This is a genomic window from Serratia sp. NPDC078593 (genome assembly GCF_050268245.1).
Classification (GTDB): domain Bacteria; phylum Pseudomonadota; class Gammaproteobacteria; order Enterobacterales; family Enterobacteriaceae; genus JBNNGK01.
Window position 1 is genome coordinate 115,343 of record NZ_JBNNGK010000004.1, and the last position, 56,880, is coordinate 172,222.

At 50.9% G+C, this 56,880-nt stretch carries 58 protein-coding genes, 1 tRNA gene and 1 pseudogene (2 of these 60 only partly in view); 26 read left to right on the forward strand and 34 right to left on the reverse strand.

What is annotated here, in order from left to right:
• Both sodA and fdhD read right to left on the reverse strand, forming a co-directional pair.
• Positions 1-391, reverse strand: partial view of a superoxide dismutase [Mn] gene (sodA, locus tag ACQKDS_RS06190; RefSeq protein ID WP_399667380.1) — the 5' portion only. It extends 230 nt beyond the left edge of the window; the window shows 391 of its 621 coding nt (coding positions 1-391); it begins with the start codon at positions 389-391; its stop codon lies off the left edge, out of view.
• 127 nt (positions 392-518) lie between these two features.
• Entirely contained in the window at positions 519-1,337 is an 819-nt protein-coding gene (gene fdhD, locus ACQKDS_RS06195) for a formate dehydrogenase accessory sulfurtransferase FdhD (RefSeq protein WP_399667962.1), read from the reverse strand.
• Between the two features lie 290 nt (positions 1,338-1,627).
• Here fdhD and fdnG point away from each other — a divergent pair, with 290 nt between their 5' ends.
• From fdnG to selB, 13 genes are all read left to right on the forward strand, one after another.
• Positions 1,628-4,675, forward strand: a complete 3,048-nt coding sequence (gene fdnG, locus ACQKDS_RS06200; protein ID WP_399667383.1) for a formate dehydrogenase-N subunit alpha — start codon at positions 1,628-1,630, stop codon at positions 4,673-4,675.
• A 12-nt stretch (positions 4,676-4,687) separates the two neighbouring features.
• Positions 4,688-5,587 carry a formate dehydrogenase subunit beta gene (fdxH, locus tag ACQKDS_RS06205; RefSeq protein WP_399667386.1) on the forward strand — a complete coding sequence of 300 codons (900 nt, stop codon included), beginning with the start codon at positions 4,688-4,690 and terminating at the stop codon, positions 5,585-5,587.
• Entirely contained in the window at positions 5,584-6,222 is a 639-nt protein-coding gene (fdoI, locus tag ACQKDS_RS06210; RefSeq protein ID WP_399667389.1) for a formate dehydrogenase cytochrome b556 subunit, read from the forward strand. The genes fdxH and fdoI overlap by 4 nt, the downstream gene beginning before the upstream one ends.
• Positions 6,219-7,148, forward strand: coding sequence for a formate dehydrogenase accessory protein FdhE (gene fdhE, locus ACQKDS_RS06215; protein WP_399667392.1), 930 nt, complete (start codon positions 6,219-6,221; stop codon positions 7,146-7,148). The genes fdoI and fdhE overlap by 4 nt, the downstream gene beginning before the upstream one ends.
• A gap of 201 nt (positions 7,149-7,349) precedes the next feature.
• Entirely contained in the window at positions 7,350-7,997 is a 648-nt protein-coding gene (locus ACQKDS_RS06220; RefSeq protein ID WP_399667395.1) for a DcrB-related protein, read from the forward strand.
• A gap of 507 nt (positions 7,998-8,504) precedes the next feature.
• Complete coding sequence (locus ACQKDS_RS06225) at positions 8,505-9,701, forward strand: tail fiber domain-containing protein (protein WP_399667398.1); 1,197 nt, start codon at positions 8,505-8,507, stop codon at positions 9,699-9,701.
• Between the two features lie 292 nt (positions 9,702-9,993).
• Positions 9,994-12,030 carry an S-type pyocin domain-containing protein gene (locus ACQKDS_RS06230; protein WP_399667401.1) on the forward strand — a complete coding sequence of 679 codons (2,037 nt, stop codon included), beginning with the start codon at positions 9,994-9,996 and terminating at the stop codon, positions 12,028-12,030.
• A gap of 16 nt (positions 12,031-12,046) precedes the next feature.
• Positions 12,047-12,322: a hypothetical protein gene (locus tag ACQKDS_RS06235; protein ID WP_399667404.1), complete on the forward strand. Its 276-nt coding sequence runs from the start codon at positions 12,047-12,049 to the stop codon at positions 12,320-12,322.
• Positions 12,323-12,609: 287 nt separating this feature from the next.
• Positions 12,610-12,855, forward strand: coding sequence for a pyocin (locus ACQKDS_RS06240; RefSeq protein ID WP_399667407.1), 246 nt, complete (start codon positions 12,610-12,612; stop codon positions 12,853-12,855).
• Between the two features lie 16 nt (positions 12,856-12,871).
• Positions 12,872-13,162 (forward strand): hypothetical protein, encoded by a 291-nt coding sequence (locus ACQKDS_RS06245; protein ID WP_399667409.1) that lies wholly within the window; start codon positions 12,872-12,874, stop codon positions 13,160-13,162.
• A gap of 267 nt (positions 13,163-13,429) precedes the next feature.
• Positions 13,430-14,035 (forward strand): glutathione S-transferase, encoded by a 606-nt coding sequence (locus ACQKDS_RS06250; protein WP_399667411.1) that lies wholly within the window; start codon positions 13,430-13,432, stop codon positions 14,033-14,035.
• A gap of 67 nt (positions 14,036-14,102) precedes the next feature.
• On the forward strand, positions 14,103-15,494 hold the full coding sequence (gene selA, locus ACQKDS_RS06255; RefSeq protein ID WP_399667413.1) for an L-seryl-tRNA(Sec) selenium transferase: 1,392 nt from the start codon (positions 14,103-14,105) through the stop codon (positions 15,492-15,494).
• Complete coding sequence (gene selB / locus ACQKDS_RS06260) at positions 15,491-17,326, forward strand: selenocysteine-specific translation elongation factor (RefSeq protein WP_399667416.1); 1,836 nt, start codon at positions 15,491-15,493, stop codon at positions 17,324-17,326. Before selA ends, selB begins: the two co-directional genes overlap by 4 nt.
• A 12-nt stretch (positions 17,327-17,338) precedes the next feature.
• On the opposite strand, the gene ACQKDS_RS06265 is transcribed toward selB, so the two are convergent.
• Positions 17,339-18,586: an MFS transporter gene (locus ACQKDS_RS06265; protein ID WP_399667418.1), complete on the reverse strand. Its 1,248-nt coding sequence runs from the start codon at positions 18,584-18,586 to the stop codon at positions 17,339-17,341.
• 227 nt (positions 18,587-18,813) lie between these two features.
• Here ACQKDS_RS06265 and ACQKDS_RS06270 point away from each other — a divergent pair, with 227 nt between their 5' ends.
• Complete coding sequence (locus ACQKDS_RS06270; RefSeq protein WP_399667421.1) at positions 18,814-19,806, forward strand: acyltransferase; 993 nt, start codon at positions 18,814-18,816, stop codon at positions 19,804-19,806.
• On the opposite strand, the gene ACQKDS_RS06275 is transcribed toward ACQKDS_RS06270, so the two are convergent.
• The 4 genes from ACQKDS_RS06275 to ACQKDS_RS06290 form a co-directional block, all read right to left on the reverse strand.
• Positions 19,803-20,711, reverse strand: coding sequence for a GlxA family transcriptional regulator (locus ACQKDS_RS06275; protein ID WP_399667424.1), 909 nt, complete (start codon positions 20,709-20,711; stop codon positions 19,803-19,805). The two genes, ACQKDS_RS06270 and ACQKDS_RS06275, sit on opposite strands and share 4 nt — an antisense overlap.
• A gap of 2 nt (positions 20,712-20,713) precedes the next feature.
• Entirely contained in the window at positions 20,714-21,265 is a 552-nt protein-coding gene (locus tag ACQKDS_RS06280) for an isochorismatase family protein (RefSeq protein WP_399667426.1), read from the reverse strand.
• Positions 21,266-21,364: 99 nt separating this feature from the next.
• Positions 21,365-22,759, reverse strand: coding sequence for an amidohydrolase family protein (locus ACQKDS_RS06285; RefSeq protein ID WP_399667428.1), 1,395 nt, complete (start codon positions 22,757-22,759; stop codon positions 21,365-21,367).
• A 147-nt stretch (positions 22,760-22,906) separates the two neighbouring features.
• Positions 22,907-23,761 carry a LysR family transcriptional regulator gene (locus tag ACQKDS_RS06290; RefSeq protein ID WP_399667431.1) on the reverse strand — a complete coding sequence of 285 codons (855 nt, stop codon included), beginning with the start codon at positions 23,759-23,761 and terminating at the stop codon, positions 22,907-22,909.
• A gap of 171 nt (positions 23,762-23,932) precedes the next feature.
• Between ACQKDS_RS06290 and ACQKDS_RS06295 the strand changes: the two genes are divergently transcribed.
• The 4 genes from ACQKDS_RS06295 to ACQKDS_RS06310 all read left to right on the forward strand — a co-directional run bounded on the left by ACQKDS_RS06295 (position 23,933) and on the right by ACQKDS_RS06310 (position 26,776).
• Complete coding sequence (locus ACQKDS_RS06295; RefSeq protein ID WP_399667434.1) at positions 23,933-25,108, forward strand: cyanate transporter; 1,176 nt, start codon at positions 23,933-23,935, stop codon at positions 25,106-25,108.
• A 356-nt stretch (positions 25,109-25,464) separates the two neighbouring features.
• A complete protein-coding gene (locus tag ACQKDS_RS06300; RefSeq protein ID WP_399667437.1) occupies positions 25,465-25,911 on the forward strand; it encodes an STM2901 family protein in 447 nt (148 codons plus the stop codon).
• Positions 25,912-25,918: 7 nt separating this feature from the next.
• Positions 25,919-26,275: a DUF1493 family protein gene (locus ACQKDS_RS06305; protein ID WP_399667440.1), complete on the forward strand. Its 357-nt coding sequence runs from the start codon at positions 25,919-25,921 to the stop codon at positions 26,273-26,275.
• A 15-nt stretch (positions 26,276-26,290) separates the two neighbouring features.
• Positions 26,291-26,776 (forward strand): Hcp family type VI secretion system effector, encoded by a 486-nt coding sequence (locus ACQKDS_RS06310; protein WP_399667443.1) that lies wholly within the window; start codon positions 26,291-26,293, stop codon positions 26,774-26,776.
• Positions 26,777-27,336: 560 nt separating this feature from the next.
• Here ACQKDS_RS06310 and ACQKDS_RS06315 read toward each other — a convergent pair.
• Positions 27,337-27,912 (reverse strand): DJ-1/PfpI family protein, encoded by a 576-nt coding sequence (locus ACQKDS_RS06315; RefSeq protein ID WP_399667446.1) that lies wholly within the window; start codon positions 27,910-27,912, stop codon positions 27,337-27,339.
• A gap of 173 nt (positions 27,913-28,085) precedes the next feature.
• Between ACQKDS_RS06315 and ACQKDS_RS06320 the strand changes: the two genes are divergently transcribed.
• Positions 28,086-28,180 (forward strand) — tRNA-Sec (locus tag ACQKDS_RS06320).
• 228 nt (positions 28,181-28,408) lie between these two features.
• Positions 28,409-28,507, forward strand: a pseudogene (locus ACQKDS_RS06325) (DNA-binding protein); the annotation flags it as partial.
• A gap of 57 nt (positions 28,508-28,564) precedes the next feature.
• Here ACQKDS_RS06325 and ACQKDS_RS06330 read toward each other — a convergent pair.
• From ACQKDS_RS06330 to ACQKDS_RS06430, 21 genes are all read right to left on the reverse strand, one after another.
• Positions 28,565-29,071 carry a hypothetical protein gene (locus tag ACQKDS_RS06330; RefSeq protein ID WP_399667448.1) on the reverse strand — a complete coding sequence of 169 codons (507 nt, stop codon included), beginning with the start codon at positions 29,069-29,071 and terminating at the stop codon, positions 28,565-28,567.
• A 13-nt stretch (positions 29,072-29,084) separates the two neighbouring features.
• Positions 29,085-29,975 carry a hypothetical protein gene (locus tag ACQKDS_RS06335; RefSeq protein WP_399667451.1) on the reverse strand — a complete coding sequence of 297 codons (891 nt, stop codon included), beginning with the start codon at positions 29,973-29,975 and terminating at the stop codon, positions 29,085-29,087.
• Positions 29,976-29,977: 2 nt separating this feature from the next.
• Positions 29,978-30,691: a hypothetical protein gene (locus ACQKDS_RS06340; protein WP_427673876.1), complete on the reverse strand. Its 714-nt coding sequence runs from the start codon at positions 30,689-30,691 to the stop codon at positions 29,978-29,980.
• Entirely contained in the window at positions 30,678-33,239 is a 2,562-nt protein-coding gene (locus ACQKDS_RS06345) for a TcfC E-set like domain-containing protein (protein WP_399667457.1), read from the reverse strand. The genes ACQKDS_RS06340 and ACQKDS_RS06345 overlap by 14 nt, the downstream gene beginning before the upstream one ends.
• A gap of 15 nt (positions 33,240-33,254) precedes the next feature.
• Complete coding sequence (locus ACQKDS_RS06350; protein ID WP_399667460.1) at positions 33,255-33,743, reverse strand: hypothetical protein; 489 nt, start codon at positions 33,741-33,743, stop codon at positions 33,255-33,257.
• 67 nt (positions 33,744-33,810) lie between these two features.
• Positions 33,811-34,353 (reverse strand): hypothetical protein, encoded by a 543-nt coding sequence (locus tag ACQKDS_RS06355; protein WP_399667463.1) that lies wholly within the window; start codon positions 34,351-34,353, stop codon positions 33,811-33,813.
• A gap of 264 nt (positions 34,354-34,617) precedes the next feature.
• Positions 34,618-35,856, reverse strand: coding sequence for a protein TadG, associated with Flp pilus assembly (locus ACQKDS_RS06360; RefSeq protein ID WP_399667465.1), 1,239 nt, complete (start codon positions 35,854-35,856; stop codon positions 34,618-34,620).
• On the reverse strand, positions 35,832-36,176 hold the full coding sequence (locus tag ACQKDS_RS06365; protein WP_399667468.1) for a hypothetical protein: 345 nt from the start codon (positions 36,174-36,176) through the stop codon (positions 35,832-35,834). Before ACQKDS_RS06365 ends, ACQKDS_RS06360 begins: the two co-directional genes overlap by 25 nt.
• A gap of 20 nt (positions 36,177-36,196) precedes the next feature.
• The gene (gene tadF, locus ACQKDS_RS06370; protein WP_399667471.1) at positions 36,197-36,736 is read right to left on the reverse strand and encodes a tight adherence pilus pseudopilin TadF; all 540 of its coding nucleotides are present in this window, start codon (positions 36,734-36,736) and stop codon (positions 36,197-36,199) included.
• A gap of 13 nt (positions 36,737-36,749) precedes the next feature.
• Positions 36,750-37,259: a TadE/TadG family type IV pilus assembly protein gene (locus tag ACQKDS_RS06375; RefSeq protein ID WP_399667474.1), complete on the reverse strand. Its 510-nt coding sequence runs from the start codon at positions 37,257-37,259 to the stop codon at positions 36,750-36,752.
• Complete coding sequence (locus ACQKDS_RS06380; RefSeq protein WP_399667476.1) at positions 37,259-37,996, reverse strand: tetratricopeptide repeat protein; 738 nt, start codon at positions 37,994-37,996, stop codon at positions 37,259-37,261. Before ACQKDS_RS06380 ends, ACQKDS_RS06375 begins: the two co-directional genes overlap by 1 nt.
• Positions 37,983-38,825 carry a type II secretion system F family protein gene (locus ACQKDS_RS06385; RefSeq protein WP_399667479.1) on the reverse strand — a complete coding sequence of 281 codons (843 nt, stop codon included), beginning with the start codon at positions 38,823-38,825 and terminating at the stop codon, positions 37,983-37,985. Before ACQKDS_RS06385 ends, ACQKDS_RS06380 begins: the two co-directional genes overlap by 14 nt.
• Positions 38,825-39,703, reverse strand: coding sequence for a type II secretion system F family protein (locus tag ACQKDS_RS06390; RefSeq protein ID WP_399667482.1), 879 nt, complete (start codon positions 39,701-39,703; stop codon positions 38,825-38,827). Before ACQKDS_RS06390 ends, ACQKDS_RS06385 begins: the two co-directional genes overlap by 1 nt.
• 3 nt (positions 39,704-39,706) lie before the next feature.
• Positions 39,707-40,987: a CpaF family protein gene (locus ACQKDS_RS06395; RefSeq protein WP_399667485.1), complete on the reverse strand. Its 1,281-nt coding sequence runs from the start codon at positions 40,985-40,987 to the stop codon at positions 39,707-39,709.
• Positions 40,988-42,103, reverse strand: coding sequence for a tight adherance operon protein (locus tag ACQKDS_RS06400; RefSeq protein WP_399667488.1), 1,116 nt, complete (start codon positions 42,101-42,103; stop codon positions 40,988-40,990).
• 11 nt (positions 42,104-42,114) lie between these two features.
• On the reverse strand, positions 42,115-42,591 hold the full coding sequence (locus ACQKDS_RS06405; protein ID WP_399667490.1) for a hypothetical protein: 477 nt from the start codon (positions 42,589-42,591) through the stop codon (positions 42,115-42,117).
• Positions 42,588-43,919: a type II and III secretion system protein family protein gene (locus tag ACQKDS_RS06410; RefSeq protein ID WP_399667493.1), complete on the reverse strand. Its 1,332-nt coding sequence runs from the start codon at positions 43,917-43,919 to the stop codon at positions 42,588-42,590. Before ACQKDS_RS06410 ends, ACQKDS_RS06405 begins: the two co-directional genes overlap by 4 nt.
• A 59-nt stretch (positions 43,920-43,978) precedes the next feature.
• The gene (locus tag ACQKDS_RS06415) at positions 43,979-44,815 is read right to left on the reverse strand and encodes a pilus assembly protein CpaB (protein WP_399667496.1); all 837 of its coding nucleotides are present in this window, start codon (positions 44,813-44,815) and stop codon (positions 43,979-43,981) included.
• A 24-nt stretch (positions 44,816-44,839) separates the two neighbouring features.
• Positions 44,840-45,274, reverse strand: coding sequence for a prepilin peptidase (locus ACQKDS_RS06420; protein WP_399667498.1), 435 nt, complete (start codon positions 45,272-45,274; stop codon positions 44,840-44,842).
• A gap of 75 nt (positions 45,275-45,349) precedes the next feature.
• Positions 45,350-45,577, reverse strand: coding sequence for a Flp family type IVb pilin (locus ACQKDS_RS06425; protein ID WP_399667501.1), 228 nt, complete (start codon positions 45,575-45,577; stop codon positions 45,350-45,352).
• A gap of 157 nt (positions 45,578-45,734) precedes the next feature.
• Positions 45,735-46,316, reverse strand: coding sequence for a transcriptional regulator (locus ACQKDS_RS06430; RefSeq protein WP_399667504.1), 582 nt, complete (start codon positions 46,314-46,316; stop codon positions 45,735-45,737).
• 885 nt (positions 46,317-47,201) lie between these two features.
• Here ACQKDS_RS06430 and ACQKDS_RS06435 point away from each other — a divergent pair.
• The gene (locus ACQKDS_RS06435) at positions 47,202-47,438 is read left to right on the forward strand and encodes a DUF4282 domain-containing protein (RefSeq protein ID WP_399667507.1); all 237 of its coding nucleotides are present in this window, start codon (positions 47,202-47,204) and stop codon (positions 47,436-47,438) included.
• A gap of 105 nt (positions 47,439-47,543) precedes the next feature.
• Here the strand turns inward: ACQKDS_RS06435 and ACQKDS_RS06440 are convergent, their stop codons facing one another.
• Complete coding sequence (locus ACQKDS_RS06440; protein ID WP_399667510.1) at positions 47,544-47,795, reverse strand: hypothetical protein; 252 nt, start codon at positions 47,793-47,795, stop codon at positions 47,544-47,546.
• A gap of 458 nt (positions 47,796-48,253) precedes the next feature.
• Complete coding sequence (locus tag ACQKDS_RS06445) at positions 48,254-48,781, reverse strand: hypothetical protein (RefSeq protein ID WP_399667513.1); 528 nt, start codon at positions 48,779-48,781, stop codon at positions 48,254-48,256.
• A gap of 706 nt (positions 48,782-49,487) precedes the next feature.
• Between ACQKDS_RS06445 and ACQKDS_RS06450 the strand changes: the two genes are divergently transcribed.
• Positions 49,488-49,715, forward strand: coding sequence for a 2OG-Fe dioxygenase family protein (locus tag ACQKDS_RS06450; RefSeq protein WP_399667514.1), 228 nt, complete (start codon positions 49,488-49,490; stop codon positions 49,713-49,715).
• Positions 49,716-49,886: 171 nt separating this feature from the next.
• Here the strand turns inward: ACQKDS_RS06450 and ACQKDS_RS06455 are convergent, their stop codons facing one another.
• From ACQKDS_RS06455 to ACQKDS_RS06465, 3 genes are all read right to left on the reverse strand, one after another.
• Positions 49,887-50,387 (reverse strand): fimbrial protein, encoded by a 501-nt coding sequence (locus tag ACQKDS_RS06455; protein ID WP_399667517.1) that lies wholly within the window; start codon positions 50,385-50,387, stop codon positions 49,887-49,889.
• Between the two features lie 13 nt (positions 50,388-50,400).
• Positions 50,401-51,264 (reverse strand): fimbrial protein, encoded by an 864-nt coding sequence (locus tag ACQKDS_RS06460; protein WP_399667965.1) that lies wholly within the window; start codon positions 51,262-51,264, stop codon positions 50,401-50,403.
• 198 nt (positions 51,265-51,462) lie between these two features.
• The gene (locus tag ACQKDS_RS06465; protein ID WP_399667520.1) at positions 51,463-51,762 is read right to left on the reverse strand and encodes a hypothetical protein; all 300 of its coding nucleotides are present in this window, start codon (positions 51,760-51,762) and stop codon (positions 51,463-51,465) included.
• Between the two features lie 659 nt (positions 51,763-52,421).
• On the opposite strand from ACQKDS_RS06465, the gene ACQKDS_RS06470 reads away from it, so the two are divergent.
• The 4 genes from ACQKDS_RS06470 to ACQKDS_RS06485 all read left to right on the forward strand — a co-directional run.
• Positions 52,422-52,943: a fimbrial protein gene (locus tag ACQKDS_RS06470; protein ID WP_399667523.1), complete on the forward strand. Its 522-nt coding sequence runs from the start codon at positions 52,422-52,424 to the stop codon at positions 52,941-52,943.
• A 147-nt stretch (positions 52,944-53,090) separates the two neighbouring features.
• The gene (locus tag ACQKDS_RS06475; RefSeq protein WP_399667526.1) at positions 53,091-53,636 is read left to right on the forward strand and encodes a fimbrial protein; all 546 of its coding nucleotides are present in this window, start codon (positions 53,091-53,093) and stop codon (positions 53,634-53,636) included.
• Between the two features lie 46 nt (positions 53,637-53,682).
• Complete coding sequence (locus tag ACQKDS_RS06480) at positions 53,683-56,220, forward strand: outer membrane usher protein (protein ID WP_399667529.1); 2,538 nt, start codon at positions 53,683-53,685, stop codon at positions 56,218-56,220.
• A gap of 52 nt (positions 56,221-56,272) precedes the next feature.
• Positions 56,273-56,880 carry the 5' portion of a fimbria/pilus periplasmic chaperone gene (locus tag ACQKDS_RS06485; protein WP_399667532.1) on the forward strand. It continues 151 nt past the right edge of the window, so only the first 608 of its 759 coding nucleotides appear in the window; the start codon lies at positions 56,273-56,275; its stop codon lies off the right edge, out of view.

Consider the following 56,880-nt stretch of genomic DNA (forward strand, 5'->3'; position numbering starts at 1 on the left):
AAGCCCAACCAGAACCGAAACGGGTTGCTGCGGCTTTCTCGAACTCTTCTTGGAATTTCTCAACGCTGCCGAAGTCGCGCTCGATGGCGGCTTTCAGATCGCCAGACAGCGTGGTGCCGGTTTTCAGGCCTTTCCAGAACAGGCTGTGGTTGGCATGGCCGCCAGCGTTGTTACGCATGAAGGTACGCTTGTCAGCCGGTACTTTGTCCAGATCTTGGATCAGTTCTTCAACGCTGAGCGATGCCAGCTCTGGGCAGGCTTCCAGCACGGTGTTGGCATTGTTGACGTAGGTCTGATGGTGTTTGGTGTGATGGATTTCCATCGTCTGCTTGTCAAAGTGCGGTTCCAGTGCGTCGTAAGCGTAAGGCAGTGATGGCAGTGAATAACTCATGATCATCGTCTCCAGTAGGATTGAGCGGCGCAACATTGTAAGCACCGCGTAAGCAGTCGGATCATTATAGTTAATTAAATGATATTGAAAATGATTATCAATGCCCTATAAACGGTGCGGTTTTGCGCTAGTCTTTGATACGCTGTGGGTGAGTGAACACCGTCGCACGGCCGGTTTTGCTAAATCCGACCAGCGTCAGGTTGCTGCGTTCGGCGATCTCGACCGCCAAAGAGGTGGCCGCAGAAACCACGAACAAGATTTCTGCACCACACATGGCGGTTTTTTGTACCATTTCGTAGCTGGCACGGCTGGAGGCCAGCACCGCACCTTGCGACCAACCTTGTTTGGCGCGCAGGCCAAGCAGCTTGTCGAGTGCGACGTGGCGGCCAATGTCTTCACAGCCACCAAGCATCTCGCCCTGCGGTGAGAGCCAGCAGGCGGCGTGGGTACAGCCGGTCAATTGGCCGATGGTTTGCACTTGGCGCAGTTGCTCGAGCGCCGGGTCGAGTTGGCTGAGGGAAAAGGTTTGGCTGAAAGGCAGCGGCGTTACCGGGCGATAGATGTCAGCCAATTGCTCAATACCGCATACCCCGCAGCCGGTGCGGCCAGCCATTGCGCGGCGGCGTGCCTTCAGCCCGACAAAACGACGACTGGACAGCTCAATATCCACTTCCAGCCCGTTGCAGGTCTGATTAATATCTATACTGTATATATCTTGCGGTGACTCGATGATGCCTTCCGAGAGGGAAAACCCCAAGGCAAAGGCTTCTAGATCTTTCGGCGAGCACATCATCACCACATGTGAGATGCCGTTATAGACCAAAGCAACCGGCACTTCTTCGGCCAGCCAGTCTTGCTGTGCCGTGGCGAGTTGGCCGCGTTGATACACCGCGGTGCGGCCTACGCCTGTGAGCGGCGCCGCATTTATTTGCTGCCTTGGATCTATGTTGTTCACTGAATTAGCACCTATCTGTAACAACCGTAGTTACCGTATGGTAATATGCGTCGGCTGTATCGTTATCACTATAACAACGGTTATTTTAGCGCTTCACGCTGCGGCGGGGAAAGCGTTTACCCGAAAGAATTCGAGCCACAGGAAGGCGGCAAGGCTGGGTTTATCCCAGGGCATGGCAAACTCAGTGCCGAGGGAACCCGCGCAGTTAACGCATCTGTAGTTTGAAGTATGACGGGTACATTCGAAACAATGTGACACTAGCGAATAGAAAGGAGACCCCCATGCAGGTCAGCAGAAGGCAGTTCTTTAAGATCTGCGCTGGCGGTATGGCAGGGACGACGGTGGCCGCGCTGGGATTTACCCCGGAGCTGGCGTTAGCGGAAACCCGGCAGTATAAACTGCTGCGCGCCCGTGAAACCCGTAATACCTGTACGTATTGTTCCGTCGGCTGTGGGCTGTTGATGTACAGCCTTGGCGATGGCGCCAAAAACGCCAAAGAAAGCATTTTCCATATCGAAGGGGATCCGGATCACCCGGTCAACCGCGGCGCGCTTTGCCCGAAAGGCGCGGGGCTGGTGGATTTCATCCACAGTGAAAGCCGGCTTAAATATCCTGAATATCGCGCCCCCGGCTCCGATAAATGGCAACGAATCAGTTGGGATGATGCCTTTACCCGCATTGCCAAACTGATGAAAGAAGATCGTGACGCCAACTTCGAGGCGAAAAACACCCAAGGTGTGACCGTCAACCGCTGGCTGACCACCGGTATGCTGTGCGCTTCGGCCTCCAGCAATGAAACCGGTTATTTAACCCAAAAATTTAGTCGCGCTCTCGGCATGCTTGCCGTAGACAACCAAGCGCGTGTCTGACACGGACCAACGGTAGCAAGTCTTGCTCCAACATTTGGTCGCGGTGCGATGACCAACCACTGGGTTGATATTAAGAACGCCAACGTTGTTGTTGTGATGGGCGGTAATGCGGCAGAAGCGCATCCGGTGGGATTCCGCTGGGCGATGGAAGCCAAAATTCACAATAACGCCAAACTGATCGTGGTCGATCCACGCTTTACCCGTACGGCCTCCGTTGCGGATTTCTATACGCCAATCCGTTCCGGCACCGACATTGCCTTCTTGTCGGGCGTGTTGCTGTACCTGATGACCAACGAAAAAATCAACCGCGAATACGTTGAGGCCTACACCAACGCCAGCTTGCTGGTACGTGAAGACTTCAGCTTCGACGACGGCTTGTTCAGTGGCTACGATGCGGAAAACCGCCAGTACGACAAAACCACTTGGCACTACCAACTCGACGAAAACGGCTACGCTAAGCGTGATGTGACGCTGCAAGATCCGCGCTGCGTGTGGAACATGCTGAAACAGCACGTCAGCCGCTATACGCCTGACGTAGTGGAAAATATCTGCGGTACGCCAAAGGCTGATTTCTTGCAGGTGTGTGAATACCTCGCGGAAACCAGCGCGCACGACAAAACCACCTCGTTCCTGTATGCCTTAGGGTGGACGCAGCACTCGGTCGGTGCGCAGAACATCCGCACCATGGCGATGATCCAGTTGCTGCTCGGCAACATGGGCATGGCGGGTGGTGGCATTAACGCGCTGCGTGGCCACTCCAATATTCAGGGGCTGACCGATCTCGGCCTGCTGTCGCAGAGTTTGCCCGGCTACATGACGTTACCTTCCGAAAAGCAGACCGATCTGGACAGCTACCTTCAGGCCAACACGCCGAAGGCATTGTTGCCGGGGCAGGTGAACTATTGGGGTAATTACCCGAAATTCTTCGTCAGCCTGATGAAAAGCTTCTACGGTGACAAAGCGCAGAAAGACAATGCCTGGGGCTTTGACTGGTTGCCGAAGTGGGATAAAGGTTACGACGTATTGCAGTATTTCGAGATGATGTCTCAAGGTAAGGTCAACGGCTATTTCTGCCAAGGCTTTAACCCGGTTGCCTCATTCCCGGATAAAAACAAAGTTGTGGCTTCACTGTCCAAACTGAAATTCTTGGTCACTATCGATCCGTTGAATACCGAAACGGCCAATTTCTGGCAGAACCACGGTGAATTCAACGATGTCGACTCGGCAACGATTCAGACCGAGGTGTTCCGCCTGCCGTCTACCTGCTTTGCTGAGGAAAATGGCTCGATCGTTAACTCCGGCCGCTGGCTACAATGGCACTGGAAAGGTGCCGATGCGCCGGGGGAAGCGATGCACGACGGCGAAATCCTGGCGGGCATCTTCACGCGCTTGCGTGAGATGTATGCGCGCGAAGGGGGAGCCGTGCCTGAGCCGGTGCTCAACATGACCTGGGATTACCTGACGCCGGACGATCCCGCTTCGGAAGAAGTGGCGAAGGAAAACAACGGTAAAGCGTTGGCCGATCTGCGCGATGCCGATGGCAACGTGGTAGTGAAGAAGGGCGAACAGCTGAGCTCGTTTGCGCAACTGCGTGACGACGGCACCACCGCCAGTGGCTGTTGGATCTTCGCCGGTAGCTGGACGCCAGACGGCAACCAGATGGCGCGCCGTGATAACGCCGATCCATCCGGTCTCGGCAATACGCTGGGCTGGGCATGGGCATGGCCGCTGAACCGCCGCATTCTGTATAACCGTGCGTCGGCCGATCCATCAGGTAAACCGTGGGATGCCAAGCGCCAACTGTTGGCGTGGGACGGTGCCAAGTGGGGCGGGGTAGACGTTGCCGATTACAGCGCAGCTGCACCAAACAGCGACGTTGGGCCGTTCATCATGCAGCCGGAAGGCATGGGCCGCCTGTTCGCCATCGATAAAATGGCGGAAGGGCCGTTCCCTGAGCACTACGAGCCGTTTGAAACGCCGATCGGCACTAACCCGCTGCACCCGAACGTGGTGTCTAACCCGGCCGCGCGCGTGTTTAAGGACGATCTGGCAACGATGGGTAAATCCGAACAGTTCCCGTATGTCGGTACCACCTATCGCCTGACCGAGCACTTCCACTACTGGACCAAGCATGCGCGGCTCAACGCCATCATGCAGCCGGAACAGTTTGTGGAAATCGGTGAGAAGCTGGCGGAGAAGAAAGGCATCAAACAGGGCGATACGGTGAAAGTTAGCTCTAACCGCGGCTTTATCAAGGCCAAGGCGGTGGTGACTAAACGTATTCGCACGTTGCAGGTTAACGGCCAGGACGTCGACACTATCGGTATCCCGATCCACTGGGGTTATGAAGGTGTGGCGAAAAAAGGCTTTCTTGCCAACACCCTGACGCCGTTTGTCGGCGACGCCAACACGCAAACGCCGGAGTTCAAGGCGTTTCTGGTCAACGTGGAAAAGGTGTAACGGAGACGAGTTATGGCAATGCAATCTCAAAACATTATTCGTAAATCCGCGACTAACAGTCTCACACCGGCACCGCGTGCGCGCGATCATCAGGAAGAGGTGGCAAAACTGATCGATGTCACCACCTGTATCGGCTGCAAGGCCTGTCAGGTGGCCTGTTCTGAATGGAACGACATTCGCGATGAAATCGGCCATAACGTCGGGGTGTACGATAACCCCGCCGATCTGACGGCTAAATCGTGGACGGTGATGCGTTTCTCTGAAGTGGAAGAGAACGGCAAACTGGAGTGGCTGATCCGTAAGGACGGCTGCATGCACTGTGCTGACCCAGGCTGCTTGAAAGCCTGCCCGTCGGAAGGGGCGATTATCCAGTATGCCAACGGCATCGTCGATTTCCAGTCAGAACACTGCATCGGTTGTGGTTATTGCATCGCGGGCTGCCCGTTCGACGTGCCACGCATGAACAAGGATGACAACCGGGTGTATAAATGCACCCTGTGTGTTGACCGCGTTGATGTGGGCCAAGAACCGGCCTGCGTGAAGACCTGCCCAACCGGCGCGATTCACTTTGGCACCAAGGACGCGATGAAACAGATCGCGGCAGAACGCGTTGGTGAGCTACAAACGCGGGGTTACCAAAATGCGGGGCTGTACGATCCGGCGGGCGTGGGCGGCACCCATGTGATGTATGTACTGCATCACGCCGACAAACCGCAGCTCTACCACGGCTTGCCGGATAACCCGACCATCAGCCCGGCGATCACCTTCTGGAAAGGCGTGTGGAAACCGTTGGCGGCCATCGGCTTTGCGGCCACCTTTGCAGCCAGTATCTTCCACTATGTCGGCGTTGGGCCAAACCGCGTTGAAGAGGAAGAAAACGACGAGCTGCATGATGAGGAGACGCGCAAATGAAGAAGGAAAAGCCAATTCAGCGTTACAGCGCGCCGGAGCGGATTAACCACTGGATTGTGGCGTTCTGCTTTATTTTGGCGGCCATTAGCGGGCTGGGGTTCTTCTTCCCGTCCTTCAACTGGCTGATGAACATCTTTGGTACGCCTCAGTTGGCGCGCATTCTGCACCCGTTTGCCGGGGTGATTATGTTCGCGGCGTTTCTGCTGATGTTTATGCGCTACTGGAAGCATAACCTGATCAACCGGGAAGATATTACCTGGGCAAAAAACATCCACAAAATCGCCATGAATGAGGAAGTGGGTGACACCGGGCGTTATAATTTCGGTCAGAAATGCGTATTCTGGGCGGCGATTATCAGTCTGGTGCTGTTGCTGGCCAGTGGTATCGTTATCTGGCGGCCGTACTTTGCCCCTGCGTTCCCAATCCCGCTGATCCGCATTGCGCTGTTAGTGCATTCGCTGGCGGCGGTAGGGCTGATCATTGTGATTATGGTGCATGTTTACGCCGCGCTGTGGGTAAAAGGCACCCTGACCGCCATGATTGAGGGTTGGGTACCGGCTGCCTGGGCCAAGAAACATCATCCACGCTGGTACCGCGAGGTCCGCAAGAAACAACAGGAAGACAAACCCAGATGAGTATCCGCATCGTTCCTAAAGAACAGTTAGGGGCACAGCGTGAGAAGTCTACAGCGGCGGAAGCAATTCCGCCGTTGCTTTTCGCGAACCTGAAAAGCCTGTACAGCCGCCGCGCCGAGCGCTTGCGCCAACTGGCGGCCGATCATCCCTTGGGTGATTACCTGAACTTCGCCGCGACCCTTGCCGAGGCACAACAGCACGCCTTGCATGACCATCCGTTGACGATGGATTTGTCCGAGCTGTTGGTGCACAGCGCCGCCAGTGGCAAGCCGCCGCTCGATGTGAGCGTTTTCCCCCGCAGCGAGCACTGGCAAACGCTGTTGACGGCGTTGATCGCCGAGCTGCGGCCACAGGCACCAGAACATGTGGTCGCGGTATTGGATAACCTGGAAAAAGCCTCAGCGCATGAACGGGAACTGATGGCCGACGCGTTGCTCAACCGTGAGTTTGCGCACATCGGCAGCGAGAAAGCCCCGTTCATTTGGGCGGCGTTATCGCTGTATTGGGCACAGATGGCCAGCCTGATCCCAGGTAAAGCCCGTGCCGAATACGGTGAACATCGTCAGTTTTGCCCCGTTTGTGGCAGCATTCCGGTGTCTAGCATGGTGCACATTGGCACGGTAAACGGCCTGCGCTATTTACACTGCAACCTGTGCGAAAGTGAATGGCATGTAGTGCGCATCAAGTGCAGCAACTGTGAGCAAAGCCGGGATCTCAACTATTGGTCGTTGGACAGCGAACAGGCGGCGGTAAAAGCCGAAAGCTGTGGTGACTGCGGCACCTACCTGAAGATTTTATATCAGGAGAAAGACCCGCAGGTGGAAGCCGTCGCCGATGATTTAGCCACGCTGATCCTCGATGCCAAAATGGAAGACGAGGGCTTTGCCCGTAGCAGTATTAACCCGTTCCTGTTCCCCGGCGAATAAGGGTTCATCCCCGCTGATAGGCTGATACCACCGGGCAAGATGGTGGTATCAGCGACGGAGAAACTGAGCGTATTGGTCAGTTTCCGCGCCTCGGCAAGCGGCGTTATCTTTTCCCCGCCCATATCGGCCTGCTTATCTGGCATTCAACCGCGTGACTTGCTACGTTTACCCAATGACGCGCAAAGCGAAAGGAAAGCGAGAATGCTTAAAACGATAGCGAAATTCGCCACAATGGCTTGGTTGGTGAGCGGATTGGTCGCCTGTGATAACGTTGACAAGAAACAGCCCACCGAACCGCAACCCGCCCCCGAACCGACCGTCACCCAAACGGTGCCGCCAGCGCCAAAACCGGAGGAAAAACCTGCGCCGTTGCCGGGGCTACACGTTTCATTGCAACAGGGCAACATCACCTTTGAATTACCGCCGGGCTTTAGCGATCAAACCCCGAACAGTGGTTTCATCAATGACAGCAAATCGCACACGCAACTGTTCCTCGACAGTAAAGTGCGCCAGCGTACGGTCACTTCGGAAGTGGTGCCGCCAGAGGGCATGAAGCTGGATAACAGCGATAAAATGCGCAAAGAACTGATGCAGAGCATGATGCTGGAGCTGGGCGAGCGTTATCAAAACATCAAAAAAACCAAAGAAGAGAATTTTACCGTTGGTAAACAGACCTTTCGCCGTCTGGATAGCGAACAGCAGGTCAACGGGCAAAACGTGGTTGCTACCCTGATATTGACGGTATTCAATAAGCGGGTTATCACCTTGCAAATGCTTTCCCCCGCCAAAACGCCAGACGTACATCAGGCATTGGTACAGCGGATCATCGACACGCTCGCCGTCAAATAATTCCAGCTTACCGGGCTTCGTCGCAGACCAGATAAACCCACAGGTCATGCCCAATGGCTTGTGGGGAAGCAAGTGGAAAAATCTCTGGCAGCTTATATAAGCAGCTCGGGAGACAACGCAATAGTAGCCGCCGTTAATTGATTGCCTTAAATAATAATTTATCTATAAATAAATTGGATATAAATCTTCATTAACTAACGTCAGGTTTCTTCTATTTACTGATCAAAGAAGCGTTAACTCCGTTTCAGTTGCATGCGTTCACAATAAGAGAGAACAGAATCTCTCCCCCTTCTTTTGTATTAGTCACCACACAACAAAGGGCAATAGGTGTCATTTGACATCCATTTCTAATAAGCTCACCATACTGTTTATGCATACAGTGTTTGTGTGCATTTTACCGGCTTTAGATACACCTCAATACGCAGCCTACGCTGTTTCCTACTGCTAGGGGGAGTGAAAAATGCCACTTGATTGTAAAAAAGGATATTAAAAATAGGGAGTTTTATCATGACTGAGCAAAAGAAGAATGCACAGGTACTTAATGGCATCAATGAAGACATTTCCGAACTGAAATCGTTGTCCACGCTGCGCAAGCGTGTCGTCAGTGATAGTGAAATTGTATCCAAATCAGCAAGCGCCTTCCGCCTGGCTAACGGTAGCACCGGCGTGATACTACGTAACGATAGCAAGGATTTTTACACGTTGATCACACCGACCGGTCAGGCTTTGGATGGTTCGTGGAATACCTTACGCCCTCTCACTATTAATCTTGCTTCGGGTAGGGTCTCACTGCGCAATGGTGTTGATATATCGGGTGGTGCCTTGGTATCACATGATGCAGGGATTAGCGCTATGACAACAGGCCCCGCATCGCTCATTGATGGGCAGACATACGGCGCCCCAGAGATACAAACCCATTTCACTAGTGGTAATGTGACCACCACAATGAAAATGTCTACCCGCTTTGCGGCCGGGAAAGAAGAAATGGGATTAATTTCTTATCGGGATTCAGAAGGTGTTTGTAATGAAATGAAATTACGAAAAGGAGGCGGTTTAGATATCGGCGGATCTTTTATTTCAAGTAGCTCACACTGGGGAGTCATGAAATGTAGCGATGCCGTTTCGGAAAATGCCACTTCCGCCTGGAACTATGGCATGGTGCTTTATGGGCGAGCTCATGAACACAATGTCGGTTTTTCACACTATGAGCAATTCAATAGTCACACGGCCGCTGTTATATCAGTCAATGAAGATAATGTTAAAGTTAATATAGGATTTCACTTTAGAAGCAACGGAATTGGGTATGCTAATAACGGTTGGCAAACTTTTTCTGATCGCCGAATTAAAGACGACATCAGAGAAATCGATAGGCCGCTTGAAAAACTACTGACCCTCAAGCCTTACACTTACTACAAAAATGGCGATAGCTTTCGCAGTGCATCGATTATGGCTCAGGACCTTCTAGCGGTTCTTCCTGAAGGTGTAACGAATACTGGAACATTTATTAGACGAGATGGTGTGGAGGTAGACAACTGCCTGGCAGTCTCAAATGAGGCAGTGATTGGCTTACTTGTTGGTGCTGTAAGTGAACTTCACAAAAAGTTGCATGAGCAAGAACAGCGTCTTTCTGCTGTGGAAGATATTGTAAAGTCGTTGCATGAGAATATCCCTACTTCAAAAATAAAAACAAAGAATGAAAATTAAAATAATTATGATTCTGTCTGATTAAAATAAAAACTGCTGAATGAGTTTTTATTTGATTATGTGAAATCGCACCCTGGAATATACTCGTAGCATCAATATCAACTGACGGTTCTAAGTGCTCAAAGAAGAATGTGGAACTTCACTGAGTTGTAATCCTATTTGATAAGGCTTGGCCGATCGTCGGCCAACAGGCAGAGTTGATACTTTGAGCGCCAATCAGCCAATTGAGCGTATTTTACTATGGATAGATAAATACATTCGATAATGTATAAATAATCAAGGAGATGTTGTCATGGCGACACCCGCTTACTATAGAGATGGCGTACCCTATTCAGCCGATGGGCAGGTTATTATAACTATAACTAATGGCTCCCCTGGTATTACAGGGAGTATTGGCATTAGCCCTAATAATCCGTTCCCTATTTTTGTCCCGTGGGGGGCAACGCATGGTGGTGGGGGGATAGCGTATGATCCGAACAAGATTGTCTTTTACGGATTATCTGCTTTACGAGATAGTCAGGAAAAAATAAATAAAATCTTGGATCAGGCTAAAAGTGCTTATCCACCGAATGCAGAGAAGATCAGGGAGGAGGCCAGTGATTTACTTGCCTATTTAATAGTTTCTTGGCTTATTAATGTTCCTGAAATAAATTCAGTGGCCAATGCCTTTCAGGATGCGATTAATTCATTGCAAATGAATATTGACTTAAAAAATCAGGTGGAAGAAAGGGTCTCAGGACAAGTACAGGAGACGAAGAATAGCTTTCTGGATTTTATGAATAACAATAAGCTCTCGAATTTTATCGACAAGTCTGCTGGTATGATTGATGTGGCCATATCAACAACGGGGCCATGGTTCATCAATTTATGGAATGAGACCGTTCCGCCTAAAATTAACGCGGAAATTGAGGGGAAAAATGAACTCGTCACCTACCTTGATCGGGTGAATACCATTACGGAAGATGTGATTGCTAAGAGAAATGTACTGGCTGAGCTAAAAAACAGGGTTGAAGCTGAAATTCGTAAAGCTGAGGAGGCACGAAAGGCAGAAGAGGCGCGTAAAACTGAGGAAGCGCGGAAGGCAGAAGAGGCCCGCAAAGCCCTGTTTGGCAAAGCAGGTATTCTGGATGCACCTATGTACACGTCGGAGAGAGTGGAAGCGGCTAATGCGGCGTTGGCGGCAACAGGAGCAATCGTACTTAATCGTGCAGGCGGTATGGTACAGTTATCTACGGTGGCTAAGAGTGTCATGATGGCGGCCAGCGAGTTGGCCGGCTGGGTGTCGAGCGCCGTATGGCGAGGTACTATTTCTGTGGCGGAGGCTGCAACAGCCAGTAGCGTAGGGGCCACAGTCGGTGCTTTCGTTGTCGGATTCTGGCCAGGGAAAGCCGGGGAAGGCAGCGACAACGTTCCCGGTCGTGACATAGCGTTATTTGCCGTTCAGGCGAGCCTGGTTGCTGCGGGTAAAACGGCTGTCTGGCCAGAAATGAGCGTGGTCGATTTGCCTGTTCGCGGCTTTATTACCACGGGCAACAACGGTCAGCAAGAGGTCATGCTGGTTAAAACAGGGGTTGGAGGTGTCTCAGCCAGTGTACCTGTGTATCGGCCGGTGCGTGATGAAAAAACGGGTCTGGACAGGATAACGTTGCCGGCGGTGGCAGGCGTGCCATCGCGAACTATCTTGGTTAACCCAGCACCTGTCGAATCCACAGTGCCGTCCCATACAGGCAACGATACTCCGGTACCGGTGACGCCAGCGCACACCGGTACGGAGATTAGGCAGGCGGACAGCATCGTGACCATCCCCTTCCCGGTGAATGACCTCCCAGCGCTACAGGATTTTATTTATTGGCAGCCGGATGCCACAGGGACGGGTGTTGAAGCAATTTATGTGATGCTCAGTGGTATCTATGGTGAAACGAATGCCAAAGGTAAGTACAGTGGTCGAGACTTCCATATGGATAAAGCCGGGGGACCAATCCAAAATCTGGACTGGAAAGGTGCCAGCATTGATCGCGCCGGCGTTGATAAGATTAAATTACACACGGGGCGATTTGGGGAATCGCCCGAAAATAGAGTGATGATCGATCGTCTGGAAAAAATCCTGAAAGGGGAGTTGTCCCCGACTGATACAGATCGACGATTTTATACACATGAAATCAGAGAGTTGGAGCGTTATCGAGTTTTGGGTGTTCCCGATTGGATATCTCCTGATGATGACGGTGTTACGTGGAATAACACTCATACCGCGGCGTTAGAAGACTATAAATTAAGTAGTGATCGCTCTCTACTATACACCTCGGAAGCATTAAAATCTGGCGATGAATAAATTCAGAGAGGGAGTTATGATTGATTTCAAAACAATGTTTGATAATGAGGAAATATCGGAAATAGTTTTATTTCTTTCTGGCCGAAAAGATGGTGGGATATCCCACCCTCAATTAGATGGTTACTGCACTACGTATGGGAATTCTCGTATATCAAATATTGAACTAATTTCGTTAGTGAAGAATATGCGAGAAAAAAACTATATATCATCTAATGGGAAAGGGGGATATAAAAAAGGTCCAAACTGGGAGGAACCTAAATTTGTGGCCGAGAAAAAGTACGGCATCGAATAGCCGTCGGTGTTTTCTGAACGGTATGTTTTGAACAACGTCCAATAAACCTCCGTTGGTAGGAGGTTTTCTTTGGCGGCTAACTTATGGCTAGATCGTTTTTTGGGATTCTTGGAACAGTCAACATCGTTAAGCCGCCATGTTCAGTCACCAAAAGACCGACGCCTGTCGAATCTACAGGTAACAATGCTACACCGGTACGGAGATCGGGCAGGCGGACTGATCGCGCTGGCGTTGATAAGATTAAATTACACACGGGGCGATTTGGGGAATCGCCCGAAAATAGAGTGATGATCGATCGTCTGGAAAAAATCCTGAAAGGGGAGTTGTCCCCGACTGATACAGATCGACGATTTTATACACATGAAATCAGAGAGTTGGAGCGTTATCGAGTTTTGGGTGTTCCCGATGGTACGGTTCCAGAGAATAACTATGAAGTCTGGAACAACACACATACAGCATCATTAGAAGATTACCAACTTAGTTCTGATGAAAACCTGTTGTATACGCCAGATGCACTAAACATGACTAAATGAATTTAGAGGTACTGAAATGGTAGATTATAATGCAATGGTAAAGAATGAAAGTATGGCTGACGTTATTTTATATTTGGTTGGGCGCGAAGAGAACGGTATAGGATATCCATCTATAGATCGATTTTTTGGCAGGTATAACGCTGATAAAAAATATGAGGCATATAACATAAAGTTAATTGCTGAAACAAAGCTACTTGAGGAAAGTGGGAAAATATATTCTTCTAGAACCTATGGGGCGGGGTGTAAAAAAGGTCCAAACTGGGAGGAACCTAAATTTGTGGCCGAGAAAAAGTACGGCATCGAATAGTCTTCGGTACTTTCTGAACGGTATGTTTTGAACAACGTCCAATAAACCTCCGTTGGTTGGAGGTTTTCTTCGGTGACTAACTTCAGGGCAGAACGATGATAGTGGCTGTAATACGGTGATGCAGCCAACAGCGTGGTTTGTGAAAGACGCGAAAATCCCTCTCTGGGTGTCCGCCATACGTAAGTGGAAAAATCTCTGGGAGCTTATATAACTAAGTAACCGGGACGAACGCTGTCACGTCAAAGACGCAGGGGAAAGGAGGAGGGAATGAAACTGATCGGCAGTTACACCAGCCCATTTGTGCGTAAGATTTCCGTGATGTTGCTGGAAAAGGGCTGTGTGTTTGAATTCGTCAACGATCCGCCGTATGAGGCGGATAGCCGGGTGCTGACATTTAACCCGTTGGGTAAAGTGCCGGTGCTGATCGCCGATGACGGCGAGGTATTTTATGATTCGCGGGTGATTGCTGAGTATCTTGAGCTATTGCCAGCAACGCCCGCATTTTTGCCCGCCGATCGCGTCGTGGCGCTACGTATTCGTCAGGTAGAAGCCTTGGCGGATGGCGTAACGGAAGCGGCTGCGACGTTGTTTCGTGAGAGCAAACGCCCCTCGGCCCAACAGGATGGCGACGGGATGTTGCGCCAACGCCAGAAGCTTCAGCATGGATTGGATGCCCTAGAAGCGCTGGCGCGGGAAAAAACGCGGCTGAACGGTGCATCATTGAACGTGGCGGACATCGCCACCGGCTGTACGCTGGGTTATCTGAACTTCCGTCGTATCCTACCCAATTGGTGCGTTGGCCGCCCAGCATTGGTTAAGCTGGCTGAACGGCTGTTTGTCCGCGAGAGCTTTGCCCGCACCCAGCCACCTTGACATTATTGGCGGATGGGCGCATTTTTCGCCCATCTTGCTGATATGAAAAAAATAACATTGAGCGACCATGAGCACAGCAACCCACTCACTTTACAGCCAACTTCCCGCCATCGATCGCCTGTTGCGCGAACCCGCTATTGCACCTTTCGTCGCCACCCACGGCCCAACGCTGATTGGCGAACTGTTACGTCAACTGCAAGCGCAAGCGCGCGAAGCGATTAAGCAGCAGGCGAGTCTGCCCGACTGGTGCGATGACTGGCCGCAGGCCTTGCAGCAGCGGCTGGCGCAGCAACAGCAACCGGCGTTAAAAACGGTATTCAATCTTAGTGGCACCGTGCTGCACACCAATCTGGGGCGGGCGCAATTGGCACAGCCGGCGATCGACGCCATTAGCCAGGTGATGGGCGCGGCGGTGACGTTGGAATACGATTTAGACGGTGCCGGGCGTGGCCACCGTGATCGTGCGGTAGCCGATTTATTGTGCCAACTGACCGGCGCGGAAGACGCCTGCATTGTGAATAACAATGCGGCCGCCGTCTTGCTGATGCTGGCGGCGGTGACGCCCGGTAAGCAAGTGGTGGTATCACGCGGGGAACTGGTCGAAATTGGCGGCGCGTTTCGCATTCCAGACGTCATGCGTCAGGCGGGTTGCCAACTGGTCGAGGTGGGCACTACCAACCGTACCCATCTAAAAGATTATCGCAACGCCATCAATGAACACACCGGTTTATTGATGAAAGTGCACACCAGTAACTACAGCATTCAGGGCTTTACCGCGGCGGTGGATGAGGCTGAACTGGCGGAATTAGGCCAGGAGTTCGGGGTGGTGACTGCGACCGATTTGGGCAGCGGATCGCTTATCGATATGACTCAATATGGCCTGCCGGCGGAACCGATGCCGCAACGTCTGCTGGCGGCAGGCGTCGATCTGGTGACTTTTTCTGGCGACAAGCTGCTTGGTGGCCCGCAGGCTGGCATCATCGTCGGTAAAAAAGCCCTGATTGCGCAATTGCAGCAGCACCCGCTCAAACGCGCATTGCGCGTTGGCAAAATGACATTGGCGGCGCTGGAAGCCACACTGCGGTTATATTTACAGCCTGAACGATTGGCGCAGCAGTTGCCAACGCTGCGTTTATTGACGCGCCCCCAGCAGGAGATGCAGCAAGCGGCTGAACGCCTGCTGACGCGGTTAACGCCACATTTCAGCGGGCAATTCAGCCTGCGTGCTGAACCGTGCTGGTCGCAAATTGGCAGTGGCTCGCTGCCGGTCGATCGCTTGCCGAGCTACGCCTTAACTTTCACGCCGCAGGATGGTCGAGGTGCCACACTGGAGCGATTAGCCGAGCGTTGGCGTGGGCTGCCGCAGCCGGTGATTGGCCGCATTAAGGACGGCAAGCTGTGGTTGGATTTACGCTGTTTGACGCAGGAAGCGGCGCTGGCAGAGGCACTAAGCGTATGATTATTGCGACAGCGGGGCATGTCGATCACGGCAAAACCACCTTATTGCAGGCGATCACCGGCGTGAACGCCGATCGTCTGCCGGAAGAAAAACGCCGAGGTATGACCATCGATCTGGGTTATGCCTACTGGCCGCAGCCTGATGGCCGGGTATTGGGCTTTATCGACGTGCCGGGCCACGAAAAATTTCTCAGTAACATGCTGGCGGGGATTGGCGGCATCGACCATGCGTTGCTGGTGGTCGCCTGCGACGACGGCGTGATGCCACAAACCCGTGAGCATCTGGCGATTTTGCGTTTGAGTGGGCAGCCTGATGTGACCGTGGCGCTGACCAAGGCGGACCGTGTCGATCAGGTGCGGGTGGCGGAAGTGATGCGGCAGGTGAGCGCAGAGCTGGCGCAACAAGGTTGGGCGCAGGCACCGCTGTTTGTTACGGCGGCAGCGCAGGCGATTGGCATCGATGCGTTACGCCAGCATTTGTTGGCTTTAGCCTCCTGCGAGCGTCGGTTAACGCAGCGTTTCCGGCTGGCGGTGGATCGCGCCTTTAGCGTGAAAGGTGCGGGGCTGGTGGTGACCGGCACCGCGCTAGGCGGCACGGTGGCGGTGGGGGATACGCTGTGGCTGACCGGTGCCGATACGCCGCTGCGGGTGCGCGGTTTGCACGCGCAGAATCAGGTGGTGGAGCAGGCGCAGGCCGGGCAGCGTATCGCGTTAAATCTCAGCGGCGATGTGGGTAAAGCCGAGGTGACGCGCGGTGATTGGCTGCTGGCGCAGCAGCCTCCCGCGGCCTGCGAACGGGTGCTGGTGGCGCTGGAATTAGATAAGCCGATACAACACTGGCAATCGGTGCATGTGCATCACGCGGCTAGCCACCTGACCGGCCGCGTTGCGTTGCTGAACGCCAATCTGGCCGAGCTGATATTCGATCGCCCGCTATTTTTGGCGGAAGACGATCGCATTGTTCTGCGTGATATTGGTGCCCGTGAAACGCTGGGTGCCGCGCGGGTGCTCACGCTGGCGGTGCCAAAGCGAGGCAAACGACAGCCTGCGTTTTTGGCTTGGTTAACGCAGGTTGCGCAAGCGTCTGATGATGCGCAACGGCTGGCACTGCAGTTGACGCAGGGAACGCTGGATCTGGCGGCGTTTGCTTGGGCACGGCAACTGACAGACAGCGGGCTGGCGCAACGGCTGGACGAGCAACCCCTATTCGTTGCGGCGGGCAAGGCGCTGGCCGATGAGCACGTGCAGCAGGCACAGCAGCGTTTGTTGCAGGTGTTGGCGGATTATCATCAACAACATGACGACCAATTAGGGCTGGGGCGCGCGCGGCTGCGGCGCATGGCATTGCCGACGCTGGATGAAGCGCTGGTGTTTAAAATGATCGAACGGCTGTTGGCTGACGGTTTGCTACAAAACACCCGTGGCTGGTTGCACCTGCCGGATCACGGCTTGGCGTTTAGCGCGGCGGAACAGGCTTTGTGGCAGCGTATCGCGCCTTTGTTTGGCGATGAGCCGTGGTGGGTGCGCGATCTGGCGGCTGAGCTGAGCGTGGAAGAGAACGACGTGCGTGCCACGTTGCGCAAAGCCGCGCAGTTGGGGCACGTCACGGCCGTGGTGATCGATCGTTATTATCACAGCCAACGAATTGGGCAATTTGCCGGGCTGATCCGCGAACTGCACGCTAGCCAAGGCAGCGCCAATGCGGCTGATTTTCGCGATCGGCTCGGCGTCGGCCGCAAGTTAGCTATACAGGTGCTTGAATTCTTTGACCGCAGCGGTTTTACCCGCCGCAAAGGCAACCAACACCTGTTACGCGATGCCGGGCTGTTCTGACCACAGTTTTTATTACAGGCTGGCGGTCGGCGTTGGCGTCACGCCGCCGCTGTGGCGTTTGGTGATAAAGAGCGCCACCAGCGTGAGCCAGCACAGACCGCTCAGCAGATTAAACAGGTTGAACGAAGCGCTGCCGCCCCAACTGTAAGCGACTTTCGCCAGCTCAATGCCGAGGGTAAACACCAACATACTCAGCATGCCCATGGTGGCGGAAACGGTGCCTTTACTGACGTTGCTTGAGAACAGCGTCAGACGATAAAGCCCCGCGTTAGCCAGGCCGATACCGTAAGCGTATAAACTCAGTCCGGCGGTCATCCACAAATAAGCATGGGCAGAGAACTGTGTCGCCAGCGCGGCAACCAGTAGACCGATCATCATCGGGCCTGCGCCCAGTTTGATCAGATGCTCAACGCGATGCTTGCCGGTCAGCCGTGCCAGCGTCAGGTTGCCAAAAATCAGCGCGCCAAATACCGGGATCTGTAACATCCCGTACTCCAGCGTCGAGAGTGCTTCACCGCTGATTAAAATCACCGGCGATTGGGCAATCCATGCCAGCAGCGGCAGGCTGGCAAAACCGATCGCCAATGCGCCACACATAAAGCGACGGTTCGTCAGCACTTGGCGATAGTCGCGCCACAGATTCGCGATGGACAGTGCTTCACCTTGTAAGGTGGCCGTTTCGGGCATGGCTTTCCAGAGGCCGACGAAAGCCAGCGCAGCCAATGCGGCAAACAGCACGAACATACTCTGCCACGGCGCGACATGGATCAGCGCGGCACCGGCCAATGGCCCGAGCAGCGGCGCGATCAACGCCACATTGGCCATTAACGCGGTGATTTTTATGCAGACCGCCTCTTCGAACGATTCTTGAATGGTGGCGTAACCGACCGCGCCGATAAAGCACAGCCCAATCCCCTGTAAGAAGCGCATAAAGATAAACTGCTCGATGGTATTCACCAGCAAAATGGCCAGACAGGCGACGACAAAAAATGCCACGCCAGCCAGCATCACCGGTCGGCGGCCGCGCCGATCCGACAGTGGCCCGAGCAACCATTGCAGAAACATACCACCGGCCAGATAGGCGGTCATCGAGGTAGGCACCCACTCGACTCCGGCGTTGAAATCCGCAATAACCGCCAGCATACCGGGCTGAATCATATCGTTGCCGATATAAGCTGCGAACTCGAATAGCACCAGACACAGGGGGAACAACAGTGCCTTGCGACCCAAACGGGCGGCAGGGGGTAACGTAGTTTTCATAGTAATGTACTGACAAAAAAGGAGAAATAGGGAACTGCCAGGGCGGGAGGCGCAATCTGAGCGAGTTGTGGCGGCTATTTTGCCGTCAATGGTTAACCTGCGCAAGAGTCCGTGCTTATTTAAGCACAATCTGATATTCCGCCCAGGGGTTGTGATGATGTGGCACAGGCTATACCCTGACTTTTTGCCGTGTACTACGCCCCTAATCAGCCCGATAACGAGGTGGAATGAGTAATAAAATAGGGTGGATCGATAACTTGCGTGCGGTGGCATGCATGATGGTGGTGATGATCCACGCCACCACCTACTACCTGACCACCCCCGCGCTATTGGATGAACCAATTTGGCATAGCGCGAACGTGCTGAATGCGTTGTCACGGGTGGCGGTGCCGCTGTTTTTTATGATTTCCGGTTTTCTGTTTTTTGGTGAACGGAGCGCCAACAGAAAGCACTTTATCCGCATTGGCTGCTGCATTCTGTTTTACAGTGCGATCGCACTGATCTACATCGCCTGTTTTACTGGGATCGGTTTTTGGCCCTCATTACGCAATATCCTGCTGAAACCGGTGTTTTATCACCTGTGGTTTTTCTATGCCATTGTGACTATCTACCTGCTTTCGCCGCTGATTAACGTTAAACCGGTATCAGGGCGCTATCTGGCGGTGGCGCTGGTGATCTTGGCGCTGATCGCAAATCCCGGTACGCCGTCGCTTACTGTTGAGACGGTTCACCTGCTGCCGGTTAATTTGTATATCGTCGGCGATACCTTCTATTACATACTGTACGCCTTGGCTGGCCGGGCGATTGGCATGATGAATACCCAACGCCGCGGGCTCACGCTGTTGGCGGGAGGGGCCTTTGTCGTCAGCGTGGTGTTGATCGTGTTGGGCACGCGAAACCAAACGCAAGTCAACGGTAACTTCGCCGATACCTATTACATCTACAGCGGCCCGCTGGTGTTTATCGCCGCGGTTGCGCTGCTGGTGTGGTTCAAAAACGGTTTGTCGCAGCCGATCGGTTGGTTGGGTTGTTTTTCCCGGCATTCGCTGGCGATTTACGGGTTTCACGCCATCATCGTCAACCTGATGCGCAATCAAGGGTGGGTTATCAGCGCATATCCGCTGCTGGATGTTTTCTGGGTGTTTGGTATGGCGCTGGGGTTAAGCCTGCTCCTTTCTCTTGGCTTGCAGAAAATCGATAAACGGCGTCTGGTGTCTTAGTTTTCAGCCCAGCGCTGTTGTGCGCGTCGGAGCTGTCGTGCCGAAGAGAATCCCGCAGTCAGTGCCGCTTTTTCTACCCCATAGCCCTGTTGCAAGTGTTGTTGGGCGACGGCCAGACGTAATTGTTCGTGATATTCACGCACGCTAATCCCAATGTGATGGCGGAACAGGCGTGCTAAATGACGACTGCTCACGTGGGCTTTTTTGGCGACGGATGGCACAGACCACGCCACCTCAGGCTCGGCGGCCATCACATCCTGTGCGCGATGCACCGCTGGATGAAGATGATTACGATAGCGCAGCCACGGCGACAATTGCGGGTCGTCACCCGAACGGCGAAAATAGATCACCATTTCGCGTGCGACCTCCAGCGCGGCGTGCGCCCCACAATCGCGATTGATCAAGTGCAAAGCCAGATCGATGCCCGCAGTGACCCCGGCGCTGGTATAGGCGTTGCGATCCTCGACAAAGATACGATTTTCCTTCACCCACGCGGCTGGTGCCAACTGGCGCAACCGATCGATAAGGCTATGATGTGTGGTGCAATGATAGCCATCCAGTAAACCCGCTTGGGCGGCTAACAGGGCGCCGGAACAGATACACACCAACGTCAGGCGCTGCGCCTGTAACGCAGGTTGTAACCCTGCCAGCCACTGCATGGCGGCTTCATCAGCGCCGTGTTCTGCACCGGCTATCCCCGGTACGACCACAACAGCACCGTTTTCTAACTGAGTAGGCAGTGGCTGCAATTGGCTCAGTGTTATGCCGATTGAGCAGGTTACCTGTGGCTGTGGGCTGATGTAATGCAACACAAATTGCCCGCTGAGCCGTAGCGTTTCTGCCGGGCCGCTGACATCCAACGACAAGACGTTCGGCAACATCAGAAAGTAGACGGTTTTGGTCATGACTAATCCTGAGTGAGTTGCGCCAGTGCGGCATCTACGCTGGCGATGCGGGCGAAACGATCGACCAGCACCGTCTCAGTATGCCGCTTGAGTTGCTCGGTGGTAAAGAGTTCACCGTCTGGATGACGCATAGGAAAGGTCAGTGTCGCTTCGGTAATAAAGGTGACCTGATAGCCTAAATCGGCCGCCACTCGCGTCGTGGTTTCGCAGCATTGTTCGGTACGGATACCGGCGATCAGCAAATGCTGAATATTCTTTTCGCGTAGCCAGTCCGTCAACCCGGATTCAGTCAGTGCATTGTGAACCTGTTTATGGACGGTGACATCGGCCTGATGGCTGAGGAAAGGCAGACGCTTGACCCAACCGGACGCCAATGAAAACGGCCCTTGCGGTGCAACGTGAAAAACATCCACCAGCGGTATCCCCTGCTGTTGGCAACCCGTAATCAATCGTTGTAGGTTGGCCTCAAACATGGGCAAATCGTCTTCTTGCCAGAACGAACAGTGTTGGAATGATTGTTGAACATCGATAATTAACAGTGCGCTATGTGACATTTTTGGCCTCCGGTGATAAAGATACGACCCCATACTGCGTGGTTTATCGCTATCGAAGAAGGCCAAAAACGGCCATGATGCAGACATCAGCGGACTAGCTTAACCGTTGCTGACACTGCCGTACACTAAGCGCCCCTGATGGAAGGTGGCGCTGCGTGGTGGCAGGCGAGCCACCGCTTCGGCAGAGCAACTGGCGTTAACCAGAACGAAGCTGGCCTTGTCACCCACCTGCGGCCAGACACGTTGCCCCGCATCATTCAATGGCAAAACATTACCGGTGGCGATCGCCAGCGCGCGTGACAGGTGGAACTCGTCTGATCCACGATATAACTGAGCATAAAGATTGGCCTTTTCCAGCATGTCGCCGCTGCCGAATGGCGACCAGTGGTCGACCACGCTATCGGTTCCGGTCATCACAAATACCCCTTTTTCCGACAGTTGCGGCAGTGGCATCATCAGGCCACCGATCGGCACCGTGGAGGCAACAGAAATGTGCTGAGCGGCCAGACGGGCGGCGGTGTCTGCCAACTGGCTGGGGTTCAGCGTGGTGAGCGCAAAGGCATGGCTGAGAGTCACTTTACCGCGCAGTGCCGGGTTATTCTCCACGGTTTCAATCATATAATTGATCGCCGCCATCCCCGATGGACTGGTTTCATGCAGATGAATATCGACGCCTTTGCCGCTGTCGAGGGCAATCTGGAACATGGCATCGAGTGATTTTTCCATCGCGCCGTCAACGTGAGTCGGATCCAGACCGCCCACGTAGTGTACGCCCATCTGCATCGCTTCACGCATCAGGCCATCCACCTTCGAGTGCAGCAAGCCGTGCTGCGGGAAGGCGACGATCTCGCAGCTAAAATCATCACGGTGGTTCTCTAGCGCACGTTGCAGGTGCTCGAGACTTTTCAAGCCGCTCACCGGATCGATATTACAATGGCTACGTGCCACGGTACTGCCTTTCGACTGCAACAGGGCGATCAGCCCTTCTGCCCGCTGCTGTGAGGTGGGTAATAACGTTGGGATCAATGTCTGTTCCAACGCAATCATGTCCATGATGGTTTTACCCTGACGTGGGCGCGGTGCCTGCCACGGGCCGCCGTAAAAGGTCTTATCGAGATGGATATGCATATCGCGCAGGGGCGGCAGAAGTAGATGGCCATGGGCTGGGTAGCGTGGCAAGCGGCTGTCCAGCACGGCGTTGGCAGGATGGATCGCGGCGATTTTCCCCTCGTTGATTTCCAACGTGTAGCGTGCGGTGCGGGTGCCAATGATCGCGTCGTCTTGGTACTCGAAGCCGTCTTCCAAGCGAACGTCGCTCAGTAAGTAATGTCGCTCGGTCAACGTCATGGGTTTGGCGTGTGCGTCGCCGGCGGCAGTGGTGATGGGGGCGGCTTGGGCAACGCCACCGGTGAGGCCGATCACCGCGCAGGCGGTAGTGAGTTTGCCGGTTTGACTGAGAAAGGCTCTGCGGCTCTGTTGTTGGTTATTTTCCACGTTACGTTCCTTATCCAGAGGTGAACTGCTGCCAATACAGCCACTAATCTAAAAAAGGAATCTCAGGGTTGGCAGTGACATTTCTCACTGGTGATTATTCGATTTGGTAATAATAGGGCGAATAGGCACTGGATGGATTGGCCGGAATCAGACCAACTGGCAAAACGCCGTGAGCCGCTGGGCCAGCGCACCGGTAGCGGCGGGGGCACTGTCGCGGTAATACAATGCCAGCTCGAAATCGTTAACCGGCGCTAAGCCCTCGGCCGCGCCGAGCACGCGGTGGCTCGGCAAGCGGCAACTCGCAGGTAACAGCGTGACGCCCAATCCGGCGGCAGAGGCGGCCGTCAGTGCCGCTAGGCTGGCGCTGCTATAACCAATCCGCCAGCGTTTGCCTAGCGTATCCAGCGCCTGACACAACATGTCGCGGTACAAGCCGTTAAGCGGAAATACCGCCAAGGGAACCGGGGATTGCTCAATGGCCGGAAAGGTTTGGCTATCCAACCACAACAACGGTTCTGGCCGTGCTGCACGTGGCGGTTGTTTGCGACGCTGTTTGACCAAGATCAGATCCAACTCCTCACGGGCGTAGGCATAATGCAGGTCGGCGCTTAGCCCGCTGGTGACGTCCAGCCGTAAGTGGGGATGTTCCCGGCTGAACTCAGCCAGCAGTTCGGTGGTGGGCACCGCAAAATCTTCTGGCATACCCAGCCGCAACACACCGTCGCGCCAGATGCCGGTCAGTGCGTCGTGTGCTTCTTCGTTCAACGCAATAATGCGCCGGGCATAGCTCAGTAACTTCACCCCCTCTTCGGTGAGTAATACCTGGTGCGATGAACGCTCAAACAGCGGCTTACCGAGCATCTCTTCCAGCCGGCGCACCTGTTGACTGACGGTTGACTGGGATAAACACACCCGCTCAGCGGCGCGGGTAAAGCTGCTGCTGTCGCAGACCGCGACAAAGCTGAGCAATAACTGCGGATTAAACATCGGATAGCGATTCATTTTCCCACTGCTGAGCATTTTATTATTTAATTTTTCAATACTAACGGGGTTGTCTACAGTAGTGCAACGTGCCGGGTGGCATCAAAACCGCCACTGTGACGGCGAACAGGTTATGACTCATATTCAGGAAGAAACCGTGATCAATTATTTTGTTTATCCGCTGGCCGTGCGATGAGCGTACGCCGTTGGTTCAACCCGCTATTGTGGGCACTGGTGCTGATTGGTTTGAATATGCGGCCGCTGCTGACCTCGATTGGCCCATTGTTACCCACCTTGCGTCAGGCAACCGGGCTCAGTTTTGCGGGTGCCGCATTACTGACCACCTTACCGGTGTTAATGATGGGGTTGATGGCTTTGGCGGGTGGGGCGATCAACCGGCTGTGCAGCGAACGCATGAGCGTGTTGTTGAGCCTGTTAGCAATAGGTTTCGGGGCGTTGTGGCGTGAGCTGGCACCGGGTAGCGTGCAATTGTTGTTGAGCGCGGTGCTGGGCGGATTAGGTATCGGCGTGATACAGGCGGTGATGCCCGGCATTATCAAGCAGCATTTCCTCAAGCAGATGGCGCTGGTGGCGGGGTTATGGTCGGCTGCGCTGATGGGCGGCGGCGGGCTGGGTGCAGCCATTACGCCATGGTTAATGACGGGCGCTGACGATTGGCACCGTGCCTTGGCGTGGTGGGCGGCACCGGCGTTGGTGGCACTGATCATCTGGTGGCGAGTGAGCCGCGGGCTTAGCCGTTTGTCCCCCGCCGCCGCGGGGCAGGCGGTTAATTTATTCCGCAATCCGCGCGCCTGGCTGTTGGGGCTCTATTTTGGCTTGATTAACGGCGGTTATACCAGCCTGATTGCCTGGCTGCCGCCTTACTATATGCAATTAGGTTGGCAGGCGCAGGCCAGCGGTGCCTTACTGGCGTTGATGACGGCCGGTCAGGTGGCCGGGGCATTATTGCTGCCCGCATTGGCGCGCTCACACGACAGGCGGCCACTGTTATTACTCGCGCTGGTAATGCAGTTGGCCGGGTTTATTGGTTTGATTTATCAGCCTAACAGCGTGCCGTGGTTGTGGGCGCTACTGTCTGGCGTAGGGCTGGGGGGCGCTTTTCCTCTGTGCTTGGTATTGGCGCTGGACCATCTTACGCACCCGGCCGCAGCGGGGAGGTTAGTCGCGTTTATGCAGGGCATCGGTTTTTTACTGGCGGGAGTAACGCCGTATATTTCCGGTTTGCTGCGTGATTACAGCGGTGGGTTTGAACTGGATTGGCAAATCCATGCGCTGCTGGTGGTGGGGTTGCTCGTGATGACCTGGCGCTTCCATCCGCACAGCTACCGACGCGCCTTTAGTGAATAATTGCGGCTCCTTATAGTGTGATTGCCTGACTGAGCTTATCCAATAATAGTGGACACGGCACTAAGTGGGTAAGCTCAGCTCAAGACCTTACTGTAAGACACACCGAGCTGATCTCATTCATTAAATAATGGTGATTTTTGCACTAAATTTTATAGATGCCGTATTATGGAAATTATATTTATTCATACGCTGAGTGTATTGTCGTTAAACGTAACGAATTAATTATTGTTTAAGTCATGAGAATTGCTTGTTAATAATTTATACACATAGGTCAGACGATTTCGCTGAAAAACTGTTTCAACTCAACTACTGTTAGAGTTAACATGATTTAATCCGTACTAAAGTAGGGTTAACTGATGGATACAGTAGAACAACTCAACGGAACGTATTTTTATGATGGTTCATCCAACTTGAGTGCAGGGGAGTTATTCTTCTGGGTCATGGTTGACGAAACATTAGATCATTTCGGCATTACAGATATAGCAGCAGTCACTGGAATTTATCTTGGATCTAACAGTGTTAGCGTTGCTGGGAAGTTTGCGGGAGCAACCCCGGGAAGCTCTGTAGCATCTATCTATTCTAGAAGACTATTTCGAGGGCGAATGATGCCCGTAAGATTACCGACATGGATCGGTTTTCCTCCTAATGCAAAAAGAGTAATGACGCAAAGACTCGGTACTTTTGTGGGTCGAAGCATTCCTTTAGTCGGATGGGTTATATTGGCTGCTGATGTATCGATTATTTCCTTTAAAGCGGTCAATAAATATAACATCATCGCGAATCCTTCTGACCGTCTCTGGTAGGTGCTATATGAGCAATTCAGATAGCTTAGAACAGCAGGTATTGAACTGGTATAACAAAAACTGGAATGGGCGTGTTTTCCCATTTTTCAGGAAGCCAGCGTTGACACTGGAAATGAGTCTATCTACGGGTAAATACCCCTGGGCTGATGAAGATGCAATGGAAATCATTGACCAGTATTTTTTGACGTTCAAAGTAGATAGAGCAAATTTTACATTCAGAAAATATTGGCCCAATGAAGAAACTTTCATGCCACTTAACTGTTTACGCTCGAAAGAGGATAAATGGGAGTGGAAAGAACCAGAACCATTAACCCTGAAAATGCTTGTAGAATCAGCTAAGGCTGGCTATTGGCTTTATGATTAAAAGGAATTTATCACGATGGCAATCCCTTCTCACTTATGGCTTAAAGATGATGGTGGAGCACTGATCAAAGGTTCATCTGATGTGATGGATCGTGAAGGCAGTATTGAAGTTATTGGTTTCGGTCATGGCTTACATATTCCTACTGATAATAATACAGGAAAGATTACCGGAACACGTATTCATGCCCCGATGATGATTGAAAAAGAATTCGATAGCTCAACACCATATCTATATAAAGCCGTGGCAACGGGGCAATCCCTTAAAAGTGCCGAAATTAAATGGTACAAAATTAATGATGCTGGTCAGGAAATAGAGTACTTCAATATGCTACTTGAAGATGTGAAAGTTGTTGCTGTAACGCCCATTATGTACAATACAAAATCAGTAGAGAAGTGTAATCACATGGAGCGTGTAGAACTAAGATACGAAAGGATTACATGGAAGTATGTAGACGGCAATATTCAATATACTGATGCATGGAACGAACGAACCACCGCTTGATGTTTAAAGTGGTATATTTTACTTATTTATAAAGTATCACCAAAAATATAGATTATATTCATGTTACCGGACTGGATTTTACTAAAAATTCAGTCCCTAACCTAGGAGTAGAAAATTCAATGGATTACAATGCATCTTACTGAAATAGTACATGGTGGGGCTACCCACGAAATTTAACCTAATTTATTATTAGAAGTTATTATTGTTACTAAAAAAGACGCTTTTTCATGGGTTGAAAATTTTTTTCGTCTCTATATTGATTCTAATGCTGTATTGATTTTGAAGCATGTCGTATATATTAGGGCTTTATTGAAATCGATATCATGGTTATTCAAGCCCCCAATACGTAAACCGTTGAGTCAAGGCGTACTGACTTTCTCTTTCTTCACTATTGAGAATGTCGATGTTCTGTATGAACAGCAATTGCCTCATGACGATGGGAGCAGATAAAGAGTGTTGTAACGCAAAAAGCGCGGTAACAAATTGGTTAGCCAAATGCTGATGCCCAACCGAAGCCGTACCGCGCCTAACTCAATAAAACTTACTTGATCGTTGCCGTATTATTGCGGCACTTGCCAACCCGCGTAATACATAAGGCCAGCGTGTTCTTGGATGGTCTGGCTATCGCCAGTTAGCCGATAAGCCAGCGTGAAGGCAAAATCAAACGCTGCACCCGGCCCTTGAGCACTGATCAGATTGCCATCTTCTACCACACGCGCATTCACATACTCGCCATCGTTCACCTGTTGGTGCAAATCACCGGAACAGACGTAGCGGCGGCCTTGCAGCAATTGGTGACTCCCCAGCACATGCGCGGCAGCGGAGCTCAGTGGGCAGATGAGTTTTGCGGCACGGTCGTGTTGGCGTATAAACGCCACGACCTGCGTATTCTCCGCCATTTCTATCGTGGCCTGTGGGCCGCCAGGAATGACGATGGCGTCGTACAGCGTATCCATACGGCGTTCTAGTAACACATCGGCGAACATACGAATCTGACGATCGCTGCGGGTTTCTAACCGATCCTGACAGGCCAGTATTTCCACCGCAATATCCAGACGACGTAATACGTCGATCACGATAACCACCTCTGCTTCTTCAAATCCTTGGTTCAGCAGGATGGCAACTTTCTTAGTCATAGCATCTCCAGCAATGGACGGGGTAATCCCCAGACCGCGACAGCCTAGCAGATATTAACCATCGCGTGTTAGCGAGCCGCGGCGTGTAAGAACAGGATCGCGTAAATGCCACTTCCTGCTTAGCGCACCGGGTAATTCGCGCTATAATCTGCCCCCTGCTTCCGATTGCTAATGGAAGATCCTCGTCCCCGGTGGGGCGGCCGGACTTCAAATCCGGTTGGGGCCGCCAGCGGTCCTGGGCAGGTTCGACTCCTGTGATCTTCCGCCAATCAGTATCTCCCACACTCTCCTGAATTCAATCCTGTAGTAAATTCAAACGACGGTATCTGGTGGAGAAGCTGAACGACATCATCGCCAAGCATTATCCCGGCATGTTGCTTGCAAAATAAACGTCAGACGCGTAATCAGCGCAACATGGGCCTCTGGCATACAGAGCGCATTACACACGATAAGTGAGATTAAAGCGGAGAGGGCATGACAGATAAACACGTAATAGGAGGAAAGCGGGCTTGAACAAAACGCAACCTGTAAGTCTTACTTACCAGTTCAATTGGAAGGGCTCCGTCAGCTAAGTCGCAATATGCTTCACCACACCTGCGCCACACGGTGAAATACATCCAGCCAACGGTGAGTTGGCTGGACGAAAATGGAGTTATACCGACGGTGTCACAATCACTTCGTACGTTCCGCTGTATCTGCCGAGCGGGTAAGTTTCACTGCGCTGGCTGGAGGAAAACCGGACTTTCACCCCTTTTTGCGGGTCTTCAATATCCTGCAAGGTCGGATAAACCTTTTGGTTATTGAGCGGGTAAGAGGTGGATACCTCGCCGCCGTCGATCCGGATCCAAGCGGTGTTGATTATCATGGTGTCATTATTTTCCGACACCAGCCCGCCGCTGGCTGGCGATTGCAGCGATAGGGATACGGCGCTGGCATTGCCGACAAACTGAAACACCGGCGTAATGCCGTACATATAGCCTTTTTTATCCTCCAGCTTGATGCTGATCACGCCATTGGTGACATCTTTGCCCTCCACAAAAACGCGGACGCTGGTGCTGACTTCTGCCAACACGTCGATGGAGGTTTTTACCGTCTCAGCCGACAGGATTGGGCTGATTAACAGTGCCGCCAGTGCCGCCGGCAAATATCGATATTTCATGATGATGCTCCTGTTAACTTCCCGGCGTGATAACGGCCGTAACCGTGTCCAGCAACCTTGCCCCCGCTGCTAATCCGCGGGTGGTTTTACCTTGCAACGCGAACTGAACATCCAGAACGTCTGATGTGGCTTCGCCTGCCGGAATCTGTCCGTGGTAGGCGCTGCCCGGCACCAGATCTTTACCGCCTACGCGAATATGGTAAGGCAGGTAAATCTCGTTTGACGATACGCGCAGGCGATATTGATTATCCTGTTGCTGGGCGGACTCGAACGTCAGCGAATAAGGCAGCACCGATTCGCCGGCTTGCCGTGTTTTACTGATGCGAAGCTGTGTCGTGGCATTGACATCGTTTAACTCGCCAACCATCCCCAACCGTATATCCTGTTTGTCGAAAGCCGCCGTTAGCGTGGGGGCCTGCGTTTGGAGCACGCTTAAATCAAGGTAAAGGGGATAAACATCGTTGTCGCCGTCGGCTAAATTGAAGCTCACGCTGCCAATCTGTTGGCGCGTTTGGCTGCCGAGGTTGCTCCATCCGTCGGCACTGCGCGTCGTCGCATTATTTTCCACTTTTATGGCTATTCGCCGCGATTGTTCCGGTGCCTCCAGTAACACCGTTTCGCCACATGGCAGCCGATGGCCCTCTTGTATCAAGGTAAATGTCAGCCGTAATGATGCCAGCGAAAGTGCGCCATCCACGCAACGCCCCAGCCCGGTGGACAGGGTTTGTATCGTTAAGGATTTGCCCGCTTGTTGCGTAAAGGTCAGTACGTCATTCCCACCGGCGCTGGCGGTGCCTTCCGTCAATGTTCTCAGGGAACCGTCAGGCTGTGGTTGCAAAACCAGCGCGCCGTCGGCCAAGGCCAGCGAAGGCAATAGCAGCAACATTAAGTATTTGGTTTGCATTATTATTCCTTGTGCTGGCACTGTTCGTACACCTGCAACTTATTGTCCAACTCGAACGCCAGCGTACGATTAACGGTCAGCGTACGGTTATGCCCCGGGTAGACGTTAAACTGGCCGACAGATTTGCGCCCATCAATCACCAGATTATGCAGTTCGCTGCGCACATTACCGGTGGCGCTCAGTGTCCACTGCTGGCGATCGCAACTCAGCGCAATACCTTGGTGATGTTTGCTGGCGGGCAGATAGCGCAACAGGACGTCATAACCGACCGCAAAGCGTACTTTGCCTTTATCCAGCTCTTGCTCTGGATAACTGGGGCGAACGCGTAGCCGATAAACCTGTTCTTTTTCAACCGGTTTTAGCGGCATAATCCGTACTTTTCGCTCTTCGCCATAGGGAATGACCAAACGGGTCGGGGAAAAGACCAGTTTAGGATCGGCCGAGCCCAGTACCTTTACCCGCTGTTCTTGGCCATCGCCTGGGTTGGGCACATAAAAAAGCTCCAGCGTGACAAACTCATACCTTTGCTTGTCAGTATCGTTTTCGGTCACGCTATCTTTAGCCTGATACATGGATTTCACGGTGATGTAATTATCGCGCGGCGTCTCCTCACGAATTTCTTTCACCACCGGGAAGACTTCGATCGCCAGCGCGCTGTTTAGCGCCGCCAGCCCAACCAAACTTAACGATAATGCTGCCCACTTACTGAACTTCACAATTAACCTCACGAATTTGCATAATGCCATGGGTCATCCTGACGTTTTGTTCCAACAGCGGACAAACGTAATTCAGGCCCTCTTTTTTGACTGTTAACGATGTCAGGCGCTCGTCGGTTTTCAGGGTGAAATCCCCGACAAACAGCCCTTCTTCATCCGATAGTGCATTGCCGCCCACCACTCTGGCGTTGGCCAATGGTCGCCCATCGGCGTAAAGTCGTCCGGTTGCCGTCTGATTGCGCGTGGCGGAAACCTTGACGCTATAGACCTGCCCCGGCATCACCCAGGTAGACGGCGCCTCAACGCTAAGGTTGTAGAACGCGTCGGTTTTACCGGTAAAGACCTGCTCAATACGCGGGTCTATTTTTTGATAAGGATTCACGGCAAGAACGGTTTTTTGCCCGCCCTTCACCACTACCGGTTGCGTATTGCGGTTGCGCGCCTCAAAAAAATCGCCCTCTGGCAATGCCGTTGCATCGACGATCAGTGCGGCAGAGGTGTCACCCTGGCCCAGCGCTATCTCGCCGTCGCCAATAGCAAAACCGCCACGCTGCGAGAGGTAATATTGTTGATAGCCGTCTTGACCAAATGAACGTGAAAAACCTGCGGCGCTGTAACCCAAGCGGTTGTTCACCATGAGCCCCGCGTTAGCGTTGTTTTCGTCGTTAGGGCCATGATTGACGCCTGCATTCAGGGTGTACTTACCCCCCCGATCAAAACTTGGGTTCTCAAGGTTCAGCGCATAATCGGCGCTGTAGATAGCGTTATCGCTGCTGTTACCGTTAAGGCGGGAGCGTAAATACAGGGATTGATAGTGGTTATAGCTGTGTTCGCGCATGCCGAGTGTTAGCTGGGCGAAAACGCGATCTTCACTGCTGCTACTGCGTGACTGATGGTTAACAAAGGCGTTGATGCCACGGTGATAGCCAAGATCGACCCGCAGATTCATATCATCCACCAGTGAAAAGTCACGGCTCAGGTTAACGTCCCAGGTCTCGAATTGGCTTTTATTCTGACGCCCGTAATCCTGATAAAGCGTATTCATGCCATAACTCAAGCCCAGACCGATGCCCCAAGGGAGAAAGGTATTGGCGCTAAACTGTAGGTAGCTATAGTCATAGGCCGGTACGACGCCGAAGCGGCGAAAATCCTGCGGTTCACCGCGAAAACGATTATCCCGATAGCTCAGATTCAGACCCATTTGGTCAAAGTTTTTCGTGATGCCCGCCTGATAACCGACGCTGCCATTGTCACCGTAAATACCATCAAGGTAGAGCCGCTCGGCAATCCAAGTGTTAACGGGAATATCTAGGCTGGCATGGGTATAATACAGATCGCCATCCATCAGCAGCCCGCCCCCGAGGGAGATCGCAGACTGTGTGGTATACCCCAAAATGGCACTGACGAAATGGTTATTGCTGGTGTCTTGCTCCCACGCGTCACACTGGCGGCAGTTGCCTTGATAAGAGCGCGACGAAATCCGCCCCTGACGCGGGTCGTAGCGGCCTCCTTGCACCAGATACTCCAAATCACCCGAACGGAATAGTCCGTTGCGTTTAAAAAAGGGCTGCACTTTCTCTTCCCGCACGCCATTGGCCAGCCGCGAAACCAGCAAGACGTCATAACCGCCGCTCGGCCAACTGCGCGTATCCAGATATTGTAAACCTGCCGGGAACTGCTGCAGATCGATCAGTCGGCCATTACGGTAGATCTCGACCGTGCCTGACTGCGGTAAATACAGGCTGATTGGCGATGCAGCGCCAGAGCCGGGGTCAAGATAATTATCTGTCATATAGCCCAGACCGATGCCGTCAAAGCTGACTGAATTAAAAAAACTGAACGCCATGGAGGGGGTACTGGCAGTAAGATTATCATTAAGGCGCTGACGCCCGGCTTTAAACCGGGTGTTTTGGCTTTCCAAATAGAGTGCCAGCTCATCCAAATTGAAATCGATAGCTTTGGCGTAACTCCAGGTGCCCTTTAAATAACTGTTACCGGTCAGGTTAAGCGTATCATTAGCCGAAATACTCAGGCTGTCATCCCAAGAATCTGAAAGATAGTTAATATTATGATTATGAACAAAACCGGCTTGATTACGGTGTGGAATATAGGTTTTGTCATAGCTTGCGCCATCCGTTTTAAAATAAGCGGCAGGAAAAATTAAGCGCAAGACATTGTTAGACTCGTCAAGGTTGGCGACAATATCATTGTGGGTAAAACCCTGGTGGTTGACCCGTTTTAACGGTGCTGACAATTTCTTCAGTAACTCAGCTGTTGTCAGCGCCAATGGCGGCATATCGACGGCGGTAATTTGCCCGACGATAATATTCGGCGAAACCAGCAGCACTTCGTTTCTGTCATACTCGATGGCGAGTGATGCAATAGAGCGGTCGCCATAAATAATCTCAACGATGCTATTTTGTCTGGCATCAAAAATATCTTCAAAGCCAGCAGGCACCGGCACCGAGTTCGATGCATTCGATGGCGTTGTTCCCGTCGCCACCATGACGCCATACATAACCATGCTGATTTTTATTTTTTTATTCATGACTCCCTGCTTATATTAAATCACGGGTCTTACAATCAACGTAAACGTATTGAAATAATTACCTTGGCTATAGCCATCGATTGAATATTCAGAAGCAAACCGAATTTTGAGGCCATTAGCTTGGTTACCTTGTGCGGCGCTTTTCAGCACCGGCATGCGCAATGGCTGGTTGGCCGGTTTATTGGCACCGTTAAACGCAAATGTGCCGTGCAACGTCATATTCTGTCCAAGACCGCTGGCCGGACGTAATTCAAATTTATCGTCGATAAACAGAATATCGGCCTGATCCACGTTGCCGACGACATAAAAAAATCCCGACTCCCGCTCAAACTTGCGTGACAGGTTATTTACCGCCAAGGGAAATTCAATTTGCTCACCCGTGACGGGAATATAATGGTAATAAAGCGCGACTCTGGCGACAGACTCTGCTGAGATCTCAAGCGAAAGCTGAGAGTTCGGCAGGGCAAATGTAAACTGACTCCATAATAAAAGTGCCGCGCTCATCCCAGATAAATAATAATGAGAGCTCATAGAATAAGAGGGGTAACCTTTCGGTTACCCCGTTCCAGTATTAAGGTTTCGCGACTACGTTAGCGTATACCACACCGGTATACATCCCTTGTCCCAGTTCGTCGTATTTCTTATCAGAAACAAATTTAAAGGCCACGGGCAATTCACCGTGGGTGCCGTTTGCGACCAGAGAGAAGTCTTTCGATTCACCCGAGGTAGCGAACTCCTGAGAGCCGTTGCCCGTTACGGCACTGATTTTGTAGGTCAGATCGCTCAGTTTGCCGCCGCCGGTGCTGTACAGTGTGAAAGCGCCGCCGGTAGCCGACTGGCTGTCATCAAGCGTTAACGCGATATCCAGCTTATTCACATCGTTGTTCCACAGCTTAAGCGCCGCCGTTTGCGCTTCCATTTTTCCCGATGCGGCTGGCACCAGTTCAACATCCATATCGGTTATCGGGCGGCCGCTTGGGTCAGTAATTTTGGCGCTGTCAGGGACGTTAGCACTGACGTTGAATTTGGTATCGTAATTCGCTGGGCTTGCCGCCAGTGAAGAAGCCGATACCAGTAGGCCTGCCAAGGCAGTAATAATCACTTTAGTTTTCATGTAACATTCAATCCTTAAATATTAAATTATCGAAGACCAAGACAAACGCGGACGCTTGCCTTATATCAACTTGACTTAAATGAACCGCCGGATCTCTGCTTCAGCGCGCAGAGAAATACGACCCGGCAAGTTACGGTGAGGATAATAAGACCAAGCTAAAATAAACGCCTGAAAACGCCCCTTATTTGTTCTCACAAACTACCAGCTATTATTATTAATAATAATTAGGAGGTAAAAAAACAGCGGCGAGCAAGTCAGTGACTCTTAGTCTTTCAGAACGTTGTGGCCGACCTCTTCAAAAATAGCGCGGCGCAAATTGTCTTCCAGTTGATTGACGTTTTGCGGCAGGTAGAAGTTCTTTTCGCCGACGCACTGCTTCCAGTCGTAGGTTGGGGCATAGCCAATACCGATAAACGCTATTTTCCCTACGGACTCACGGGTGCTGATCACGCTGCGTATCTTGTCGCACATGCCGGCCGCCATTAACTTAGGTGTGATGCTGACATTGTTCGGTGCATCGGTGCCGTCGGAAACAACAATTAACACCTTGCGCGACGCCGTTCCCCTAACCAGGTAAGGAACGCCCATGAGAATCCCATTGCTGACTAACGTTGAGCCACCAGCCTCCATACTTTGTATCTGACGAATACCGGCCATACTTGAGGTCAGCGGTACTTTCCAACTGGTACTTTCTTTCAAGCAGGTGCCCGGGCCGGCCTTATCAAGCGGAATGGTGATATCGCGCACCTGACGCGGAATGGCCGCCACCGTAGCAGAGAAATTGACATAGTTTTCCAGCGCTGTCGTGGCGCCACCGGCCAATATATTCTCGGGTACCGGCCGATTGGTGACTAATGGAAAATCGCAATATCCTCCCTCTTTTCCACCCCAACTGAAGGGGACAAAGCCGATTTTATTATCGATATTGTACCGAAACAGTTCTGTGGAGAGTTTTAAAATAATTCGCTTCAGTTCGCTCAGCTTGGTGCCGCTGCCAAAAGGCTCCGTCATCGAACCGGAAAAGTCCGTCACAAAAATAACGTCAATATTAGAACGATATTTCCGTGCAGCGCCGTTATCGCCAATCTTCACCTGCTTATCAAAACTGGGAAACAGTGACGAAGAGAACCATGAATCCTGTAGCGTCTGCCCGCTAACCCGATATTCGACATAGTTCTTGCCTGCGGAGAACCCCCCGTTAACCACCACCGTGGGGGTAAACACCGCGACATCGTGACGCATATACGCGCGAAAATAGTCGCTAGACAGACTGTAATTGCGCGCCGCGCCCGCGCCGTTATCCTCTGCCGTCAGCGCCAACGCCGCCTGTTCCATGGCATCTGAGAGCCGCGCCCGTTCGGTGATATAGCGCGGCCCTTCAATCGCAAAGGAGGCCAGCGCCAGCAGCGCACCTGACATCAATACGAAACTGATGGCAAATGCACCGCGCCGATCGTGATAAAAACGCCGCAGCCCGTTTAACAGGTGTGAATGCAAAGACATAGCTGCTCCTTTTTATTGATTTCCATTCGCAGAATTTCCTTTTCATCATCCAGGCAGATGAGAAACGGCAGGGCTTCTGGGCGATAGCGCGCGGCGCCCAATCCGCGACGGTCTGGCCGATAGTTCAGGCCACCGGAAAAATGGGCACCGTGCGGATTAATATCAAACACCTCAACGGCAAGACGTGCGCGCAGCGCCGGGCTATAAAACAACATTTGATTCATCGCGTTGACCAACTGACCTTGCGCCGGTCGTGACGAATCGATAAACACCACCGCCCGCGTCTGCGCGGCCAGTAGCCCCGGAAGTAACAGCAACATAAGACACAGTGCCTTCATGGTTACCTCACCATCACGATCGCGAATGAAGACATGACGGGCCGCTCATCCAGCGCCTTGGTCAAACGGGTGAACCAACTGACGGTTGGCAGACAGATTGAAACCTGATAGAGCGGCACCCAGCGTCCGTAGCTGCCTTTCGGCGTCAGTTGGGTGAGCTGGTTCAGCGGTTGTGGTGCCTGACACTCCCCCGCGCTGCCCGATCGCCAAGTGCGATACAGCACCACTTTTTTGGAGGTATCGCTCAGGCTGCTAGGATCGTTGAAATGGATCTCCTCCACCTGTACGCGTAGCTTGGATAGGTCGGCATTGGCATGCATATCACGCAGCATTTTTTCCGCCAATCGCCGTGACTGGTCGATGTCCTTTTGCTCTAGCCTTTCACGCGCATCAAAAAGCTGGATGCGTTCGCGCAGCACTCCGGCAACGGAATAAGACACCCGATCCAGCTTACCGACCATCGCCTGACGCATCACCAGATCGGCCATAAACAGCACCATGAAAATCAGCACAATGGAGATAACAACAAATTCAACCGCCACCGCGCCGCGCCGATCACTCCATAAATTTGGAGCGTTCAAATTCCTGAACAAAGATCACCTCGCGATTCATTAAGTTATCGGCCCACAATTGGGGGAAAGGGAAGAACATGGGATGGTAGCGGTAGGAGAGTTGATAGCGCGCCAGTGGCCGATAGCGCGCGTTGCCGCCGCCGCCGGTCGCGACCATATCGTCAATCGACTGGGCATAGCCGATGTTGATGGATACCGCATCCGCGTGGGTTAAAAACCCCCACAAGGCTCCGCCTTGCTCCGTCAAACGTTTTTCAAAGCGAGCACGATAGCCGCCGCCTTGCGCTGCGGAGGCGTTTTTCGCTTCTTTTGCCGCTTCGGAAACGGCCAGATCGATAACCGATGAAACGTAGGCGAGGCGGGCGCTTTCGGCCATGAACAGCACCAGCATGATGAATATCGCCACGGTTAGCGCAAACTCGATGGTCGCTACGCCGCGCCGATCTTTGAGCAGCGCCGAACCCCGCGATTTCTTTTTCCACGCGGCCAGCATTAACTTACCTCCTGGCCGGTTGGTGATATGCCTGCTAGCGCATCGATGAGTTCGTCCGGGCTTCGGGACAGGTGCTCATTTTCAATAATGGCACGGGCATAGCGACGGTCGCCGACCTTCACCAGGGACAGCACCAGGTTACGCAGCATTTGTTCTTGTTTTCTGCCGCGCAGATATTGCGGCAGCAGCAGCCCTACGGAATCCTGATAACGGCCGTCCATCATTGCCACCATCGCCAGATTATTGAGTGCCACATCGTCCGCGATAAATAGTGCGCGCGATTGCTCAATGGCGCGTTGGCCTTCATTTAACTTACCGGATAGCGCCAACGCCACGCCGCGCAGGTTATAGGCCTCCGCACTTTGTGGATCGTGCTGTAACATTTTATCCGTCACCCGCACCGCCGGGGCGTAATCGCCCAGCGCAATCATATTTTGTGCCTGCAGAATATACACTTTAAGATCGGGTTTGTTATTCAGCGGCTGTAAGTAATACAGTGAAGATTTATAATCGCCGGCCAGATAGTAATAACGCGCCAGTTTTAACCTAACGTCGGGTTGATCATTATTTTTTAGCCAGCTGCGGTAGAGAGTAATTAACCCACTATAATTCTTCGTCTTAAGTAAGATATCTTCCTGATAAGTCACTTCATCACTATTTTTGGGTACATGCGGCGCACAGCCAGAAAACAACAGAGTACACAACGTCAGTAAAATAACTTTATTAGAACATCGCATTTTTCATAATCCTTAAAATGCCGGGGGCAGCGATCAGTACGGTGATTGGAAACATAATGAAAAGGATCAGCGGCACGCTCATTTTGGCCGAAAGGCTGCCTATTTTTTCCTCAGACTCGAGAAGCTGCAGATCGCGAATGTCCTTCGACAGCTCCATCAGATTTTCATAAAGTGAGGTGCCATAATGCACACTTTGCTGTAACGCCGAGCAGAACATCCGCATCTCGGTTTTATCGATCGCGCGATACAGTTCCAGCAGTGCTTCTTCCAGCCCGCTCACGCCGGCGCGTTTCACTAAATAACGCATCAGAGACGCCAGGTTTTCGTCCAGATCGTCGGAGCGTTCAGAAATAAACTTAATTGCGCTTTCGACGGTCATTCCCGCCTGAATGCATACCGCGATTAAATCGACGAAATAGGGCAGTGCATCCAGCATCAGCTTCATTTTTGTTTTAAGCATCGGCTTGATGAACATCGCCGGTGCCACAATGACCATAACCATGACCAGCATCATGACCATGGCCAGCCCTTTGCTGCCGATGGACAATATACCCAGTAGCTTGGCACCCAGCAGCAGCACGCCAACCCCGCCCCATAGACGCAATTTCAGCGACAGGTTGTCGTCTATCCGCTGTAAGAAGGTCAATAGCGTGCTATTGCTAATCATAATGGTGCGGTAATCTAATAAAGGCTGTTCGCCTTTTTTACCGCCCACCTCTTCTGGCTCAATAACCTTGCGCCTTTTCCCCCAGAGCTGGAACTTAAACAGCGCCAGAAAAAACAGCAACAGGCCCGGCAGTAATACCATCCAGTAAAATAAGGTGTTCATTACGTGGCCCTCTTGACCAATATCCAGATAATGGCCATGCCAATGGCCTCGCTGCCAATGACGTAATACAGAATCAGGCGTCCCACGGGATCGTTGATAATGAAATCGAAATTCTCCGGGCTGAAATACTTCATGCCGCATAAAAACAACAGAGGAATGGCGGCCACAATTTTGGCCGACATGCGCGCTTCAGACGTCATTGCTGCCTTACGCCGAGCCATATTCTTACTGTTAGTAATAATCCGCGACAAACGCCCGACCAGTACGCGCAACTGACCGCCGCGTTGGAGGCTGACCAGCATCACGATCACGAAAAAATAAAACTCGCGGTAGCGGTATTCCAGCCAGGCATCTCTGAATACCCGCTCGGGTTCCTCGCCCAGATTTAACCGCCGGTCGATACGCTTAAACACCGCGCCAAGTTCGCCATCCACGCCTGCGCCACAGCGGTGCAGGGCTTGATGAATACTGTTCCCGGCGGAGGTTGCGGCGTTAATCACGGCCAAGACCTCCGGGAAGCGTTCATCAAAGTAACGGCGATGCAGCGCCCGGCCAATGCGGATCTGCGTGATAAACACGCACAACAGCACGGCGGGGAAAAAGAGCGCCATATCGAAACCGAGCCAGTTGGCATTCAGCAGTAAGAGTAGGATGAGAACGATAACGGCGGTTATTGCGCCTTTGCGTCCTTGCCAACTGCCATTACCCAGGGCGTAGAGCTTCCATTCAATCCATAATGGCTCCAGATATTTTCGCCATAGCGAAGGGCGGGCATTCGCCGACTCATGGGCTGCGGTAATTGAGCCTGACAGCTTTTTTAGGCGAAAGTAATTCACCAACAGCAGAGCCAGGCCAAGTATCAGGATCACATAAGGCATTCGCTACTCCATGCCAAAGATTTGTTTTAACTCTTCGTTTAAATTAAACATGACGGCATTACGCATCACTGCAGAACGCATTAGCAGACCATGATTAACAAATTCCCCCTTTATTTTCCCCTGTTCATCACGCTCAGACTGACTCTGGAAAGAAAAAATATCTTGGAGAATAACCCGGTCACCTTCAATGCCCATAACCTCACTTATGTTCATTATTTTTCGTGAACCATCATTTAATCTTGTCGATTGAATAACAATATTGACCGCAGAGACAATATTGCGCCGGATTGACTCAATGGGAATATTCATACCCGCCATCATCACCATATTTTCCAGACGTGAGACGGCATCTCGTGGGTTATTGGCGTGCAGAGTAGACATTGAGCCATCATGGCCGGTGTTCATTGCCTGCAGCATCTCAAACGATTCTTCGCCACGGCACTCGCCGACGATGATGCGATCCGGTCGCATCCTCAGCGAGTTGATCAACAAAGCGCGCATGGTGACTTGGCCGGTATTCTCAACCCCCGCCAGACGGGTTTCCATCCGCAAGACATGCGGTTGCATTAAGCGCAACTCCGCCGCATCCTCCATCGTGATAATGCGCTCACTGGGATCGATATATTTCGACAGTGCATTTAACAGGGTAGTTTTTCCCGAGCCGGTGCCGCCGGAGATAATGACATTCAGCCGGCAGCGAGCAACGATAATTAAAAAATTAGCCATCTGCCCGCTCATCGCGCCAAAGCGGATCAGGTCTTCCAGCTCGATATTGCTTTTCCCGAATTTACGAATGGAAATCGCGGTGCCGTCTAAGGCGATAGGCTGAATGGCGACGTTAAGGCGGCTGCCGTCTGGTAGGCGCGCATCCACCAAGGGTTGGCTTTCATCCAGTCGACGACCAACCCGCTGCACCAGACGTTTGGCAATATCCGTCAGTTGGGCATTATTGATAAAACGGCAATCGGTGAGTTCCAGCTTACCCCGCCGCTCGACAAATATTTTTTCTGGGCCGTTGACCAGAATATCGTTGACGGACTCGTCCTCGAGTAACGGACGCATTGGGCCAAAGCCCATAATTTCATCCGCCATGCACTCCGCCATGCGCAACTGATCGTGGCTATTCAGGTAGAGATTTTGCTGTTCAATCACCCGCTCTAACAGCCGATTCATTTCGATTAATAGCTGGGCGCGATCGTGCATCAGGTGTTCGAGTTTATTAATTTCGATATTTTTAATGACGCCTTCGCGCAATATTTCTTGCAGCTCAATACTCATATCCATTTAAGATTTCCTTTTTATTTCCGGCAACCAACGAAAGCGGGTGCTTTTCGGCTTAGTGAATTCACCTAATACCTGCTGGAGCAGAACGTCCAACAGCGCTTTCTTCGGCCGCAATCTCAGTGCAGAAAATCGGGCGTCCGCGCGCGCATTGCGCCAAGGGAACATAATGTCTACCTTGCGCCCCAGCAGCAGTTGCAGATCCTCCACACCCAGCATGTCTGGCGTGACGGGGCGGGTATCATTGAGGCAGAGCAATAGGCGTCGCGGCGTATTTTGCGTGCGGCAGATAGCATCGTGTATTTCGGCAATCTGTCGAACCGTCCGTACCGACGACATAGAGCGATCCAGCGTTAAAATCAGGCAGGAGGTTCGCTCGACGATTCGCCGCAGCTGTTCCTTTTCGGCAGAATTAATGGATTCTTCAAAGATAACGAAGTTGTATTTCTCGAACGACTCGCTGGCCAAATCCGGGAAGTTAGCCTCCGCCCAACTCATGGCATCCAGATGCCGACTAATGGGCATTAAGCTCTGGGTAAATTTCTTGTCGAACAACAGATCGAGATCGTGCGAGCCAGATTTCCCTTGAATAAACAGCGTTGGCTTCTGGCGTAGCTGCACCAAACGGTTAACCAACTGATAAGCAAGCGTGGTGTTGCCGATCCCGCCTTTGCAGCCCAAAAAACCGATATTGACCGATGAGCGCCGCACTTTCGCCACCGTGCCCGACGTGGCGGCCTGAACCAGCTCATCCGTCTGGGTATGCAGGTAAAAATAGTGAATGCCATGACGGACAAATGCTTGTGCCAGAGAGATGGAATCGCTGTCTCCCACCGCACAACACCAGACACCGCGAGGTACAATGCCCTGAATGGATAACACAATATCGTCGGCTTGCTGCAACGCCCCAATATCGATAATGACGCCCCAGGCATGTGAGGAAAGTGCCTTATCGCTGGGCTGCCCCGGCTCCCAGGAAATATGTTCAATCTTATTAAAACCGGCCTGGCTAAGGCGTTGGTTTAATTGTTCGTTAACCGCTTCACGGACGGAAAGAATATAAAAAACTTTATCCGTCAGTGCCGCCTTCTCTTCTTTTTGTTGGGGAAATAACAGCATGGTCATTATCCTTAAAAATAAAACTTGTTAGGATTACTCATGGTGGCGCTACGGGTATTGTTCAGCGCGCACCCCAGCTCATCACGATGATCAAACCGATAATTTTGCGCGTTGTAATGACAGTCAGGTAACCGGAGCACCACCTGGCGAATCCAAATCTCCAGCCCGCGGACGGCTTGCTGTTGGTAGCCGCCGCTTTCGGGGATTAACAAAATGCGTTCCGGCGCAATCCCTTTAGCAATGAGCATGCTGCGTAGCGTTTTGGCGCTATCAGTAAAGCGATCGTCTACCCATACCAGTTGGATACTGCCCGAAAAGCGTTTCCCGCTAAGCGCCAGGATCTGGCCCGCCGTGATCTCTAGCGAAACTTGGCCGGTATCAGTTAATTGCAGTTGGCGTTCATCAAGGCGTGGCATTCGCCAAGATTCGGCATGTGCAGCCGATGCCCATGCCATCACGGTTAATAACAGGCAACAAAGCGTCTTCATTTAATAAACCCTCCCTGCTCAACAAACTCCTGCGCGAGCTTGCGATCGCGAAGATTGCTGATGCCGTCGAAGTTGAAAAAACGTGCCCAGGTTGAGCTGCGCTGAAAATCAGGCATGACTACTTCGCGTGCACCCACGGGTTTGACTAAGTTGACGGTGGCGACCACCATTAACTCCCCGCGTTTCCGTGAGGTTGTCGCATTGCGGAACAGCGCACCGAGAATGGGGACGTCACCGATAAACGGCACCTTGGATAACGCCTCGCGTTCGTTATTACTGATAAGACCGCCGAGCAAAAAGCTCTCGCCGTCTGCCAGCTCCACAGTGGTGCGGGCCCGGCGCGTTTGGAAGGTTGGGAAACTGTCGCCAGCGCTAGTGCTAAAGGTGCTGTCTACATTGCTGACTTCTTCACCCAAAATAATGCGAATGCGGTTGCTGTTACTGACTTTGGCGCCGACATTGAGCTTGATGCCAAACTCTTTGTACTGCACGTTAGTCCCGTTGTTATTGGAACTGGTGACGACCGGTATCTCGCCGCCGACCAGAAACTCCGCCGTCTCGCCGGAGAGTACCGAAAGGTTGGGCTCTGCCAGCACCCGTGCCACGGAATCATTACTGACGGCATGCACCAGACCGGTCAGGGTATCCGCGTCGAACTTAACAAAGCGGAAGGTCCCCGTAGCTGCGCCTATCGTGCCCCAATCAATGCCGACGTTATCGGTGAAGTCTTTGGTGACCTCCACCACCGACAGTTTTACATTGACCTGATTGGTGGCGGGCAGTTGCAGCTTATTGATCACCCCCTTGTAAACCACTTCATTTAACCAGTTGCTACTGTTTTTCCCCTCGCTGCCGCCGCTATTACCGCTGATGTCGGCAATTTCTTTTTTGGTTATTTGCTGCTGCGCGCCGATACCTTCCCCGACGATTTGATAAACTTTATCGCGATCTTCCTCCGTTGCGACGGTGCCGCTAATCACGTAGCTTTTACCCATTTTTTGTATGGTGACCTGACTATCTGGTGCAACCTCGGTGATATGCTGTTGTAATTCGCTGAGCAGCGCATCAACCACCAGTGTCGTTTTCATGATCTGCTCGCCATCCTTATCAAACACCACCAGTTCCGCCCGGCCACTGTCGCGCGCATAAATAATGAGCCCGCGGTCGCCGATCACCTCATAATCAACAACCTCGGGTGCGGAGATAAAGACGGTATCGATCTCTCCCTTTACCTGAATATTTTGTGTCGCGCCTGGATTCATATAAATTTCCTGCGCATAGCTGGTGTGAGCTAGGAAAATCCCGGCCAGCACCATAGCGACACGCATGCGATTTACCAAAGAGTGGAACCAACAGGTGATATTTCTCTGAGCTTTTATAAGGCGTATCACTGCTCACCCCGCAACTCTTTAATTGTCTTAAATTGAGGTAACACCTCATCCATTTTTATTTTTTGTTTATTTCCCATACCATCCTCAGCGGGGAAGAGTAAGATCTCTCCGGTTTTTTCAACGACCCTCAAGTCAGCTAATTGTTTCTGATTCATGCGTAAAACAATTTTTCCCACCTCTTTCTCAGTATCAAAAGTGCGTACCTCTTCTTTTTTTCCCTCGCGTTGAATATCAAGAATGCTTAATGGACCGGTAACCCGACTTAAGGCATATTTTTTATTGGCTGAACCCGTACTACTTCCTGAACCTTCAGTCATACCGCCATCGTTAGCGCCGTTATTTTTATTGCTCTCGGCAATCCTGATATACAGTGCCACCTTATCGCCAATAGACAGTGAGGAAAGTAAATATTCCTCCTGAGGGCGAACCAGATAACCATAAGGTAATTCATTCTTTTTAAGGCTATGTAATAAAAAAGTCTTACTTGTCGGAGATTCAACAGACTGAGCAATAATAGCGCTGTTCTTGGCGATATGATTACGTACCAAAAATCCATTCAGATCGGATGAGCCCATCGCGCGAATATCTCTTTCATCCTGTCTATCTTGCGCAATCTCAATCGTTCTTAAACGATAATCTTTAACCTCAATAATATCGTGAGGACTGAGATCGCGTAATGCTTCCGCAATGGTGATGGACTTCGTCTTCACGCTGCTAGAAACGGCAGTTTTCACGCTGTCGGTATCGTCAGAATGCCGACCCTGCATAATAATGCCCGCCAGTCCAATAACAATGACTGTGACAGATAAGACAAATAAAACTCTGTGATTCATTAAAATATCCCTTGCAATCAATTGTTATAGCGGGGTGTTAAAGGGTAAGGCCAAAACGAAGGCTAATGAGATAGCAACGCCATAGGGAATGCCTTTAAGACGTGTTGTTTCATTAAAAAATATCAGGCCAGCCAAGGCGATAAGGCCACCAATACATGCAGTCAAAAATAAGAATGCAGCCAATGATGAATCTGATAAAGCCAGAGACAGTAATGCCATTAGCTTCACATCACCGCCACCAATGACGTTGAAGCAAAATAAAGCGTAGCCGATGACTAATATACTGATTGCAGCTATAAAATTTGGAAAGGTGTGTTGCATCACCGCTAGGGGTAACAGAATAATTAACAGCAGCAACAAACTGCCGTGGGAGATCACCCGAAAGAGAATATCTTGCCAGGCAATAAACATCAGCACACAAACGAGCAATACAAAGTTAATAGAAAGCAAGCAGCTCATAGTCATCACAATTTTTAGAATAAGGTTAAAAGTGCAAGGGCATCGCAGGCGCCTTGCACTTTTAACAACCAAAGGTTACTTAGAAATCGTTACGCTTTTGATTGCTTCAGCAATTTTGTCGAAGGTTTCTTTCAACGCGCCGAGGAAACCGGAGTTTTGATCGCCTAACACAAAGGCCAGCAATGTGGCCATTGCCACGCCAATCAAAGCGTACTCAATCGCGGTTACACCACGATTGTCTTTTATAAATTTCTCCAGGTTAAGCTGAGTCGCAACGAAGTATTTTGTGGTTAATTCATTCATCTGTAATTCCTTGTTGAAGAATAATAGAAAGTTTCTGTAATAACGCTATCTAGGGGTGTATAAACCGACGTCTGGTTTATAAAGCGAACGATACCCACTGTGGTTGTGATTGTCCTTGGAATTTTTACATTATTTTTCAATAATAATTAGCTGGGTGTTAGTGTAAAATAAAATAATAAACAGTAAGGATAAGCGTCGCCAGCCAACATGTTGCCAGTACAGCCAGAATACTGATTAACTTATTCCAGTGTGACGAGTTATACCATTCAACAGGTGGCCTCTGCGGTAGGATGATATTGCTCTCTTCTAAAACCATCGCCTTTGATGAAGTAAGTGAGGATTCCTGAGCTTTACTGTTACCCGAATCAGGTTTTTCATTCATATACTCTTCCGGCACATTTTCTTGTGCGACACTCCCCAGATAAATGACCCCTTTGCGGGGGAGTGTTTTTATCAAGTCACCAGACAGACCAACCAAGCCGAAAGCCTTTCTAAGAATATATATTTGACCGTAATAACTGCTGTCCGTTACCGAACCTCGTTGTTCGTGCCAAACCTGATTAATAATCTCCTGTTTATCTGTTTCACCCGTGATTAATAAGAGTAGGAAACGATAGCTATTCTCAGAAAGACTGGCGACAGAGCCAGATTCATTGATAACGCAACGCTTTCCAGGTAGGAACCGTACGCCATTATCAAGAGTAAAGATAACATCATCAAATTTTTTTAACTGCAACATACCTCATGCGCTTAATGCGCCTCCATGCTTTACGCCTCCATGCTTTCTCATGTTTGCGATTATGTTCAGTAATTAAATCTCGATTAAAGCACTAATAGGTTTTCCCTCAATGCTACTCTCTCCTTCATCAGGTAAGAATAGAAAAACCCTCATTTGATCTTATCAAGACTCATCACTGCCAAACCCGAAACCAAAAGAGAAAACCTGATGCTATATTTTGAAATTAGAATAATAACGAAAAGAGAAACTAAGCAGAACCAACTTACCATGAAAAATAAATATGAAAAAATAACAATTTATCGTAAGTTAGCCATCTCGTTTCTTGGTGGTAGATTGGTGATTATCATCGCTAAGAATATTCGATCGAAATAAAACAAATAATCAGTCATAAGATCTGTATCTGGTTTTTTTTAGTTGCCATATCCCTAGTAAATTTTTTATTAATAGTTACAAAGAATAAAAAATAATACGTTGCCTCATTAAAATTACGTAAGAATTACGGCATGGTATCAGTGCTCGTATCCGATACGGCTGGAATAACCTCTTTTACTTTGAGGTTACTCATCGTTCATGAGAATGATCTTGGTAAATAAGGATTGTTTTTCAATATTAGCTATAGGCATCCGATATTCACATCAGCCCCAGAGACGAACGCTATGCTGTCTTTGGTGTTATGCGACGAAGCCATACCCATAGGGAAAGTGTAGTCTGTTGGTTCGAAGAGGCGTTTGATTAGCCACAGCATCGGTTTATTTCTGTTTAAGATAAGCTGAATTCCACTTGCTCTATGCCGCTAGTCACTCCCGTTTGAGTATGACAAAATGCAACGGCTGCACTGTGTGGCAACTCTGGGATCACGACATAACGATTTAAGGAAAGACTGACATGAGAAATATCTTCTTCTTTGATGCAATGCTGACGCCAAAAATCATCACCGTTGTTTATTGGTTATCGCTATTAGGCGTAGTGGTCAGCGGCATTTTCATGATGTTTTATGGCGAGGTATTTCGCGGGCTGCTCGGCATTATCCTCGGTGGGGTGTTTGTTCGCGTTGCGTTTGAGATGGTCATCATTGCTTTTAAAAATAACGAGTATCTGCGCAAAATCGCTGAAAAACCGTAACCGGGTCAACCTGCCGGGTTTCGCCCGGCTTTCTGTATTCTCATTGCGGTTGCCAGACGGTTAACAAACCGTCCTGATAAAGACGCCGCTCGATTGCCGTATCCGCTATGGCCTACCGTCTTGATGCGTTCGTCGGGTACTCACCCGCTTCGCAGTTTTACGCGTGCCGTGGCTTATTTTTACCGCGCGTGATGGATCGCCAGCGACGAACTCCAAGGTGGGTGAGTAGTAGAAAGGCAGCCAGGCATGGCATCCGCTTTCCCACTCCCATTTTACCGGGCAAGGCCACAGAATATCGTCGTAGAGGATGTAGTAGACCCAACGCCCGGCTGGACGTCGTGGCTTATGCGTCTTCATGGTATGGTTATTCCGTGGTGAGCGTCTGGACATCCCAATGTTTGATAATGTACAGCACAAAACAGCAGTTATATTATCAGTAAAGGGCGTATCCATCATTACAATATTTATAATCTATGGTAAGCGCGCGGCGAGATTCATCACGTCACATTACGCCGCCCCGATGTTTTAGCTGAATGGTATGGTGGTATTATCATCCATGCTTGTCTACAGGGTTCATTATCTGATGAAAGACGTGAATAGTGAGAATTAGCTTGTCCGCGATAACGCCGAGATATGCGTGGCTAAATCATTTTTAATTAGGTGAGTGAATTTTTATAAAAACTTTTTGTTAATTTACGATAACGCAAGGGTAAAAAATAACGTACTTTTTAATCGGCATCATTATAATAGAATAAATTAATCAATCAATGGATATGCGAATTGGGATCCCTCCCAAAAAATCAGAGTAGACATCATTAAATAATTTGATTGGCGTCGCTACTGGTTACTGGTGTGCTACCCGTAATCTCAATATCTACCGCTTTAAACCCCACGTTACTGTCATCATAAAGTTGGTAACTAAGCTCGTCATGAGAATCCGCTTTGTTCTCTTTTGCGGGGAAGAGGCCATCGAGAAAATCTTTCAATGGTATGATAATACTTTCGTTAATAACTTCTTTGGCTTGATCGCTGAGCTCGGCGAATTTTTCACTAATCTGTTCACCAAACTTGCCAACTTTCTCGATTAAAATTTTACCGTCGTTCAGCATATCACCAATGAATTTCCCGGGGTTTTTTATCAAGTCCCACAGGTTGCTAACGCGTTCATTTACAAACTCATTAACATCCTGAACCAAGCTTCTGAACACGACGATACTGTCTTCAACAAAAGTTTTAGCCTCGGGGATTAAACTATCAATGATGTCTTTGGTATGTTGATGGATCTTGGCTAACAACTCATTTAACTTATTGGGTAATAAGTTAATTAACGATTTCTCTTTCATGTTACCTCCAGTTTATATACAGGGTTTTGTGTTAGACTGTATTGGATTTATAGTAATCGGTTATGAAATCGTCAATTCTTATTTGAAGGTTCGTCTTTTATTTAAATTTACCGGCGATTGCTAATTAATTCATTGCACATCATTATCATAGTGATAATTAACATATTCATGCTGTTCGTATGCTATAGGTTGGCTGTTTTGTAAAAAATGCATGAAAGCGATAAACTTTTGTTATTTGAATTTTCTTAATCATCGACTAGTGGTTATTTTTCCGTGCTTTCCTTTCTGGTTAATTGCGCAGGAAAAGTTAATGCCTATTGTCTTAAATAACAATCATTACCATTTGTTATGCGCTGATTTTTGCGATGTCCGCTATATCATTTGCTAAGTTGTCGGTTTTTCATTTCTCTGCTAATTTTCTAATCCCTTGTTGACATGCGTATCAAAATGGAAAATAAAATGCTTCCAGATGCGCGCCGTGCGCAGGAATAGCCGTTAACATAACGATTATCCGTGCTGCATTTTCTTTATTTGCCAACATTAGCGCAACGATTAACGTCAGCGCGGAAGATGTGATGGGAAAAGAATTTCTTTCTGCCTGGAATAATTTAGCGGTTGACGCCTCTCTTCAGGAAAGCACACAGCGCCAGCGGCGAATTTGCAAATTCCAGATTAATCAACCTGGGAAATGGCATAAATTACAGGATTGCCATTTTTTCAAAGCACGAGCGTTAACGGTTTGTTAGGCGGGATTGAGCGTGTCTACCCGTGCGGTGAACATGCGTTTATCCACTACGACATCATGCAAACATTGTTGGCGCACCCTTACGCTTTATTGACCGAACGCGTCGGTATACGCCACCTGCATATTGTGGAACTGCATGGCATGCATCATCAACACTTGCCGTTAGGGCAGGGGAATCTGCCATTTTGAGTGATGTGCTGAACCGTTTTGCCGTCCTGGGCTATCGGGGGGCGGTGCTGGTTTCAATGGATCGCCCCGTCGCCATCGCGTTGGCATGTTGGGTGGGGGTGATGTGGTGGCGCTAATCTCAGCACCACGCCCTATTGCCGCGTTGCAACAGACAATAAGGCTGGCGCGTGCTCAGAAATAATCCACCAGCATGGTTGCACCACTGCTGAACTCACCCTCTGTCAACGCTGCAGCGGCCTGTTTTATCGGGACGGCATCCAGTTGGGGCGGGTTAGCGTAATCAATATTAAATGCGGTATTGATATTCAACGCTTTGCCATCTGCCAACAGCTTGATCCCCAAATTGTTGATGTTAGTGCGCAATACGTTGGCATTAAACGCCGCACCGGTGCCGAGAATTTTCATTTTTAGCTGGCGTGTGGCGTCTAAGAATTCACATTTGATGGTGTAATTTAGCCGCTGCATATAGCGGGTGCCATCAATTCGGTTGACGCCGACATCACCAAAATCCACATCAATCGTTTGCCCTTCATTAATCACACACGGTGGCGGCGCCACCACGGTTGCGGTAATACTGATTTTGGTGCCTTGATCCGCCGCCAAGACGCCATGACTTAACGCTGACAGTGCCAAAAGCAGACAAGCACCGCGCCGATTCCTTATGCTGAACATGCTGACCTCTGCTTTACGGTGCGCTGAAAATGAGCGTCGCTGAGCCGGATAACGGCCCGGTAGTAATATTGGTATAGGGCACATTATTTTTTACCGGTACAAACGTAATGGTGTCACTGCCGATGCCATTATCGATGCGTGTACGGAAGGTATCATTCGGTTTGACGACCGCCCCCTTATACATCATGGCGACGCCGACATTGGCATTGGTGGTTTTAATATAGTTGGACGAGAACCTCGTCGAATCACTCACCAAGCGGATCAGAATATCTTGGGTGGCACTCAGATCGTCACAGTGGTACGTCAGCGCCTTATCTTGTTTAATCTGCGCATTATTCGTCGTGGTGGTCAAGTAGTCTTGGCGGATCTGATTAAAGTTGACGTTAATTTGTTGACCATTATTAATGGTACAGCTAGTGGTGACAAAATACGCATCGTTGTCGGCAATCAAGCGCCAACGGTAAGGGCCACATGACGGGCAGTTTGGTCTATCATTAGTCTGCGAAAAGTTAATTTGGCCGATGACGTCACCTTTATTGATTTTAATATCCGTCGTGGGGGACTTATTCAGCACGATGAATACCCGTATCGCGACTGATTGTGAGTTCAAATTGGTCAGGGTTAATACGCTGACGTTGGATGGTACTGGGGAATTATAATCCCTCCCGTTAATTGTCATACCGCTGCCGATTGTGCCAAAAATGGCGTTGTTCATGGCCAAGGCCGGGCTGGCGGTTTTCAAATAGTCTGTCCAACTGGCAACGTCGTTTTTACAGGTTACCTGGCTTACGTTGACGATTTCGTTTTTACCATAGGATAGCTGTGGGCCGATGCGAACGCGAACGTCAACTGGGGTATTCGAGCCACCCTGTGGAATCAGGCCTCCGTCAGAGGTGGTGCAGGTAAAGGCATGTGCATTCCCGGCAAATATGACGATAACGGTCAGGCAACGGCACAGCAAAGAAAATAATTTTCTCACAATAAATTCCCATTAATGAGTGACGCACGGTTGCGCTTAAAGCGGAAAGTAAAATTGCATCCACTAACCCTATTAAATAAAAGAAGGGAGGATGCGTTATTCTCCCGCAGAGTCGTTATGTGCTGCAGTCAATGCGGTGGGATACCACCTCAGCGAGTTTTTCACCGAGCCAGAAGTGACAATAACATCCCCTTGCGCGACCAACTCCAGTAATAGATTACGGGCGCGATAAACACCGACATTGATATATTCCGCTAATTGCCGTGTAGAAAGCCATTCATGCTGGTCTGGCGGCGTTTTACCGTCTGTCGATCGGGGGGAGTGCGTTAACAATGCTTGCCTCAATGCGTGCTGAAGCTGCCGTGTTTCTTGTCTTTTCGGGGATAACATTTCCATTGTACTTCCTCTGTCTTTCTTTACTGCTTCCCTAGGAGAACGTCATTTTCTCAATTATCTGCGTATAGGATAAAACCTAGAGAAAGCAAAAACCTAACGCGTTTCTCGACTCAAAATAATCGAATGTCGGGTACTGGCTGACTGGCCTTGGAACAGGCTTGTCGTCATGCGATAAGGGTAAATTTTGGTTTATTATATTCACAAAGTGCATCTTTGCGATCTCATTGTTTGGTAAATCACAAAAAACAGGATTTTATTCTAGTTTTTAGTGTTTTACGATCTATAAGGCTAAAAACAGCAAGAAAATACTCTGATAAAGGAAATAAATTGCGAATATTTACCTTACCTTAAAAAAGGCTTTGTTTAAATGCACAGTTTTGTAAGAATATTCCTCGTCAACTACGAGTGATTATTGAGATGCTTTTTATCTTCTTGATAAATTAAATCTTCGTTTGAGTTTGTTTAATTTTATGATGATTTAAACGGTCCTTTCCTTTTTTAAGGAAGGGCTTATCGTCAATATCGCTTGGGTTTTGACAACATGACGACTCTCAAAATGTTAAAGAATAAGGATGAGTTATCCGAATAACATTGGGTGTTTGGATACCCTGTTCTTTACGGGAAATACGCATTCTCATCTTATAAGGAATATAGGTTTTATGAAACTTAACAAAATCATGATGGCAGCAGTGATTGCATTTGGCGCTACCTCTTTCGCTCACGCTGCCGATCAGGGACACGGTAAAGTCACTTTCACCGGCTCTATTATTGATGCACCTTGCTCAATCGCCCCTGAATCTATTGACCAGACCGTAGACCTGGGCCAAGTGTCTAATGTGGCGCTGAAAGATGGCGGCATGTCTAAGCCGCGTCTGTTTGAAATCAAACTGGAACAGTGTGACACCACTACGCTGAAAAGCGTCACCACCACCTTCAGCGGCGTCGCTTCTGCCACGGATAAAGACTTGCTGGGTATCGCGGGTACGGCGAAAGGGGCCGGTGTGGCGATCTCTTACGGCGGCCAGCCAATTAAATTGGGTGAAGCGACCGCTGCTCAGCCTCTGAACAATGACGATAACACCCTGCGTTTTGCTGCATACCTGCAAGGTGAAGGCGCTTCTGCTGCCGTTGTTCCAGGTGATTTTTCTGCCGTAGCTGATTTCACTCTGGCTTATCAGTAATAGCCATGTAGCTAAATACCCTAACTATGACGCGTTGCATTACGGTGTAAACCTATAGGAATGCAGTTTGAAATAAGGCGGGTATAACGACACCGGGCATGTTATTAACCGCATGCCCGGTTGATCCCCTGTCAAAGGAATGCCGCGATGTTTTTACAAGGGAATCAGGCTGGCGTGAAATCTTTGGTATTCATATTTGCGCTGGCGTCTGCGGTGAGTCATGCCGCACCTGTTCTGCAAGGATGGGGCAGGGTCAATATGCAAGGAGCCATTATTGATACGGCCTGTGCGATTGCCGCCGGTAGCCGAGACCAAACCATCGATATGGAGACGATTCCGCTTGGACAAATTATTCGTGATGGTCAAGGGTTGACGAAAACATTCAGTATTGAATTAGTGAATTGCATACTTGAACGGCCGGGAAATAAACCCGAATGGCGTTTTTTTCAGGTGACGTTTGACGGTCATGCCGAGGGCGATCTTTTTAGCGTACAGGGTGACGCGCGTGGCGTGGCGTTGAAAATTAATGATAGTAGCGGGAAACCGGTTATTCCTGGTGAAGCCTTGCCGATGGAAAAAATAATACCAGGAAATCGAACGCTTAATTACTCCATGACGTTGATGCCAAATCACCAACCGCTCAAAGCGGGAAGCTATTTTTCTACCCTGCGTTTTAAGCTGGATTATTTTTGATTTTCTCTCGTTCTGATGGTTAATACGTTTCTGAAGGGATTTTATTATGCTTTCACCGGCAGGGAAGTTATTTCGTTTTCACACTCTGGGGCTGTGCATTACCTTGTCGTTGGGTAATCCGTTTACGCTGGTTTATGCTGCCGATGAAATTCAGTTCAATACCGATGTATTAGATACCAACGATCGCCAAAATATCGATCTCAGCCAATTTACGCGCAGCGGCTATATCATGCCGGGCGCTTATACCATGGTTGTTCACGTCAATAAAACTGACTTACCGGAACAACCCATCAGTTATGTTCCTCCCGAAAACGATCCAAAAGGCAGCGAGGTGTGTTTATCACCCGCGCTGATAATGCAATTAGGGCTGAAAGAAAAGCTGGAAAATACGCTGCGTTGGACGCATGACGGTCAATGTCTAGATATACACAGCTTAGACGGCATTGAGGCGCGTGGCGATCTGGCCACGTCATCGCTGTACCTCAATATTCCGCAGGCCTATTTGGAATACAGCTCGGAAAACTGGGATCCGCCCTCACGCTGGGATAACGGTATTCCCGGTTTGTTGTTTGATTACAACGTGAATGGGCAAAGTCGCAAGAATTTGAAAGGCGGCAGCAGCAGCTACAGCCTCAGCGGTAACGGCACCACGGGCGCCAACTTAGGTGCTTGGCGTCTGCGAGCCGACTGGCAGGCCAACCTCAATCATCAAACCGGATCGGGTCAGTCGACGGATAAGCAGTTCGACTGGAGCCGCTATTACGCCTACCGGGCGATTCCTGCGCTGCGTTCGCGTCTCACCATGGGTGAGGATTACCTTAACTCCGATCTGTTCGACAGCCTGCGTTTTACCGGTGCCAGTCTGCGATCGGACGACAACATGCTGCCGCCGAACCTGCGCGGCTACGCCCCGGAAGTGAGCGGCGTGGCGAAAACCAATGCCAAGGTGGTGATCAGCCAACAGGGGCGCGTGTTGTATGAAACGCAGGTCGCGGCTGGGCCGTTTCGTATTCAAGACATCAATGATGCGGTGTCGGGTGAATTGGATGTGCGGATTGAGGAGCAGGATGGCAGCGTACAAGAATTCAAAATGAATACTGCCAACATTCCTTATCTGACGCGGCCTGGCACCGTGCGTTACAAGCTGGCGGCGGGTAAGCCGTCGGAGTGGGGCCATCACCTGCGCGGGCCGCTGTTTGGTACCGGAGAGTTCTCTTGGGGGGTCAGCAACGGTTGGTCGCTGTATGGCGGTGCGATCGCCGGTGGCGATTACAACGCGCTGTCACTGGGGGTCGGTCGCGATCTGATGGCGCTGGGTGCGCTGTCGTTCGACGCCACGCAATCGCGTGCCAAATTGCCGCAAGACGGTATCAAGACCGGCGGCTCCTATCGTTTGAGCTATTCGAAAAACTTTGACCAATACGACAGCCAGGTGACCTTTGCCGGTTATCGCTTCTCCCAGGAAGATTTCATGAGTATGGGGGAATATCTGGATGAACGCTATGAAAGCAACCGCAGCGGTAAGAGCAAGGAGATGTACACCATCACCTTCAACAAACAGTTCCGCGAGCTGGGGCTGAGTGCTTACCTCAACTACAGCCACCAAACCTACTGGGATCGGGCGGCCAATGATCGCTATAACCTGATGCTGTCACGTTACTTCGACCTTGGCAATTTCAAGAATATGAGTCTCTCGCTGTCGGCCTATCGCAACCGCTACAACGAGCGCAACGATGACGGCATGTATTTGTCGCTGTCGGTGCCGTGGGGGAACACCTCGACGCTCAGTTACAACATGACGGTCAACCGGGACAACAGCTCGCAGCGCGTGGGGTACTACGATCGCATTGATGAGCATAACAATTATCAATTAACCGCCGGTGCCGCACGCAGTGGGGCAACGCTGAGCGGTTATTACAGCCATGAAGGCGACTTGGCGCAGGTCAATGCTAATGCCAGCTATCAGGCGGGGCGTTACAGCGCGGTGGGGCTGGCGGCGCAGGGCGGTATGACGTTGGCGGCGGAAGGGATGGTTTTACACCGCGTTACCACGCCGGGCGGCACGCGATTAATGCTCGATACCGACGGCGTTGCCGATGTACCGGTGCGCGGTTACGGCAGCACGGTGATGACTAACCGCTTTGGCAAGGCCGTTGTCACTGACGTCAACAGTTATTACCGCAACAAAGCCAGCATCGATCTCAATCGCTTGGGCGACAACGTTGAAGCGACGCGTTCGGTGGTTCAGGCCACCCTGACCGAAGGCGCTATCGGCTATCGCAAATTTGCGGTGATCGCCGGTGAAAAGGCGATGGCCATCATCAAGCTGGCGGATGGCAGCCAGCCGCCGTTTGGTGCCACGGTGATGAATGCACGTCAGCAGGAAACCGGCATTGTGAATGATGGCGGCAGTGTCTATCTGTCTGGCATCAACGCCGGTGAGGTGATGACCGTGCAGTGGAACGGTGGCCCACAGTGTGAAATTCATCTGCCGACACCGCTCCCGGTTGAGATGCTGATGAGTAACCTGCTGTTGCCATGCCACCCCCTTGCGGCAAGTACCTCCACGCCGGTCGCCGAATGAATGGTGCCCGGCTATTCGTGACCGATTGATAACAGTGAAGAAGATGAACACGATGATAAATAAACCAAAATTATCCCTGTTGGGCGCGTTTGCCACCGCTGCGGCCCTGTCGATGGGCGCGGTTGCGACCTCGTCCCATGCTGCTATCGCGCTGGATCGCACTCGCGTGATTTTTAACGGCGATCAAAAAACCATGAGCCTCAATATCAGCAACCAGAACCAGCAGTTGCCCTATCTGGCTCAGGGTTGGATTGAGGACGAGCACGGCAACAAGATCCAAAGCCCGTTTACCGTGCTGCCGCCGGTGCAGCGTGTTGAACCGGGTAAACCAAGCCAGGTGAAGATCCAGGCATTGCCGGTAGCCAAACAGCTGCCGCAAGACCGTGAGACGCTGTATTACTTCAATCTGCGCGAGATCCCGCCACGTAGCGACAAGCCGAACACGCTACAAATTGCGCTACAAACGCGCATCAAAATGTTCTACCGCCCGGCGGCGATTGCCCCGCAAAAAAACGCGGCGCCTAGCCAGGAAGCGTTGACGCTGACCAAACAAGGCAGCCGCTATGTGGTGAATAACCCAACGCCTTTCTACGTGACGTTGGTCGAGGGCAGCAGCCGTAAAGACGGTAAAGGCGTCGCCGGTTTCGAACCGGTGATGAT

What these genes read in the sequence shown, in the direction of transcription:
- fdxH (WP_399667386.1), top strand. Translation starts at nt 4,688, where the DNA reads ATGGCAATGCAATCTCAAAACATTATTCGTAAATCCGCGACTAACAGT.
- fdoI (WP_399667389.1), top strand. Translation starts at nt 5,584, where the DNA reads ATGAAGAAGGAAAAGCCAATTCAGCGTTACAGCGCGCCGGAGCGGATT.
- fdhE (WP_399667392.1), top strand. Translation starts at nt 6,219, where the DNA reads ATGAGTATCCGCATCGTTCCTAAAGAACAGTTAGGGGCACAGCGTGAG.
- ACQKDS_RS06220 (WP_399667395.1), top strand. Translation starts at nt 7,350, where the DNA reads ATGCTTAAAACGATAGCGAAATTCGCCACAATGGCTTGGTTGGTGAGC.
- ACQKDS_RS06225 (WP_399667398.1), top strand. Translation starts at nt 8,505, where the DNA reads ATGACTGAGCAAAAGAAGAATGCACAGGTACTTAATGGCATCAATGAA.
- ACQKDS_RS06230 (WP_399667401.1), top strand. Translation starts at nt 9,994, where the DNA reads ATGGCGACACCCGCTTACTATAGAGATGGCGTACCCTATTCAGCCGAT.
- ACQKDS_RS06235 (WP_399667404.1), top strand. Translation starts at nt 12,047, where the DNA reads ATGATTGATTTCAAAACAATGTTTGATAATGAGGAAATATCGGAAATA.
- ACQKDS_RS06240 (WP_399667407.1), top strand. Translation starts at nt 12,610, where the DNA reads ATGATCGATCGTCTGGAAAAAATCCTGAAAGGGGAGTTGTCCCCGACT.
- ACQKDS_RS06245 (WP_399667409.1), top strand. Translation starts at nt 12,872, where the DNA reads ATGGTAGATTATAATGCAATGGTAAAGAATGAAAGTATGGCTGACGTT.
- ACQKDS_RS06250 (WP_399667411.1), top strand. Translation starts at nt 13,430, where the DNA reads ATGAAACTGATCGGCAGTTACACCAGCCCATTTGTGCGTAAGATTTCC.
- selA (WP_399667413.1), top strand. Translation starts at nt 14,103, where the DNA reads ATGAGCACAGCAACCCACTCACTTTACAGCCAACTTCCCGCCATCGAT.
- selB (WP_399667416.1), top strand. Translation starts at nt 15,491, where the DNA reads ATGATTATTGCGACAGCGGGGCATGTCGATCACGGCAAAACCACCTTA.
- ACQKDS_RS06265 (WP_399667418.1), bottom strand. Translation starts at nt 18,586, where the DNA reads ATGAAAACTACGTTACCCCCTGCCGCCCGTTTGGGTCGCAAGGCACTG.
- ACQKDS_RS06270 (WP_399667421.1), top strand. Translation starts at nt 18,814, where the DNA reads ATGAGTAATAAAATAGGGTGGATCGATAACTTGCGTGCGGTGGCATGC.
- ACQKDS_RS06275 (WP_399667424.1), bottom strand. Translation starts at nt 20,711, where the DNA reads ATGACCAAAACCGTCTACTTTCTGATGTTGCCGAACGTCTTGTCGTTG.
- ACQKDS_RS06280 (WP_399667426.1), bottom strand. Translation starts at nt 21,265, where the DNA reads ATGTCACATAGCGCACTGTTAATTATCGATGTTCAACAATCATTCCAA.
- ACQKDS_RS06290 (WP_399667431.1), bottom strand. Translation starts at nt 23,761, where the DNA reads ATGAATCGCTATCCGATGTTTAATCCGCAGTTATTGCTCAGCTTTGTC.
- ACQKDS_RS06295 (WP_399667434.1), top strand. Translation starts at nt 23,933, where the DNA reads ATGAGCGTACGCCGTTGGTTCAACCCGCTATTGTGGGCACTGGTGCTG.
- ACQKDS_RS06300 (WP_399667437.1), top strand. Translation starts at nt 25,465, where the DNA reads ATGGATACAGTAGAACAACTCAACGGAACGTATTTTTATGATGGTTCA.
- ACQKDS_RS06305 (WP_399667440.1), top strand. Translation starts at nt 25,919, where the DNA reads ATGAGCAATTCAGATAGCTTAGAACAGCAGGTATTGAACTGGTATAAC.
- ACQKDS_RS06310 (WP_399667443.1), top strand. Translation starts at nt 26,291, where the DNA reads ATGGCAATCCCTTCTCACTTATGGCTTAAAGATGATGGTGGAGCACTG.
- ACQKDS_RS06315 (WP_399667446.1), bottom strand. Translation starts at nt 27,912, where the DNA reads ATGACTAAGAAAGTTGCCATCCTGCTGAACCAAGGATTTGAAGAAGCA.
- ACQKDS_RS06330 (WP_399667448.1), bottom strand. Translation starts at nt 29,071, where the DNA reads ATGAAATATCGATATTTGCCGGCGGCACTGGCGGCACTGTTAATCAGC.
- ACQKDS_RS06335 (WP_399667451.1), bottom strand. Translation starts at nt 29,975, where the DNA reads ATGCAAACCAAATACTTAATGTTGCTGCTATTGCCTTCGCTGGCCTTG.
- ACQKDS_RS06345 (WP_399667457.1), bottom strand. Translation starts at nt 33,239, where the DNA reads ATGAATAAAAAAATAAAAATCAGCATGGTTATGTATGGCGTCATGGTG.
- ACQKDS_RS06350 (WP_399667460.1), bottom strand. Translation starts at nt 33,743, where the DNA reads ATGAGCGCGGCACTTTTATTATGGAGTCAGTTTACATTTGCCCTGCCG.
- ACQKDS_RS06355 (WP_399667463.1), bottom strand. Translation starts at nt 34,353, where the DNA reads ATGAAAACTAAAGTGATTATTACTGCCTTGGCAGGCCTACTGGTATCG.
- ACQKDS_RS06360 (WP_399667465.1), bottom strand. Translation starts at nt 35,856, where the DNA reads ATGTCTTTGCATTCACACCTGTTAAACGGGCTGCGGCGTTTTTATCAC.
- ACQKDS_RS06365 (WP_399667468.1), bottom strand. Translation starts at nt 36,176, where the DNA reads ATGTTGCTGTTACTTCCGGGGCTACTGGCCGCGCAGACGCGGGCGGTG.
- ACQKDS_RS06375 (WP_399667474.1), bottom strand. Translation starts at nt 37,259, where the DNA reads ATGCTGGCCGCGTGGAAAAAGAAATCGCGGGGTTCGGCGCTGCTCAAA.
- ACQKDS_RS06380 (WP_399667476.1), bottom strand. Translation starts at nt 37,996, where the DNA reads ATGCGATGTTCTAATAAAGTTATTTTACTGACGTTGTGTACTCTGTTG.
- ACQKDS_RS06385 (WP_399667479.1), bottom strand. Translation starts at nt 38,825, where the DNA reads ATGAACACCTTATTTTACTGGATGGTATTACTGCCGGGCCTGTTGCTG.
- ACQKDS_RS06390 (WP_399667482.1), bottom strand. Translation starts at nt 39,703, where the DNA reads ATGCCTTATGTGATCCTGATACTTGGCCTGGCTCTGCTGTTGGTGAAT.
- ACQKDS_RS06395 (WP_399667485.1), bottom strand. Translation starts at nt 40,987, where the DNA reads ATGGATATGAGTATTGAGCTGCAAGAAATATTGCGCGAAGGCGTCATT.
- ACQKDS_RS06400 (WP_399667488.1), bottom strand. Translation starts at nt 42,103, where the DNA reads ATGCTGTTATTTCCCCAACAAAAAGAAGAGAAGGCGGCACTGACGGAT.
- ACQKDS_RS06405 (WP_399667490.1), bottom strand. Translation starts at nt 42,591, where the DNA reads ATGAAGACGCTTTGTTGCCTGTTATTAACCGTGATGGCATGGGCATCG.
- ACQKDS_RS06410 (WP_399667493.1), bottom strand. Translation starts at nt 43,919, where the DNA reads ATGCGTGTCGCTATGGTGCTGGCCGGGATTTTCCTAGCTCACACCAGC.
- ACQKDS_RS06415 (WP_399667496.1), bottom strand. Translation starts at nt 44,815, where the DNA reads ATGAATCACAGAGTTTTATTTGTCTTATCTGTCACAGTCATTGTTATT.
- ACQKDS_RS06420 (WP_399667498.1), bottom strand. Translation starts at nt 45,274, where the DNA reads ATGAGCTGCTTGCTTTCTATTAACTTTGTATTGCTCGTTTGTGTGCTG.
- ACQKDS_RS06425 (WP_399667501.1), bottom strand. Translation starts at nt 45,577, where the DNA reads ATGAATGAATTAACCACAAAATACTTCGTTGCGACTCAGCTTAACCTG.
- ACQKDS_RS06430 (WP_399667504.1), bottom strand. Translation starts at nt 46,316, where the DNA reads ATGTTGCAGTTAAAAAAATTTGATGATGTTATCTTTACTCTTGATAAT.
- ACQKDS_RS06435 (WP_399667507.1), top strand. Translation starts at nt 47,202, where the DNA reads ATGAGAAATATCTTCTTCTTTGATGCAATGCTGACGCCAAAAATCATC.
- ACQKDS_RS06440 (WP_399667510.1), bottom strand. Translation starts at nt 47,795, where the DNA reads ATGAAGACGCATAAGCCACGACGTCCAGCCGGGCGTTGGGTCTACTAC.
- ACQKDS_RS06445 (WP_399667513.1), bottom strand. Translation starts at nt 48,781, where the DNA reads ATGAAAGAGAAATCGTTAATTAACTTATTACCCAATAAGTTAAATGAG.
- ACQKDS_RS06455 (WP_399667517.1), bottom strand. Translation starts at nt 50,387, where the DNA reads ATGTTCAGCATAAGGAATCGGCGCGGTGCTTGTCTGCTTTTGGCACTG.
- ACQKDS_RS06465 (WP_399667520.1), bottom strand. Translation starts at nt 51,762, where the DNA reads ATGGAAATGTTATCCCCGAAAAGACAAGAAACACGGCAGCTTCAGCAC.
- ACQKDS_RS06470 (WP_399667523.1), top strand. Translation starts at nt 52,422, where the DNA reads ATGAAACTTAACAAAATCATGATGGCAGCAGTGATTGCATTTGGCGCT.
- ACQKDS_RS06475 (WP_399667526.1), top strand. Translation starts at nt 53,091, where the DNA reads ATGTTTTTACAAGGGAATCAGGCTGGCGTGAAATCTTTGGTATTCATA.
- ACQKDS_RS06480 (WP_399667529.1), top strand. Translation starts at nt 53,683, where the DNA reads ATGCTTTCACCGGCAGGGAAGTTATTTCGTTTTCACACTCTGGGGCTG.